This window comes from Arenimonas oryziterrae DSM 21050 = YC6267, assembly GCF_000420545.1.
Taxonomy (GTDB): Bacteria; Pseudomonadota; Gammaproteobacteria; order Xanthomonadales; family Xanthomonadaceae; genus Arenimonas; species Arenimonas oryziterrae.
In genome coordinates, this window is the sequence record NZ_ATVD01000001.1 from 787,228 (window position 1) to 844,898 (window position 57,671).

The following is a 57,671-nucleotide window of genomic DNA, read 5'->3' on the forward strand; positions in this document are numbered from 1 at the left end:
ACAGCAGCTGTCCCAGGTGCACGGCTTCGTTCTGCCCGACCAGGACCTGCGACACGCGGCCGCTGACCTGCGTGGAAATCATCACGCGATCGGCCTTGACGTAGGCATTGTCGGTTTCGACGCTGCGACTGGACACGACAAATTCCCAGGCGAACAGCGCGATCACGAGTAGCGGACCGGCGATCCACAGCCAGCGCGGCACGCGGCGCACGGCGGCCTTGGCTTCGTTGAGACGCGCGGCGGGTTTGAGTTCGGTGGTCATGCTTTTGCCTGCTTGCGGGCCGCCATGGGGCGACCTTCCTTGTCGAGTTCGTTGAGCGTGTCCTTGACCTTGGCCAGGACGCGCAGGGTGGTGGCGAGATCGTCGGCATCGATGCCTTCGAGCACGTCCTCGCGCAGCACCGAGGAAATGCGCTTCATGCCGGCCATGACCTCGGCCGATTTCGGCGCGAGGTACAGGCACCAGCAGCGGCGATCGTCAGGATCGGCGCGGCGTTCGATGAAGCCGGCGATCTCCAGGCGGTCGACGACGCGGCCGATGGCGATCGGTTCGAGGTCGAGATCCTCGGCGAGCTGCTTCTGGCTCAGGCCTTCGGCGCGCTCGATGCGGCTCAGCGCGCGCCATTGCGCACGGGTCAGGCCCAGATGGGCGGACCGGCGGTCGAACACGCGCCGGAACAGGCGGGTGATGTCGGCCACGGTGTAGCCGAAGGTCGATTTGTCGGGGGATGGGCTCATAGTAGCCATGATTATAGTTGCTTAGGATAGTATTTTCAAGGTCGGACTCGCCCGGACCGGACCGGGCTGGCAGACTCGCGTTCAGGGGATCGGAAACAGGGGCCGGGCGTGGCGGAAAAATCGACCGATGCGACACCGGGGCTGCTGATCGCCAATGCCGTCACCCTGGTGCTGGCGCTCGCCCTGCACTGGTCGGTGGCGTCCTTGCTGTGGCCGTTCTGGCTGCAGAGCGTGATCATCGGCTGGTATGCGCGCCAACGGATGCTGGCGCTGACCTCGTTCAGCACCGAAGGCTTTACCTCCGGCGACCAGCCGGTACCCGAGAACGAAGAAGGCAAGCGCTCGACGGCGAACTTCTTCGTACTCCACTACGGCATCTTCCACCTGGCCTATCTCGTCTTCCTGTTCGATCAGGCCCCGCCCGCGCGCCTGCTCGACCTGGTTCTGCTGGCGGCCTGCGGCTACTCGTTCGTCTATGCGCAACGCAAGACGTTTGCCGAGCAGGTCGCTGCGGACGCGCAGGGCCGACCGAACCTGGGCAAGCTGATGTTCCTGCCCTACCTGCGCGTGCTGCCGATCCACCTGAGCATCGTGTTCGGCGCGGCCAGCACCGGCGCCTGGGGCCTGTTCGTGTTCGTACCCCTGAAGACGATCGCGGATCTGCTGCTCGATCGCGTGGACCGGAACATGGCGGATCGGGGAGCGGAGTCGGTTTAGCGGGTTTGGCGAAAGAAAAACGCCGGCTTTCGCCGGCGTTTTTTCTTTCCGCGAATACGCGGTCGATCAGGCCGACTTGACCCACTCGCCGAGCGCGGCCAGGCCGTTGTCCTTGGCGCGGGCGAACACGGTCTGCTGGGCGACGCCGACATTGCCGACGAGATCCTTCGACCATAGCTTGAGCGCGGCGGTCTGCATCGCGCGGCCGTAGCTGAAGCTCAGCGGCCACGGCAGCGGGCCGAGGTTGTTCATGGCGTTGAGGTGCGCGGTCGCCGCCTCGTCGCTCTGGCCACCGGACAGGAACACGATGCCCGGCAGGTTCGCCGGCACGGCGGCCTTCAGGCAGCGCACGGTGAGTTCGGCGACTTCGTCGACGCTGGCCTGCTCGGGGCAGTCCTTGCCGGAGACGACCATGCTCGCCTTGAGGATGGTGCCTTCGAGCATGACGTTCTGGTCGTACAGCGCAGCGAACAGCGAACGCAGCACGATCTCGGTCACTTCGTAGCAGGTATCGATGTCGTGATCGCCGTCCATGATGACTTCGGGTTCGACCATCGGCACGATGCCCGCTTCCTGGCAAAGCGCGGCGTAGCGCGCGAGCATGTGGCTGTTGGCTTCGATCGCCGTGCCCGAGGGCATGTCTTCGCCGATGTTGATCACCGCGCGCCACTTGGCGAACCGCGCGCCGAGCTGCGCGTATTCCTTCAGGCGCTCGCGCAGGCCGTCGAGACCTTCGGTGACCACTTCGCCCGGGAAACCGGCCAGCGGCTGCGGGCCCTTGTCGACCTTGATGCCCGGGATGATGCCGTTCTTCATCATCAGCTCGGTGAACGGCACGCCGTCCTTGGTCTTCTGGCGCAGCGTCTCGTCGAACAGGATCGCGCCGGAAATGTACTCGCCCAGGTTCGGCGTGGTCAGCAGCATCTCGCGATAGGCGCGGCGGTTTTCTTCGGTGCAGTCGATGCCGACGCCGTCGAAACGCTTCTTGATGGTGGAGTTGGACTCATCGATGGCGATGATGCCCTTGCCGGCGGCCACCATGGCCTGGGCGATTTCAGCGAGTTGGTCGATGCTCATGACGATCCCGGGAGTTGGTTGAAGCCGGCCATTATAGCCGAGCCGGCCAAGTCCTGCATTTTCAATGACTTGAGCGTGTCGCCGGGCGCCATCAGCCGCCGTTGAGGCGGCGCTGCCAGCGGAAATGCTCCAGTTTGTCCTGGGCGGTTTCGCCTTCGAGACGTTTTTTCTCGATGAAGTCACCGAGGTTGGTGATCGCGCACTGGGTGCGCACGCTGGCGGCGTCGGCGCCGGTCTTGCCACCGAAGAACATCATCGTCGCCGAGGTATAGAGCGGACGCGGCACCGGACCGTCGACCTTGCGCGCGAAACGCCACTGCGTCACCGCCGCACCGGCCGCCTGCACGAAGGGTTCAAGCTCGGCCTCGGGCAAGGCGCCGCCGCTGGTCCAGGATTTCAGCAGCATGAGGTCGGAGACCTTGCCGTCGCGGTTGATCATGTAGCCGATGTTGACGCACACATCCAGGCCGCGATCCGACTGCGCCTTGGGATAGGCCGGTGCAGACAGCACCACGCCATCGGCGAAACGCCACCAGGTGCCGATGCTGCCTTCGTTGACGACATCGCGCTTGACCACGACTTGCGCGGAAGCGAGCGTACAAGCGACGGCCAGTGCGCCGGCGAGAAGGGTGCGGGTGAGACGGGCGACAGGGCGCATGGTCGTACTCCGGGTGGAAGGCGACCTGTCTACCAGAATCGGGCATCGGCGGCAATTTGCCGCCACCCGGCGCGCTTATTTCAGATGCGGCATGTGCTCGGAATGCGTGCGGTCCCAGCGGAAGCTCGCGAGCTTGTCGCGGTTGGTCACGACATCGTTGCGGCGCTCGTCGATGAACCCGGCCAGATCGGCGATCGCGCAGTGCGAACGCACCGCGACCGCGTCCGCGCCGGTCTTGCCGCCGAAGAACATCAGCGTCGCCGAGGTGTACACCGGGTGCGGCACCGGGCCGTCGGCCTTGCGCGCAAAACGCCACTTCGACAGTGCAAAGCCAGCGGAATTGACGAAGGCATCGAGCTCGTCTTCGGACAGCGCCGAGGCGCCGTCGCTCCAGGACTTGAGCAGATAGAAATCCGAGGTCGTGCCGTCGCGATTGATCATGTAGCCGATGTTCACGCAGACGTCCGCACCGCGGGCCACGAACTGTTGGGGATAACGCGGCGCGCCGGGCACGACGCCGTCGGCGAGCGTCCAGTAGCGGCCGATGCCGCCTTCGTCGATTACTTCGCGCTGCACGACGGGCTGCGCCGTCGCCAAGGCACAGCTCGCCGCGAGCACGCCAGCGAGGAGAGGACGAAACGTCTTGAGAGCTTTGCGCATGGCCGGTCTCCGCGGGGACTGGCTTCGTGTTTAACCAGCCACGCGCGCGTGCGGCAATCGCTGCGGGACGAACGGCACCGGCGCAGGGACGAACCGCGCGCCGGACCGGACCGCCGTCGGCGGCCTCGCGGACGCCGCTCGCTTTATTTGAGCGTGGGCAGGACCTCGGAGAAGTTCCGGCGCTGATGGAAATGGGCGAGCTTGTCGCGGTTGGTGTCGCCGCCGTTGCGCCATTCGTCGATGAATTCGGCCAGGTCCGGGATCGCGCAGTGCGCGCGGATGCTGCTCGCGTCGGCACCGGTCTTGCCGCCGAAGAACATCATCGAAGCCGAGGTATAGACCGGATGCGGCACCGGACCATCGACCTTGCGGGCAAACCGCCATTGCTTCATCACGGCCGCCGCGGGCTGCAGGAAGGCATCCATTTCGCTGTCGCTGAGCGCCTGCTCGCCTTCGCTGCTCCAGAACTTGAGCAGCAACAGGTCCGACACGCTGCCGTCCTTGTTGACCATGTAGCCGATGTTGACGCAGACATCCGGCGCGCGCGATTCCATGGCCTTGGGATAGGACGGCGAGCTCAGGGTCACGCCGTCGGCCAGACGCCACCAGCGGGCGATGCTGCCTTCATTGACGACGTCGCGCTGATACAGCGGCTGCGCCAGGCCGACGCTGGAGGCGGCGGCGAGCACGCCGGCGAGGAGGTTGCGGGTGAAACGAACGGTGGGGCGCATGGCCGGTCTCCGTGGGGACAGGCCTTGTGTTTACCGCAGGCGGCGCCCCGCACTCCCACGCCGGGGATGAGACGTGTCGAACCGGGGACGAGCCGTGCGCCGCGCGGGCCGGGCCCGATGGCGCCCGCTCAGAGTTCGCCGAGCCCTTCCGCGCTGCCGTCGGCTCCGACCTGCAGCAGACGCAGGGTGTTGGTCGCGCCATGCAGTTCCATGTGGTCGCCGCTGGTGACGACTACACGGTCGCCCGAGACCAGGATATCCAGATCGTACAGCTGCTTGATCGCGCCACGCGCGGCTTCGCGCGTGGGCAATCCGCGGCTGTCGAAATCGATCGGGAACACGTCGCGCATCAGCGCCATGCGCCGGCGCGCGCCGGCATGCCGGGACAGGCCGAAGATCGGCACCTTCGAGCGGAACCGCGACAGATAGCGGGCGGTGCCGCCGGACTCGGTCAGTGCGAGGATCGCGCGCACCTGGATGTGTTCGGCGAGGAACATGCCGGCCATCGCGATCGCCTGGTCGGCGCGCTCGAGATTGCGCGGCGCGGCTTCGAAATCGGTGTCGTGATCGAACTGGCGTTCGGCGCCCAGGCAGATGCGCACCATCGCCTCGACCGCCTTGACCGGGTACTGGCCCGAGGCCGTTTCCGCCGACAGCATGACCGCGTCGGTGCCGTCGATGACGGCATTGGCGACGTCGAGCACTTCGGCGCGCGTCGGGATCGGATTGTCGACCATCGACTGCAGCATCTGCGTGGCGGTGATCACCACGCGGTTATATTCGAGCGCGGTGCGGATGATCTTCTTCTGCAGGCCAGGCAACTCGGCATCGCCGATTTCCACGCCCAGATCGCCGCGCGCGACCATGACCGCGTCCGAGGCCTCGGTGATCTCGACCAGATTCTCGATCGCCTCGGCGCGTTCGATCTTCGCGACCAGGCCGGCATCGCTGCCCGCGGCCTTGGCCAGGCGACGCGCTTCGTGCATGTCTTCGGCCGACCGGCAGAACGACACGGCGAGAAAATCCACGCCCAGTTGCGCGGCGATGACGATATGCGCCTTGTCCTGATCGGTCAGCGCGCCCAGCGAGAGGCCGCCGCCGAGACGATTGAGGCCTTTCCGATTGGACAGGAAACCATCCGTGAGCACGGTGGTGTGGATGCGCTCGCCGTCGATCGCGTCGACCTTGACTGCCATCAAGCCATCGTCGAGCAGCAGGGTGTCGCCCACGCGCACGTCGGCCACCAGACCCAGATAGCTCACGCCGACCTGGGTGGTATCGCCGTCGGGCGCATCGGCGCTGCACACCAGGGTGAAGGCCTGCCCGGACTTGAGCTCGACCTTGCCCGCGGCGAATTTCTCGATACGGATTTTCGGGCCCTGCAGGTCGGCAAGGATGCCGACTTCGCGGCCTTCGCGGGCGGCGGCGGCGCGCACGGCGGCCACGCGCTCGCCGTGTTGTTCGGGCGTGCCATGCGAGAAATTCAGGCGCACGACATTGACGCCGGCGCGGACGAGGCCGTCGAGCACGCCCGGCGCATCGGTGGCCGGGCCGAGGGTGGCGAGGATCTTGGTACGGCGAAAATCGAAGCTCATTGTATTTTTCCTGTGGTCGCGAACACGCTACCACAGCCTCGCGCCGCCGGGATTACGCCGCCGGCGACCGGAACAGCGCGCGCAGCTGCGACGGTTCCGAAAGGATGTGCGTGGCACCGGCGGCCTGCAGTTCGGCCTCGCCGCCGAAGCCCCAGCTCACCCCGACACTGGCCATGCCGTGGCTGCGGGCGCCTTCGATGTCCATGCGCCGGTCACCGATCATCCAGCACACGTCCGGCGCGACCTGCAGGCGTTCGAGCGCAGCAGCGATGAGTTCGGGCTTGTGGCTGATGCGGCCGTCGATGGTCGCGCCCGAGACCGTTTCGAAACGGTGTCCGAACGGCAGGTGTTCGATGATGCGCACCGCATGCGGTTCGTTCTTCGCCGTGACCACGGCCAGGCGATGACCGTCGGCATGCAGGCCTTCGATGAGCTCGGTGATGCCGGCGTAGAGCGCGTGCTCCTTCCAGCCCTCGGTTTCGAAACGCTCGCGATATAGCTCAACCGCGAGCTCGGTACGCGCATGGTCGTTGAGCAGCGGACCGAAGCTGTCGCGCAACGAAGGACCGATCCAGCGCCGCAACTGCGCCTGCGCGGGCACCGGCTCGCCGAGTTTTTCCAGCGCATAGGCCACGCAGCGCGTGATCCCGACGGCGGAATCGATCAGCGTACCGTCGAGATCGAAGAACAGGACGGCCATGCGCGCCTCAGGGCCGGTCGGTTTCGCGATACGGCTTCTTGCTGCGGTAGCCTGCCAGCCGCTCGCGCATTTGCGCGATGGACGCATTGTCCGGCTCCGCTTCCAACATGCCGGCGATCGCCTGCTCCTGCAGCGTGACTGCACGGTCGAACTGGCCGCTCGCCGCATGGCAGGCTGCCACCGTGTCGATGGTGCTGGGGGAGAGATCGGCCGGATCACCCAGCTTGTCGGTGACCTGCTTGCCTTCGGCCGGTCCATACACTGCGGCCTCGGGCGACGTGCACAAGGCCCAGGCCAGATTGTTGCCGTACTCGGGCTGCTTGCGCACCACCTCGCGCCACAGCGTCAGCGCGCGCGCCTTCGAGGCGGCATCGCCCTTCTTGTAGTACAGACGCAAGGCATAGGTGTCCATGACCTGCACATCACCCGCATCGAGGCCACGCTGGAACCAGCGCTCGCCTTCCTTCTCGTCGACCTGACCGAAATCACCGTTGATGTATGCGTCGGCCAGCAGGACCTGGGAATAGCGATCGTCCTTCTCCGCATCCACCAACAGAAACTGGCGGGCCTGCGCGACGTCTTTTTCCACGCCCTTGCCGGCCAGATACATCCTGGCCAGATTGCGTCGTGCTTCCGCAGAGTCGTGATTGGTCGCCACCGAGCGGTAAATCTCGACGGCACGCTTGGGATCGCCGTCCAGGGCTTTTTCCCCGGTCTCGTAGAGCGATGCCAAGGCCATCGCACCCTCGGCGCTGCCATAAATGGCCGCACTGCGGAACCATTCGGCCGCCGGCATCCATTCCTTGTTACGCCATGCCTGATGACCAAGAGAGATCATCGACTCGGTGTTGCCGCCAGCCGCCGCCTCACGCCACCAGTGCAGGGCCTGAGCCTGGTCCTTGGGAACGCCTTGCCCGAAATAGAACAGGCTGCCATAGACACTTTGCGATGGCGCACTGCCGACTTCCGATGCCTTGCGCAGCCACTCGACGTAGCCCGGGGAGCGATCCTTGTTGTACAGATCGAGTCCAACCAGTGCTGTCGCCGTCGCCTCGCCGGCCTTGGCGTGCGTCATCAGGATCGCTGCCTGCTCCGGCACGATCTTGAAATCGCGCGTCGTCGCGAACTGACGATTGATCGTCAGCACCAGTGGGAGCGGATTGCCCAAGGCCGTGGCCCGATCCAGTCGCGTCTGCAGCGCGGGTGAGAACGGGCGCTGTTTGAGGCCGAGGAAATAGCCGGCATAGGCTACCGACGCTCGTCCGCCGCCCCATTGCTGCTCGGCGGCATCAATCAAGGTCATCGCCGAGGCTTCGTTCTTGGCCACGCCGATACCTTCGGAATACGCCAGCGCCAGCAACACCATCGGGATCGCGTGATGTGCTTCGGCCTGCGGCAGCAGCGCATCGACGAGGCCTTCGCCGCAACCGGGGAAGGGCTGCTGGTAGCAGATCCCAAACCAGGTCGCGGTCGACTGGATGCCGCCGCGCTCGGCCAACGGACGGAGCCTGAGCACCTTGTCCTCGGCCTTGGGCAAGGCGATGGCGGCACGTGCCGTCGCGATGTCGAGTCCCATCAACACCTGCGTCTTCGCCAATTCGGCGATGAAGGCATCGGACAGCTGCTTGCGGTAGGACGGATAGGCCGCTGACGGGTCGCGCGTGACGCGCGTCATGGTGTCGAGGAAATCAAAGCGCAGATGGCGCTCGAGCTTGGTTTCCGGATCCCATGTCGCCAACCGCACGATCAGGTAGCGACCCAGGGACGGCTCCAGGAATTCGTAGCGCACTTCCAGACCGGCGGCAAAAACGAGGGCATCGATATCACGCCCGACCACGACGCGGATCGGCGCCGCACCCGGGTCATCGGACGCGCTTGCAAGCGCATGCCGCGCAATGGCGCTGAAGATTTTCAGATGCCGCTCGGCCGCTGCCTCGTCGCCCTCGGCCTCGGCACAACGGAACGCGGCATAGCGAATCGCCGCGCCCACGGGAACGGTCGCCAGCGATGTCTCCAGCTCAGCGTGATTGGCCGCGCAGGCCGCGGCATCCGCCTTCCAGTCGGTGCCGACCACTTTGGGCACTACCGCATAGGAGGCGATGACGTCCTTCGAATCCGCCGTGTCCAGGAACCGTTGCCATTGCACGGCGGGATCGAAGGCGGCCGCGGCGGACGGCTTGTTCGCCGGCGCCTGCGCCAGAGCAGCGCAGGGTGCCAGCGCGAGCAACAAGGCCAGGGCCGGTACAGACCGGGACAGCACAGACATAGCCGCTTTCATCGCTTTACTTTCCTTCTTCTTTTTCCGGTTCCATGGCATTGCGCAACAGATCCTTGAGCCGCTGATCGCGCTCGCTGCTGCGCACCTGGGCCGGCATGCCCAGGGTCAGGCGGGCATTGAGCGCGTCATGAATCTCGCGCAGGTCGGTCAGATATTTTCCGACCTGGGGCGTATCGACATGATCGCTGCGAAGATCGAACTGGTGCACGAGTTTGACGACGCGATTTTCTTGCGACAGCGTGCGGCGATAGTCGATCAGTTCGCCGGAAACGACCAAGTTCTGCGGCAGATCGGACAGCACCCAGCCCGCGGGCAGTTCAATGCGCACTTCGTGACGCAGCTTGGAAGGACGCGATAATCGCATGGGCTCCGTGCGCGCCATCGAGTCGGGCAAAGCTGCATCCTTCGACAACGCGTCGGCGTAGGCCGAAAGATTGCGGCTGCCGCCGCTGGCTTTGCCCCAGACGCCTTCAAGCAGGTAGTGCTCGCTGTAGACGACGGTGTTTTCCTTGTCGTCCTCGCGCACCGTCATCGGAGTGACGATGCTCAGGTCGCCATACTGCTTGCGGTAGTAGTCCGCGAAATCGTCGGAGATCTGTTCAAGCCGGCGCGAGCGCAGGCGCTGCCGCGTCAGCTCGGCGCGCTCGCCGCGATAGTGCGATTCGACGAACAGGTCGATCGCCTTGCCATCGGCGCGCGGCACGAAGCGCTCCACCACGCTGAGTTCGTTCTTGACGCCATCCGGCGCACGGACCTCTTCCAAGGCCGTGGCGCCGGTCACGATCGGCAGGGCCATGCCGTAATCGATCAGATCGAGCTGGCGGATGTCTCCGCGCTGCTGGGTCAGCGTCGGATCCAGCCACAGGGTTTCTTTGCCGATGCGCACGCGCACGATCACATGGTTGAAGGCCGATGCCGACGGAAGGCGCTCGGCGATGGCGCGGCCGCGACGCGTCGATACCAGGGCCGGATCAGCCTGGATGCCCAGGCGACGCAGCAGCATGGCCGACAAATAGGCCTTGTCCTTGCAGTCACCGTAGCGGCGCGACCAGATCAGGGCCGGTGGATTAGGTCGGTGCGTGTTGTCGCCCATCTCGATGCCGAAATAACGCACTTCCTCCTGCATGGCACGCAAGACCGCGCCTGCCTGCTGGTATGCGTCAGGGAGCTTCTTCCACTGCTCGAGCCGCGTCTCGAGTTCGGCCGGCAACGGCGCATCCATCGGATACAGGGGCAGCGCCCATTGCACGATGTCCGACCAACTGCGCTTGTTGCCCACCAGGACGGCCGGGTATGGGCTGTACCAGTTGGGGTAGTCGCCCATGTCGCGGATCGCGGGGGTCAGCTCCGCGTCGAAGGAGACTTCGAGGCGATCGGCGTGCCGCACCTGCAGCACTTTCTCCTCGGTGCGCAGACGCTGGACGCTGATCTGCGCCGCGGGATCGAAAAGGACGCGGCCGTGCTGTTCGAGAATGGTATCGATCCAGCCCACGGTGAAAGCCGTGGTGATGTTGTCGCCCATGATCGGGTTGCTGCCATTGATCGAATAGACAACGCGGACCACATCGTGAGCGCGTACGTCCTCCAGAACCAGCAGCGCCGTCACCTCGCCGTCGGACATGTTCTCTTCGAAATCGGTTTCGCGCCGCGCCAGCGACACCTTGGCGGCGTCCAGGCGATTGCTCCACTTGCCATCCCGGCGCACCTCAATGCGGTGCAGGGTCAGGGTCTGGAACAAGGGGCTGAAGCTGACGCTGAACTTCGCCGCTTCATCGACCATTCCGGCCGACAGGGGCTCGAACGCACGGTCGAAATAGGCGACATGGCCGCCGCCGCGGCGATCGACCTGCTCGTCGATGAGCCAATTGCGCCAACGCTCGTCCGTGTCCGGCGTCTTGCTCGCCGCGGCCCACTGATCAGGCACGCTGCGCACCTGTACGAACTCCGGTGCAGGCCCCACGTTGAAGCGGAACTCGCCGCGCTCATGGGTGACCATTTGCGCGCCCGCCATCGAGGATGACAGCAGGCCCAGGCACAACAACAGAATACGCATGCAATTTCTCTTCAAGGACGACGGGCCTTCAGCGCCGCCACAGCCGGCAGCTCCTTGCCCTCGCAGAACTCGAGGAAGGCACCGCCGCCGGTGGAGATGTAGCTGATGCCGGACTCAACCCCGTATTTATCCACTGCGGCGAGCGTATCGCCACCGCCGGCGATCGAAAATGCAGGCGAGTTGGCAATTGCGCGCGCCAAAACCTCGGTTCCCTTGCCGAAAGCGTCGAATTCGAACACGCCGACCGGCCCGTTCCAGATCACGGTGCCCGCCGACCGGATGAGCTCGGCGTAGCGCGCGGCGGTGTCGGGACCGATGTCGAGGATGAGATCGTCGGCACCGACATCGGCGACCGCCTTGACGGTGGCCGGGGCATCGGCTGCGAACGCGGTGGCGACCACCACGTCGCTGGGCACGGGGATATCGGCGCCGCAGCCTTTCGCATCGGCCATGATTTTCTTCGCGGTATCGATCAGATCGTGTTCGCACAGGGATTTGCCGACCGGCAAGCCCATCGCCGCGATGAAGGTATTGGCGATGCCGCCGCCGACGATCAGCTGGTCGACCTTGCCGACGAGATTGCCGAGCAGTTCAAGCTTGGTCGAGACCTTCGACCCGGCGACGATCGCCAGCAGGGGCCGCGCCGGATGCTCGAGCGCCTTGGCGAGCGCATCGAGCTCGGCCATCAGCAGCGGGCCGCCGCAGGCGATTTTCGCGTGGCGGATCGCGCCGTGCGTGGACGCCTGCGCACGGTGCGCGGTGCCGAACGCATCCATGCAATAGACGTCGCACAGGGCCGCGTATTTTTTCGACAGGGCCTCGTCGTCCTTGCCCTCGCCGACGTTCATGCGGCAATTCTCCAGCAGCACCAGCTGGCCCGGCGCAACGTCGACGCCGTCGATCCAGTCGCGGATCAGGGGCACGTCGCGGCCGAGCAATTCGCCCAGGCGCTTGGCGACGGGCGCCAACGAATCCTCTTCGCTCCACACGCCTTCCTTGGGCCGGCCCAGATGCGAGGTGACCATGACCGCCGCGCCTTTCTCCAACGCCAGACGCAGGGTCGGCAGGGCCGCGGTGATGCGTTGTTCGGACGAAATCTTTCCGTCCTTGACCGGGACGTTGAGGTCTTCGCGGATCAGGACGCGCCGGCCGGCGAGATCGAGGTCGGACAGACGGAGGATGGACATGGCAGCTCCTGGGAAGGGATCGGTGGCGAAAGACGGAAAGCACGGCGGCGCGCACGGCGGCCAGGCCGCCATTGTCGCCCGGCCCCGGCCCACCCGCCAAACCGCCCGCGGCGGCGTATGGGAGAATCGGCGCATGAACGAGACCCCCACCCTGCGCGTGCCGGTGCTGGAAACCGAGCGCGTCCGCCTGCGCCCCTACCGCGACGACGATGTCGAGGCGATGTTCGCCCTGTACTCGGACCCGCGCGTGATGCGCTACTGGAGCTTCCCGCCGTGGACCGAGCGCAGCCAGGCCGAGCAATACCTGGCCCGGGCCTGGGCGGCGATGGAGGCTGGAGAGATCTTTCCCTGGGCGATCGCCGACCGCGACTCCGACACGCTGATCGGTGCGCTCACGTTTTTCTCGCTGCATCGCGAACAACGCCGTCTGGAAGTGGGCTACAGCCTGTCGCCGGACTACCAGGGCCGCGGCGTTGCCGCCGAAGCCCTGCGCTGTGCGATCTCGTTTGGCTTCGACACCGTCGGTCTGGTGCGCATCGAGGCCGACATCGATCCGCGCAACGAGGCCTCGTGGCGACTGCTCGAACGCCTGGGCTTCGTCCGCGAGGGCCTGCTGCGCAAACGCTGGCGTGTGAACGGGGAAATCTGCGACACCGCGTTCTATGGCCTGCTGCCCGAGGATTTCCAGCGCTGACATGAGCACCTCGAACGAGACCCGTATCGACGACGCCGTCGCCGCGCTCCGGCGCGGCGAGGTCATCGGCCTGCCGACCGAAACGGTGTACGGCTTGGCGGCGGATGCTTCGCAGCCCGCGGCGGTCGCGAAGATCTTCGCGCTCAAGGGACGGCCGGCCGATCATCCGCTGATCGTGCATATCGCCGACGCGGACGCGCTGCCCATGTGGGCGGCGACGATTCCGCCGGCGGCACGGCAGCTTGCGCAGGCGTTCTGGCCCGGCCCCTTGACCCTGATTCTGCAACGCACAGCGCACGTGCCCGATACCGTCACCGGCGGCCAGGACACCGTGGGCCTGCGTTGCCCGGCACATCCGCTCGCCTTGCAGGTGCTGCGCGCGTTCGGCGGCGGACTTGCGGCGCCGTCGGCGAACCGCTTCGGACGCATCAGCCCGACCACGGCGGCGCATGTGCGCGACGAATTCGGCGCGGGCGTGCCGATCGTGCTCGACGGCGGCGATTGCGCGGTCGGCATCGAAAGCACGATCGTCGATCTGTCCGGCGACACGCCGCGCATCCTGCGGCCGGGCATGATTTCGCAGGCGCAGATCGAAGCCGTCATCGGCCCCGTCGCCCTCGGCAGCGGCGTGCACAGCCCGCGCGCTTCCGGCACGCTCGAGGCGCACTACGCACCGCGCACGCCGATGCTGATGCTGCCGCGCGCGGCGCTTGAGAACGAAGCGCAGCAGCAGCGCGCGCTCGGCAAACGCGTGGCGCTGCTGGCGCTGGATGCATTGCCGGCCGACAGCGAGGGCGAGATCTTGCCCAACGAGGCCACGGCCTATGCGCATGGCCTGTACGCGGCCCTGCGCACGCTCGACGCCCTCGGCGCGAACCTGTTGCTCGTCGAACGTCCGCCCGAACACGGCGACTGGCTGGCCGTACACGACCGCCTGCGCCGCGCGACGGTCGGTGCCGGTGCGGACGACGACGCGCCCTGACAGCAAGGCGGGATCGCTAACGCGGCTGGCGCCGGTGCGACAGCAACCAGGGCACGAACTCCGGCTCGGCATATGCCCGGTTCCAGGCATCGTGTCCGACGCCGGCGTATTCGCTGTAACGCACGTCGCCGCCGAGCTTGCGCAGCGCCTGCGCCATCGCGCGCGATTCCTCCACGGGCACGACGCGGTCGGCGTCGCCATGAAAGATCCATGCGGGCATCGGGCCGAGGCGGCGCGCGAAACGCGAGTAGCGGTCGCTGCGCGGGCCGAACAGGCTCTGCGCGACCTGGGCGCGATCCTCCTCGCGACCCGCGTACTGGTCGAGAAAACCGCAGACCGGCGCGATCGCCGCGAACCGATCGCGATGCGCGGCGGCGAGTTGCCAGACGCCCTGCCCGCCCATCGACAGACCGGTCAGGTACACGCGTTCGGGATCGCCGTGGAATTCCGCGATCGTCGCATCGAGCGCGGCCAGGGCCTGCGTCGCCATCGCTCCGGCCCAGCGTTTGTCCGCTCGCGACTGCGGCATCACCACGAGCATCGGAAACCGCTCGGGATGCGCGCGCAGCTGCGCGGGCAAGCCGACACGCGTCTGCCGCAGGCCGTCCTCGCCGCCATCGCCAGCACCGTGCAGGAACAGCACGACCGGCCAGGCGGTGTTCGGCGTGTAGTCGTTCGGGACGAAGACCTGGTAGCGATAGCGCGCCCCCGCGACGACCAGCTCGCGCGCGACGAAGCCCGTGTCGGCCGCCGGCGCCGCGCCGCTGAGCACCGTGGCGAGCAGGAACGTGGCGAGCGTGAGACGGGACGTCATCGCTGGGCTGACGGGGCGGGGTCGACGAACATGCGGGCATCCTCGCGCCGGGCTCGCGCCGACACAAGCGCGGCGGGACGAACGCGCAAAAAAAGCCCCGGACAAGCCGGGGCTTTGGTGAACCGGTGCCGCAGGACTTACTTCGCGGCCATCAACGCCAGCGTCATGTCGAGCATGCGGTTGGAGAAGCCCCACTCATTGTCGTACCAGCTCAGCACCTTGACCATCGTGCCTTCCATGACGCGGGTCTGGGTCGAGTCGTAGATCGACGACAGCGGGTTGTGGTTGAAGTCGATCGACACCAGCGGCGCCTTGTTGAAACCGAGCACGCCCTTGAGCGCGCCTTCGCTGGCTTCCTTGACGATCGCATCGATCTCTTCCTTGCTCGTCGCGCGCTTGGCGACGAAGCTCAGGTCGACCACGGAGACGTTGATCGTCGGCACGCGCATCGCGAAACCGTCGAGCTTGCCGTTGAGCTCCGGCAGCACCAGGCCGACCGCGGCGGCGGCGCCGGTCTTGGTCGGGATCTGCGACATCGTGGCGCTGCGCGCGCGGCGCAGGTCCGAGTGATACACGTCGGTCAGCACCTGGTCGTTGGTGTAGGCGTGGATCGTGGTCATCAGGCCGTGCGTGATGCCGATCTTCTCGTGCAGCACCTTGGCCAGCGGCGCGAGGCAGTTGGTCGTGCACGAGGCATTGGAAATGACGGTGTGCGAGGCCTTGAGCTGGTCGTGATTGACGCCGTAGACGAAGGTGCCGTCCACGTCCTTGTCGCCGGGCGCGGAGATGATGACCTTCTTGGCGCCGCCAGCGATGTGCGCGCCGGCCTTGGCCTTGGAGGTGAACAGGCCGGTGCATTCGAGCACGACGTCGACGTCGTGCGCGCCCCACGGAATCTCCGCCGGGTTGCGCACCGCGTAGACCTTGATGCGGTCGCCGTTGACGATCAGATCGCCGCCCTCGGCCGACACGGTGCCCGGGAACTTGCCGTGGGCGGTGTCGTACTGGGTCAGGTGGGCATTGGTCTCGGCATCGCCCAGGTCGTTGATCGCGACGACCTGGATCTCGTGCGTGCGGTTGGATTCGTACAGCGCACGGAGGACATTGCGGCCGATGCGGCCATAGCCGTTGATCGCGACCTTGATCGCCATTTTTTAGCTCCTGGAAGGATGCGAGAATGCAGGGAACCGCTATTTTATCGTCTAGCCCCCGCCCGCGACACCCCTGGAAAGCCTTCTGATGACCCGGTTCCGCCCCTTTTTGCTCGCTTCGGCGCTGTTTCTGACCTCGACCGCCTGCCTGGCCTGGAGCGCCAATGGGCATCGGATCGTCGGCGAGCTGGCACAGGCGCAGCTCAGCCCGGCGGCCCGCGCAGAAGTCGCCCGGCTGCTCGCGGGCGAGCCGGTGCCGACCCTGGCCGGCGTCGCCACCTGGGCCGACGAATTGCGCGACACCGACGAGGCCCGCGCCAAACAGACCAGCACCTGGCACTACATGAACTTTCCGCGCGGCGATTGCAGCTACGTGCCGCCGCGCGACTGCCCGGATGGCCGCTGCGTGATCGCGGCGATCAATCGCCAGTTCCTGATCCTGTCCGATCGCACGCGTCCGGATGCTGAGCGGCGCGAAGCGCTGAAATTCCTCGTGCATTTCGTCGGCGACGTGCATCAGCCGATGCATGCCGGCTGGAGTGACGACCGCGGCGGCAACGATTTCCAGGTGAACTACCAGGACAAGGGCACGAACCTGCATTCGACCTGGGACCGCCTCATCGTCAACAGTCGCGGTCTCGATCCTGTGGCTTACGCGGACCTGTTGCGCCGGCAGTCGCCCCTGCCGCGCGACGCCACGCGGCAGTCGGACCGGCCGGCGGTGGATTGGGCGCTGGAGTCGTGCCGGATCGTGCGCGATGACTCGGTCTATCCCGATAAGCGCGTGATCACCGACGCGTATCTGACCACCCATCGCCCGCAGGTCGAACGCCGGCTGCGCGAAGCCGGCAACCGCCTGGCCGACATGCTCAACTACGCCCTGGCCGCCGCGCCGGCTGCCACGGCGCCGACAACCTCTCCCGCCCCGACGAGATAGTTCCATGAGCGCAGTCCGCGTCCACCCGCAGCACCATGCCGGCAGCGGCACCTGGACCTACGTGGTGGCCGATGAGGGCAGCGACGCGGCGGTAATCATCGATCCGGTGCTCGACTACGACGGCGTCTCGGGCCGCACTCGCACAGACAGCGCGCAAGCCTTGCTCGATCTCGTCTCCGCACAGGGCTACCGGGTCACGCGCATTCTGGAAACGCATGCGCATGCCGATCATCTTTCCGCAGCGTCCTGGCTGAAGTCGCAGCTCGGTGCCGGAATCGCGATCGGCGAAGGCATCCGGCGCGTGCAGGAAACGTTCAAACCGGTCTTCAATCTCGAGGCCGGCTTCGCCACCGACGGCTCGCAGTTCGATCAGCTGTTCGCAGATGGCGACACGTTCTCCGTCGGCGGCACGACGGCACGCGTGATCGCCGTGCCCGGCCACACCAGCGACAGCGTGGCCTACCTGATCGGCGATGCCCTGTTCGTCGGCGACAGTCTGTTCATGCCCGACGGCGGCACGGCGCGCTGCGATTTTCCCGGCGGCGATGCGGCGACGCTGTACCGCTCGATCCAGCGGCTGTTCGAACTACCCGAGGCGACGCGCGTGTTCGTCTGTCACGACTACGCGCCCGGTGGCCGCGAGCTGCGCTGCGAGACCAGCATCGGCGCGCAGAAGGCGGACAATCTGCATGTCGGCGGCGGCAAGACCGAGGCGGAGTTCGTCGCATTGCGCCAGGCGCGCGATGCGACCCTCGCCATGCCGGCACTGATGTTGCCTGCCGTGCAGGTCAACATCCGCGCGGGCCAGCTGCCGCCGAAGGAAGACAACGACGTGCGCTATCTGAAAATTCCGCTCGATCGGTTGTGACGTGATCCGCGTCGCCCGATCGTGACTGACCGGGCGAGCGGTGGGATCGCTACGGCGAGGACGACTGACCGGAACTCGCCGGCGCCGGCGACTCGGGCTCGAACTGGATCGGCACGCGCACCCAGCCTTCGACGGGCTTGCCGTCGGAATCGCGGCTGGCATTGCTGAAGTGCCATTGCGACGCGGCCTCGATCGCGGCCTGATCGAAAACGCCGGCCGGTTCCGAACTTTCTACTTGCACTTGCTTGACGTTGCCGTCGATACCGACGAGCAGCTTCAGCATGACCTTGCCGCGCAGGCCTTCCGCCTTCGCCGCGTCCGGATATTTCGGCGGTGTCAGCACGTCGCCTTCGGTGATGCGGGTGACGCTGGGCACCGGCGCCGGTTGGGCGACGGTCGGCGACGGCTTCGGTGCGGCGTAGGCCGGTTGTGCGATCCAGGCGGCGTAGCTGCCGGTGGCGACGACGACGGCGACCAGCATCGCGCCGGACAACCGTCGCGCGGTGCCGGGCAGTGGATGTTTGAGCATGGCGATTCTCTCCTTGAGCGGATGATTCGAAGGCCAATGGCAGCCGAGCGGCAAACCGAATTCGGCCAGTTGGGTTTTCAGCATCGCGTCGCCGTACGTGCGCCGGGATTTGGGGAACTGCTGCAACACGACGGCATCGCAGGCCAGCTCCTGATCGAAGCGGAAGCGCGTCGCCGCGTAGTGCACCAGCGGGTTGAACCAGAACAGGCAGCGCAGAACGCTCGCCAGGGTTTGTGCATGCACATCGCCGCGGCGCAGGTGCACCTGTTCGTGCGCCAGCACCAGCGCCTGTTCGTCGGCGTTGTAGCGTTCGCGGAAATCGGTCGGCAGCACGATGCGCGGACGCAGGAATCCGGCGACAGCGGGACCGTGTCCGATCACTTCGTCATAAGGCAGATGCGCATGCCGTTGCACAAGCCGGTTGAAGTTCGTCTGCCGGCGCGCGATCACGATCAAGAATGCGACCATGCCCAGCAGCCACAGCGGCAGCAGCCAGGTCGCGGCGGCGGGCGCCGACGCGGTCCAGGCTGACGCCAGCGACTGCGGCAAGCCGATGGTCACGGCGGGCGCGATGACTGGCAGTGTCTGCGGCGACGGCGCGGGCAGCAGTACGGCCAGCACCGCCAACGGCGCGCCGACCCACAGCACATAGGCAACGCGCGCACCCCATCCGCGTCGCAGTGGCTGCCGCACCAGGGCGATGAACACGATCGCCGCGCTGATCGCCAGCGTCGCCTGCCCCAATTCGGTCAACAGATCAGCGTTCATCGTCGAGACCCTCGATCAGTTTCTTCAGTTCGCCGATGTCCTTCTTGCTCAGCTTGCCCTTCTCGCTGAAATGCGCGACCAGGGGCGCGACGCGCCCGTCGAACAGGCGATTGAGCAGGCTGCGGCTCTGCCCGTGCACCCAGTCCTCGCGCTTGAGCACGGGCAGGTAGCTGTAACGGCGACCGTCCTTGTCGGCGCGCAGCGCGCCCTTTTTCAGCAGCCGGTTGAGCAAGGTCTTGATCGTGGGTTCCTGCCAGTGCTGCTCGCGCGCGAGCTCGGCGATCACTTCCTCGGCACTGCGCGGGCTACGTCGCCACAACACTTCCATCACGATGCTTTCGGCGTCACTGATCTGGATGGTCATTCCGGACTCTCTTGATTACATCTGTAATTTGAAATGAGAATTACACTCGTAATCGTCGATGTCAAGCCCCCGGATCGGGCATGCGATACTCGAAGCCGCCCGTTTCCGGAAGCCCGATGTGACCCTGAATCGACTCGACGAGGCCGTCGCGGCCGTGCTGCAGGCCGCCGGCCCGCATCTGGCGATCGCGGCGCCTCTCGGCCTGGGCAAACCGCATCGCCTGCTCAACGCGATCTACCGGCATGTCGCGGCACATCCCGAATGCAGCCTGCGCATCCACACCGCGCTGTCGCTGACGCCGCCCAAACCCGGCGCCGGGCTCGAAAAACGCTTCGCAGGTCCGTTTCTCGACCGTCACTTCGGTGCGGACTTCGAGGCGCTCGACTATGCGCTGGCGCAGAAGAAGGATGCGCTGCCGGCCAATATCCGCGTCGAGGAGTTCTATCTGCAGTCGGGCGGGCTGCTCGCCTCGCACCAGGCGCAACGCAGCTACGCCAGTCTCAACTACACGCATGTCGCGCGTGCGGTCGCCACGCGCGGCGTCAACGTGCTCGTGCAGCGCGTCGCGCGCGAGCCCGGCGGCGAGCGGTTCAGCCTGAGCAGCAATCCGGACTTGAGTTTCGATCTGCTCAACGAAATGGCGCGCCGCGGCCTGCCGCGACCCTTCGTGATCGCGGAAATCGATCCGCATCTGCCCTGGGTCGGCGGCACGGCGGCGGTGGCGCCGGACTTCTTCGATGCCGTGCTCGACCTGCCCGGCCCCGCGCCGCAACTGTTCGCGCTGCCGCGACAGGCGGTCAGCGATGCCGAATTCGCGATCGGCCTGTACGCCAGCACCCTGGTCAAGGACGGCGGCACGCTGCAGATCGGTATCGGCTCCCTGTCGGACGCGTTGTGCCATGCGCTGATCCTGCGTCACACGCGCAATGCCGAATACCTGGCCTTGCTCGACGCGCTCGCACCCGGACTCGCAGACAGCACGCTGGTCGCCGAGGACGGCGGCACGGCACCGTTCGTGCACGGCCTCTACGGCGCGAGCGAGATGGTCAACGACGGCTTCATGCATCTGTTCAATGCCGGCATCCTCACCCGTCGCGTGCTCGACGACGTCGGCGCGATGCAACGTCTCAACGATGGCCAGGCGACGGCGGACGATCACGCGCGCCTGGCCGCCGACGGGCATTGGCTCGACGGCGGTTTCTACCTCGGCTCGCACGCGCTGTATCGCTGGATGCGCGACTTGCCGGACGCCGCCAAACGCGGCCTGGGCATGACGCGCATCTCGCACATCAACGAACTCTACGGCGGCAACGAAGTCCTCGAGCGCCTGCAGCGCCGCGATGCGCGCTTCTTCAACACCTGCATGATGATGACCGCGCTCGGTGCGGCGACCTCGGATGCGCTGGCCTCCGGGCGCGTGGTCTCGGGCGTTGGCGGCCAGTACAACTTCGTGGCAATGGCGCACGCCTTGCGCGATGGCCGCAGCGTGCTGCTGTTCCGTTCCCTGCGCGAAAACCGCGACGGCAGCACCTCGTCCAGCGTGTTGTGGAACTACGGCCATACGACGATTCCGCGCCACTTGCGCGACATCGCGATCACTGAATACGGCATCGCCGACCTGCGCGACGCCTGCGACGAGGACTGCGTGCAACGCATGCTCGGAATCGCCGACGCGCGCTTCCAGGCCGAGATCGCCCGCGCCGCCCGCAGCGAGGGCAAGATCGCCGACGACTACGTCCTTCCGCCCGCGCTGGCGCGCAATACGGCGACGGAACTGCGGCGATTGCTCGCGCCGTTCCGCCGCAGCGGCCTGCTGCCCGACTACCCGCTGGGCAGCGATTTCACGCCGGTCGAAGAACGCCTGGTCAAAGCACTCGGCTGGCTGAAGTCCGCGACCGCCACACCTGGCGGCAAGTGGCGCACGGTCTTCGACGCGATCAGCACGCGCGGCGATCGCGATGTCGAGGCGATGCAACGCATGGCGCTCGCGGAACCGAAGGGATTTTCGGAATGGCTGGAAGCGCGACTGGTGGCGCTGGCACTGCGCCGGACCGGCGATCGCTGACGCGGATCGCCGGACGCGGGCGGCGAGGAATCAGCGCAGCTGTTTGGCTGCCGCGACGACGGCTTCGACGGTGATGCCGAAGTGCTGGTAAAGCGCGTCGATCGGCGCCGACGCGCCGAAACTGTCGATGCCGATCACGGCGCCTTCCAGACCCACGTACTTGCGCCAGAAATCGGTGACACCGGCTTCCACCGCGATGCGCTTGCGGCAAGTCGACGGCAACACCGACTCGCGCCACTGCGCCGACTGCCGGTCGAAACGATTCGTCGACGGCATCGAGACCACGCGTGCCGCGATGCCCTCGCCTTCGAGCTTGCGCGCGGCCTGCATCGCCAGCTCCACTTCCGAGCCCGTGCCGATGAGGATCAGGTCGAACTTGCCGCCGGCCGGCTCGTGCAGGACATAGCCACCGCGCGCGACATCGGACAGCTGCTGCGGATTGCGCGCCTGGTGCGCGAGATTCTGTCGGCTGAAGATCAGGCAGGTCGGCCCGTCGCGACGCTCGATGCCGCGCTGCCAAGCCGCCGCCGATTCGACCGCATCGCAGGGACGCCAGACTTCGTTATTGGGGATGTAGCGCAGCGACGCCAGATGCTCGACCGGCTGGTGGGTCGGGCCGTCTTCGCCCAGGCCGATCGAGTCGTGGGTGAACACGTGCACGACATTGGCCGGAATCAATGCCGACATGCGCAAGGCGTTGCGCGAATAGTCCGAGAACACCAGGAAGGTCGCGTCGTACGGCAGGAAGCCGCCGTGCAGCGCCAGACCGTTGCTGATCGCGCTCATGCCGAACTCGCGCACGCCGTAGTAGACGTAGTTCGCGTTGGCGTCGTTGCTGGTGACCGACTTGCTGCCTTTCCACAAAGTGAGATTGGAATGCGCCAGATCGGCCGACCCGCCGATCAGTTCCGGCAACAGCGGACCGAAGGCTTCCAGCGCCATCTGCGAGGCCTTGCGCGAGGCAACGACCGGACCCTCGGCCTGCAACTTGGCCAGGTAGGCCTGCGCGGCGTCGGAGAATCCTTCCGGTAGTTCGCCATGCGAACGACGGACCAGCTCGGCGGCGAGTTCCGGATACTGCTTGGCGTAGGCATCGAAGGCGCGATTCCACTGCTCCTCGCGCACCAACCCGGTATTACCGGCGCGCCAGCCATCGGAAATCTCGGACGGAATGACGAACGGCGCATGCGGCCAGTTCAACTGCGCGCGCGCGGCGGCGATTTCGTCCTTGCCCAGCGGCGCGCCGTGCGCCGATTCCTTGCCCTGCTTGTTCGGCGCCCCGAAACCGATGACGGTGCGGCAGCAGATCAGGGTCGGCTTGTCGGTCTCGGCCTGCGCGGTCTTGATCGCCTGCGCGATTTCCACCGGATCATGGCCGTCGACCTTGCGGATGACCTGCCAGCCGTAGCTTTCGAAGCGCGCGGCGGTGTCGTCGGTGAACCAGCCATCGGTGTTGCCGTCGATGGAGATCTTGTTGTCGTCCCAGAAGCAGATCAGTTTGCCCAGGCCCCAGGTGCCGGCCAGGGACGCGACTTCATGCGAGACGCCTTCCATGAGGCAGCCGTCGCCAAGGAAAACCCAGGTGTGATGATCGACGATCGCGTGCTCGGGACGGTTGAAGCGTTGCGCCAGCAGTTTTTCCGCGAGCGCGAAGCCGACGGCATTGGCCAGGCCCTGGCCGAGCGGGCCAGTCGTGGTTTCGACGCCGGGCGTTTCGTGCCGCTCCGGATGACCGGCAGTCTTGGAATGCAGCTGGCGGAAGTTGCGGATTTCTTCGATCGGCAGGTCGTAGCCGGACAGGTGCAGCAAGGCGTACTGCAGCATCGAGCCGTGGCCGTTGGAGAGCACGAAGCGGTCGCGGTTGAACCACTGGGGGTTGTTCGGGTTGTGGCGCAGGAAGTCGTTCCAGAGCACCTCGGCGATGTCGGCCATGCCCATGGGCATGCCCGGGTGGCCGGATTTCGCCTGCTCGACGGCGTCGGCAGCGAGAAAACGGATGGCGTTGGCGAGGTCGCGGCGGCTGGGCGTCGGCATGGGGGCGTGCTCGGGAAAGTGAACGAGGCGCCCGGGTGGCCGGGCAGCCTATTTTCCCTGATGCGGGGCCGCCTGTCGCGCTTGTCCGGCGCGCGCGGGGGTGTTAGCCCAGGACCGCCGTCTCGGTCTCGCGCGTGCGATGCGAGACCACCACGGCCGTCGCCAGGTCGCCGGTGACATTGAGCGAGGTCCGGCACATGTCCAGGAAGGTGTTGACGCCCAGGATGATGGCGATGCCCTCGGGCTTGAGCCCGATGATGCCGCAGATCATCGCGATGACCGGCAAGGAGCCGGAGGGAATGCCGGCCGTTCCGATGCCGCCCAGGATGCACAGCCCCAGCACCATGACCTGCTGCGTCAGCGGCAGATGCAAGCCCGACACCTGGGCCAGGAACAGCACGGTGATGCCCTCGAACAGCGCCGTGCCGTGATGATTGGCGGAGGCACCCACCGTCAGCACAAAGCGGGACACCTTGCGCGGCAAGTTGAGGTTTTCTTCGGCCACGCGCAGCGTCACTGGCAAGGTCGCAGCCGACGAGGCGGTCGCGAAGGCGGTGAGGATCGCCTCCTGGCTGCCGCGGAAGAACACGCGCGGGGACATGCCGCCCATCGTGCGCACCCAGACAGGCAGCACGACGAACATGTGCAGGGCCAGGGCAATCAACACGGTCGCCACGAAGAAGAACAGGCCCTTGAGCGCATCCAGTCCCAGGGTCGCGCACAAGGTAAACATGAAGCAGGCAACCGCATAAGGCGCGAGCCTGATCACCATCGCGATCAGCTTCATGCAGACCTCGAAGATGCCCTGCAGGACCTGCTTGAACGCCGCGGTCGCCGGGCTCGGCGTCATGACCAGGCCGATACCGAACATCAGCGCGAAAAACACCACGCCCAGCTTCTGCTTGTCGTCGACGGCGGCGGCGATGACGTTGTGCGGCACGATATTGATCAGCAGCTCGATGAAGTTGAGCTCCTGGCCCTTGGTGGTGATGTCGGTGGCCTTGGTCGCGTACTGCGCCATCGCCTGCTCGATGAGCTGCGGATCGAGGTGATGACCGGGCTGAATGAGATTGACCATCAGCAAGCCGATGGCGACGGCGATGCCGGTGACCACCGCGGTGTAGATCAGCGTCTTCCAGCCCAGGCGTCCAAGGCTGGCGATGTCTCCAAGTTCGGCCACGCCGAGCACCAGGGCCGAGAACATCAAGGGCACGACGAGCATGAACAACAGATTGAGAAAGATCTGCCCGAACGGTTTCGCCAGGTAGGTCGTCAGGCCCAGGACGAGATCCGTGTTCTGCATCTGCTGCCAGTTGACCAGCAAGCCGATCAGTCCGCCCAGCAGAAAGCCGATCATGACCTTCACGTGCAAGGGCAGGCCCTTGCTGGGCGGCAACGGGGTGGCTTCGGGATTCATGGGGCCTGCTCCAGGAGTGGATCGACGCGACCGGCACAGGCCGCAGCACGCGAACCGGGCGACCGGAGCCGCCACCGGAACGTCGCGCCGTTCAAGACGTCCGGGGTCGTCCTGCGCATCGGGGTGGTGTCAAAAACTCGGGCGAGCATACACCAGGCCTCCGCTGGCCCGGGCACCCCGCAGGCGGATCAGGCGGCGCCGAGCAACTCGTCGAGCGTCTGCGGCTTACCGATGAGGTAGCCCTGCGCATAGTCGCAGCCGAGCCGGCGCAGGATCGCCAGCATCTCCTCGGTCTCGATGCCCTCGACGACCACTTCCGTGCCGAGCGCCTTGCCCATGTGCACGATCGCCTCGACGATTGCCAGCGAGCGCGGATCGTCGACCATCGCCCGCGAAAACGCCTGGTCGACCTTGATCGTGTCGAAGGCCAGCCGATGCATATGCGAGAGGTGCGAATAACCGGTGCCGAAATCGTCGAGCGCGACCTTGATGCCGTGGCGGTGGCAAAGCTCAATCACGTCCGCGACCAATCCGTAGTTCAGCGCCTGGCTTTCGGTGATCTCGATCTTGAGGCTGCCGCGCGGCAGGCCGGCGGCGTCGACGCGCGCGACGATGCGTTCGATCAGGCCCGGATGGCCGAGCTGCCGCGCCGAAACATTCACCGCGATAAAAGGTTTGGGATCCGCGCCGCTGTCGATGAAGCGGGTGACGGCCTTGCACGCGGTATCGAAGACGTATTCGCCGATCGGCACGATCAGCGAGGTTTCCTCCGCGAGCGCGACGAACTCCATCGGCGAGATCGCGCCGCGCTCGGGATGCGTCCAGCGCACGAGCGCCTCGTAACCGGCGATGCGTCCTGAGGCAACATGCAGCAAGGGCTGGTAGCGCACGTCCAGGCCGTCGTTGACCAAGGCTTCGCGCAGATGCGTTTCCAGGCGGATCTTGCCGATGCCAAGCTGCTCGGACGGCGTTTCGCTGATTTCGCTGAGCTTGTCGCGCTTGCCCTGCATCGCCGCCAGCGCGCCGCGATAGCGCTTGAGTTGGCCTTCCATGAGTGAACGGATGATCGGATCGGTTTTCGACAGGCGTTCGGTGATCTGCGCCCGGTCGATCGGGAAAAGCATGCAGTCGCCCAGGGCGATCGCCGTGGCGGTGCGCGGCGCGTCGTCGATGACGGCCATCTCGCCGAGCAGGTCGCCTGGGCTCAGGTGGCTGAGCACGATGCGTTGCCCATGCTGGGTCGCACTGATCTCCACCTCGCCCGATTCGATCAGGAACGCCGTGGTCGGGGCATCGCCTTCGCTGAATATGACATCGCCGGCCTGAAGGTGAATGCGCAAAGGACCCACGGACACCTCGCCGGTGCAATCGATATCTAACCCATAAACGACACAGGGCCGCATAGGCGGCCCTGTGTTCGACACTTTTTAGCGACTATCAGCGACGCGAGACCTGCAGGACGCGCGGGGTCACGAAGATCAGCAGCTCGGCCTTCTCGACCGAACGCGACTTGCTGCGGAACAGCGCGCCGAGGAAGGGCACATCGGCGAGGAACGGGATCTTGGTGACGTCCTGACGATTCTTGAACTCGTAGACGCCGCCGATGACCACGGTCTGACCGTTGTCGACCAGCACGGCCGTGCTGACTTCGCGCTTCTGGATCTGCGGCACGTCGCCGCTGGGCGTGGTGATGAAGTTGCGGACTTCGTCTTTCTTGACCGCGAGGGTCAGGTAGACGCGGCCGTCCTGGGTGATCGTCGGGGTGACCTTGAGCTCAAGCAGAACTTCCTTGAACTGCACGGTCGCCTGCGGCACCGAGGTACCGCCACCGGTGGAGGCCGTCTGCTGCACGGTCACGTAGCCGATCTCGTCGCCCTGGCGGATAACCGCCTCGCGCTGATTGCTGGTGATGACGCGCGGGTTGGAGACGACTTCGCCGCGGCCTTCGCTTTCGAGCGCCGACAGTTCGAGATCGAGATTCGAGCTCGGACGCAGGATGCTCAGGTTCAACGCACCGGCCGCAGTGGCGAGCGGCAGGTTGATGTCGAAGCCGCCGGTACGGACGGTGTCGCCGCTGGCGCTGGTATCGGTGTTGCTGACGCCGAACTTCGCACCGAGGTCACGCGCAAAGCTTTCGGACGCCACCACGATGCGGGCTTCGATCAGCACCTGGTCGACCGGGCGGTCAAGGGTGTTCAGCAGCTCCTTGATTTCCTGGATCTTCTTCGGGATGTCGATGACCAGCAAGGTGTTGGTGCGGTTGTCGAAGCTGACGCTGCCGCGCGAGGACAGGAAGCCGCGCTGCGACGCGCTGCCGCCGCCCGAGGCACCGGCCGACTGGCCGGTCTTGCTGTTTTCGGTCAGCAGCTTCGCGATGTCTTCGGCATTGCCGTAGTTGATCGGGATGTACTCGCTGGCGAGCTCGGAGCGGGTTTCGAGAGCGATGCGCGCATCTTCACGCGCCTGCTCGAAGTCGGCCAGCTCTTTCTGCGGCGCGACCCAGACGACGTTACCGTCGCGACGCTTGTCGAGCTGCTTGGCGCGCAGAACGATTTCCAGCGCCTGGTCCCAGGGCACATTGATCAGGCGAAGGGTGACGTTGCCCTGCACCGTGTCGGACGCGACCACGTTGAGGTTCGACTCTTCGGCGATCAACTGCAGCACCGTGCGAACGGGCACGTCCTGGAAGTTGAAGGTCACCGGCTTGCCGGAGTAACGCTGCGAACCACCCGAGGTGCTGACGGCACCGGCGGCGCGACCGGACGAGGCGGCCGAACCGATCACCGTGCCACGCTTGGGCGTGATCTCGATGATGTATTCGTTGCCCGTCTGGTAGGCCATGGTCTCGTAGGCGCCGTTGGTGTTGATCACCAGGCGGGCACCACCGGCATTGGCCTTCGGCTCAAGACTCTGGACCGGCGTGGCGAAGTCGGTGACGTCGAGGCGGCGGCGCAGGTTTTCGGGAAGCGAGGCGTTGCTCACGTCCACGACGACCTGGTTGCCTTCGTTGCGCATGTCGGCGGCGGCACCGTCGCTGTTGAAGCGAAGGACCACGCGACCGGCACCGTTGTCGCCACGACGGAAGTCGATGTTGGAGACCGCGATGTTGGTGGCGACACGCTTGCTCGGATCGGACGAGCTGGCCATCGCCGTGCTCGCTGCCGCCGGTGCGCTGCCTGCGTCCACGGTCAGGACGAGCAGGTTGCCCGAGCTGCGCGTGGTGTAGCCGGCCGGTCGGAACAAGTCCACGACGACGCGGGTGCGGCCACCGGCTTCGGCGGCGGAAACCGCAGAAGTGGCACCGCTGCCCACGGCCACGCGTCGGGTGCTGAGCCCGTTGCTGGTGTCCGGAAGGTCAATGGCGATACGCGGCGGGCTGTCGGTGGTGAAAGCCTGGACCTCGCCAACGGGATTGGCGAACTGCAGGGTGATATCCACCTTGCCTCCCGGTGCCGCTGCATAGCGCACATCCTGCAGGACATTGCCTGCGAGCGCTGCGCTGCTTGCCAGCAGAAGCCCTAGCGTCAGAGCTCCCGTCCCGAGGGCCTGCAAGATGCCCCTGCTTTCGCCGATCTGTTTCATTGCGGTCATCGTGCTATCCCCCAATCAATTGTCTTCAAGGGCAATCTTGGCCTGGCGTTCCAGCCAGCCGCCCGCCCCGTCCGGTACCAGTTCGACCATCTCAATGCGATCTTCGTAAACCGCAGTGATCCGGCCGTCGCTCTGACCCAGGTAATTTCCCGGCCGCACTCTATAGGTCACCTTGTCCGGCGCCATGACCAGTCCGACCACGCCAGCGCCGGAACCGATCGTGCCGACCATGTTCAGGCTGTCCAGCGGATAGGCCTCCAGGGCCTCCTTGCGCCGCTCGGGATCGGGCCGCAGGCCGTTGCCGGCGTTGCGATCGGGAACCGGGGCACTGAACGGGTCACGCATGCCCTGCGCGTTGTATTCGAAGGTCTCGAACTGCTTCATGACCGGCAGCGGATCGAGCGGCGGCGCGGGACGCGCCTTGACCTCGGCCACCCAGGCCTCGAGATCCCTCGAACCGCGTGTGCAACCGGCCAGCGCGATGCACGCGCAGGCGAGCAGCAAGGTGTTGCGGACTCCGGATTTGAGCCGTGATTTCGTCATGTCACTTAGCTCCTCCGGCAGCAGCCGGGGCACCCGGCTGGGCCGCTTGCTCGGCTGCGGCGACTTCTTCGTCGTCCAGGTAACGATAGGTTTTCACGGTGCCCGACAATTCCAGGCTGTCATTCTTGCCACCGCGCGGCTTCAGCGAGATGTCGTGCATGGTCATGATGACCACGCGCGGCAGCGACGCGACACCGCTGACGAAGGCGCCGAACTGGTGGTAGGAACCCACCATGCGCAGCGTGATCGGCTTCTCGGCGTAGAACTCTTTCGTCGTTTCCGGGCCGGGCTGGAACAGCTCGTTGTTGATGCCGCTGGCCAGGGCCGTCTGCGACACGTCGACGATGAGGTCGGGCATTTCGTTCTTGCTCGGCAGCTGACGGAGCATCTGCTGCAGCATCAGTTCCATCTGCGCCAGCTGCTGCTTGAGCGGCTCGAGGTTGGCGGCGCGACCCTGCTTGTCCTGGAACTCGTCGCGCAGGCCTTTCTCCTGCACTTCAAGCGAGGCCAGCTGGGTGCGGCGGTCCGAGACGAAGAAGTACCAGGCCAGGGCGATGATCAGCAGCGCCAGCAGCACGCAGGCGCCCAACTTGACCGGGAACGGCCACGAGCCCGGGTTGCTGGTGTCGAGATTGCGGAGATCGACTTTCTTGCTCACGAGTTGTTACCTCCCGAGGCGGGCGCTGCGTTGGCGGGAGGCGGAGTCGCAGGCGGCGTGGCGGGTGGCGGCGTGGCTGCGGGAGCGGCCGGGGCCGGCGCAGTCGTCGCGGGAGTGGTGGCGGCAGGCGCGGTGAGCGGCGGCGTCGCGGGCGTGGCGGCGGCGGGCGCTGCCGGATCCGGAACGATCGCATTGCCATTGGCGTCGACCGTCGGCACCGGATTGCCGTTTGCATCGACCGCACCCGGCGTCGTCAGCGTGACCTTCAGCGAGAAGGTGTACGGCAGGCCCTTGTCGGCGCCCTTGGCTTCGATGACCGTCAGGTCGGGCTTGGTCATCCAGCCCGAGGCCTGCAGGTTGCGCATGTACGTACTGACACGCGCGTTGGACTGCGCGTAGCCGGCCAGCGTGAGCTGGTCGCCGTTCTGCTGGATCGTGTCCAGACGCAGACCGTCGGGGATCGTGCGGACCAGCTCGTCGAACAGATGGACCATCTGCGAACGGCTCGACTGCAGCTGCTCGATGACTTCCTTGCGCTTGAGCAGGCGGGCCTTCTTCTTGTCCAGTTCGGCGATCTCGGCGATCTGCTTCTGGACTTCGTCGATCTGGCTCTGCAGATATTTGTTGCGGCTTTCCTGCCCGCTGATCTGACCCTGGTAGTACATCACGATGAACAGGCTCACCAGCAACGCGGCGAGCGCTGCCAGACCCAGCAGCCCGTAGAACTCCTGCAGGCGTGCTTTGCGGCGCTCTGCGCGCCAGGGCAATAGATTGATTCTGGCCATCAGTCAAAGCTCCTCAGGGCCAGGCCGCACGCAATCATCAGCGCGGGCGCGTCTTGAGCCAAGGCGTGCGCCTGGACGCGGGGGCCCAGAGCCATGTTGGCCAACGGATTGGCGATCACGGTCGGCACGCCGATCTGTTCTTCCACGAGATTGGCGATGCCGGCGATGGACGCGCAGCCGCCCGCCAGAACCACCTGGTCGACGCGGTTGTAGTCGCTGCCGGCGTAGAAGAACTGCAGCAGTCGGCTAACCTGCTGGACCAGCGCTTCCTTGAACGGCTCGAGGACTTCGATCTCGTAGCTTTCCGGCAAACCGCCCTGACGCTTGGCGGCACCGGCTTCGTCGTAGCTCAGGCCGTAGCGGCGCATGACTTCGTCGGTGAGCTGCTTGCCACCGAAGACCTGTTCGCGCGTGTAGATGCTGCGCTGGCTGCGCAGCACGTTGAGCGTGGTCATCGTGGCGCCGATGTCGACAAGGGCGACGATGGCGTCGCGCGGCACCGACAACTGGTCAGCGACCAGCTTGAAGGCGTTTTCCATCGCGAACGCTTCCACGTCGATGACCTTGGCGGTGATGCCGCCCAGCTCGAGCGCGGACTGTCGGATCTCGACATTCTCGGCACGCGACGCAGCCAGGAGGACCTGGACCATGTCGGTGTTGTTGGGTACCGGCCCCAGGACCTCGAAGTCGAGACTGACTTCGTCGATCGGGTACGGAATGTAGTTGGCGGCCTCCAGCTGCACCTGGTCCTCCATCGCGTCATCGTCCAGATCGCCCTGCATCGGGATGATCTTGGTGATGACCGCCGAGCCGGACACGGCCGCAGCCGCGTGCTTGACCCGAGTGCCGGACCGGTTGACCGCGCGCTTGATCGCCTCGCCTACCGCCTCGACCTCGACGATATTCTTCTCCACCACCGCATTGGGCGGCAGGGGTTCGACGGCGTAATGCTCCACGCGGTAGCGCCCACCACTTTCGGTGAGCTGCAGTAGCTTGACGGCAGTGGAACTGATGTCCACGCCGACCAGCGGTGTCTTGGTAGTTCCGAAAAGACCCACGGTTTCTCCCCTTGCCACGGGCGCTTACACGCTATTCGTGCGCCGTTACATTAATAACGAATTTTTCCGAAATGGCAATGCCCCCCTGCCAAATTGGACTGGAAGCCCCCTGGAACCCCCCCCCGGATCCGCCCATTCCCAAGGCCTTTACGCGATTTTCCCGGTGTTCCGGCCGCGTCTCCTGAGAACCTGCCCCTCGTTCTATACTCCGCGTCCCGCCCGATGTAAACGCCGGAGAGGCCCTGGATGGCCCGTATTACCCGATGGTTGCGACGCTTGGCCCTGCTGGGCGCCGTCCTCGTTGTCCTGGCCGCCCTGGCCCTGGGCGTGCTTTATCTGCTCATCGCCCCCCGCATTCCCGACGTCCAGGGCCTGCGCCATATCGAGCTGCAGGTGCCGCTGAGCGTATACAGCGCCGATAACAAGCTGATTGCCCAGTTCGGCGAGACCCGGCGCTACCCGGTCAAGGTCGAGCAGATCCCGCTACAGGTCAAACAGGCCTTCATCGCCATCGAGGATGCGCGGTTCTACGAGCATCAGGGCCTGGACTACAAGGGCATCGGCCGCGCCGTCTGGCTGCTGGCAACGACCGACAACAAGCGCGTTCCCGGCGGCAGCACGATCACTCAGCAGGTCGCCCGAGGCTTTTATCTCAGCGACGAATACAGCTACAGCCGCAAGCTGATGGAGATGCTGCTGGCGCTGAAAATGGAGCGCGAGCTGACCAAGAACGAGATCCTGGAGCTGTATCTCAACAAGATCTTTTTCGGCAATCGCGCCTACGGCGTGGCCGCCGCCGCCGAGTACTACTACGGCAAGAAACTCGACCAGCTGACACTCGCAGAAGCGGCCTCGCTGGCTGCGATTCCGAAGTTTCCGTCGAGCGGAAATCCGATCATCAATCCGGAGCGCGCGCAGATCCGCCGCAACTATGTGCTGCAGCGCATGCGCGAAGTCGGCTTCATTTCGGTCGCGCAGGAACGCGCGGCGCAGGCCGAGCGCAACATGGCGAGCCGGCACGAACCGAAGGTCGAACTGGACGCGCCCTACCTGGCCGAAATGGTCCGCCGCGCGATGCAGGATCGCTACGGCGACGAGGCGGAAACCAGCGGTTTCCGCGTCTACACCACGGTCTCCAGCGTCGACCAGCTGGCGGCGGCGAAAGCCGTGCGCGACGGCCTGATCGAATACGACCGCCGCCACGGCTGGCGTGCGCCGGAGGCCCATCTGGACGTGGCCGCAGACGAAGACGCGAAGGCGCTGCGTTCGCGCCTGCGGCCGTATCCGTTTGTCGCCGGCATGCCGGTCGGCATCGTGGCCTCGGTCGCCGGCAGCTCGGCGACGGTGATCACGGCCGCCGCCGATCCGGTGACGATCGACACCACCGCCAGTCGCTGGACCGGACGCAGCCCGGGGCAATTGCTCAAGCGCGGCGACATCGTGCGCCTGCTGCCGACCGACAAAGCCGGTGTGTTCGAACTGGGACAACTGCCCAAGGCCGAGTCGGCGCTGGTGTCGCTCGCGCCCGAAGATGGCGCCGTGCGCGCGATCATCGGTGGCCTGAGCTACTCGCGCAGCAAGTTCAACCGCGCCACCCAGGCGCAGCGTCAGCCTGGCTCGAGCTTCAAGCCCTTCCTGTACTCGGCCGCGTTCGAGCGCGGCTACACGCCCGCCAGCATCGTTCTGGACGCCCCGGTGGTGTTCAAGGACCGCGCCGGCCACGTCTGGCGCCCGCAGAACGACAATGCGACGTTCGCCGGCCCCATCCGCCTGCGCGAAGCCCTGGTGCAGTCGCGCAACCTGGTCTCGGTGCGACTGCTCGACGCGATCGGCGTCGATTTCGCGCGCAAGTACATCACCCAGTTCGGCTTCAAGATCGAAAGCCTGCCGCCGAACCTGTCGATGTCGCTGGGTACCGCCTCGCTGACGCCGATTTCCATGGCGCGCGGTTATTCGGTCTTCGCCAATGGCGGCTTCCTCATCGAGCCGTATTTCATCACCCGCATCGTCGACCGCAATGGCGTCGTCATCGGCAACACGCACGCGCCCCGCGCCTGCCGCGCCTGCCCGGAGCGACTGGCGCGCGAACAACGCACCACGGTGGTCGTAGACGGGTTCGACTTCAGCGCCGGCGGTCCCACGGCCACCAGCACCGAGGCCACGGCGAAATTCGACCCGGATTTCGTCGGCCCCTCGCCCCTCGCCCTGGCACCGCGCGCGATCGACGAACGCAGCGCCTTCCTGACCAGCTCGCTGATGCGCGACGTCGTGCTGCGCGGCACGGCCACCGCGGCCAAGGTGCTCAACCGCGCCGACATCGGCGGCAAGACCGGCTCGACCAACAACCATCGCGACGCCTGGTTCGCCGGCTTCGGCGGCGACCTGGTCACCGCGGTCTGGGTCGGCAACGACGACTTCAAGTCGCTCGGCTACCGCGAGTACGGCGGCAAGGCGGCCCTGCCGATCTGGATCAACTACATGCGCAGCGCGCTCAAGGACGAACCGATCGCCGATCAAACGCCGCCGGCCGGCGTGGTCACCGTGGCGATCAGCCCGGGCAGCGGCAACCTGCTGCCCGAGGGCACGCCGGGTTCGTTGAAGGAATTCATGAAGCAGGAAGACTACGACCGCATGCTGACCAGTAGTCCGGTCCAGGACTACAGCGGCAACAATGCCGATGAGGCTTCGTTCGACGTCTTCTGAGCCATGAGGTTCGAACCCTGACGATCAGCCGATCGGCGCGTGCCGTCGGCAGGCCGCAACGGAGCCGTCATGCCCCCGTCCCGCAAGCACGAGGAAGCCCGCAACCACGAGCGCCGCCAAGTCGCGGCGGAGGCGGCGCGCCTGATGGCAACCACCGGCCTGCGCGATTTTCAGCAGGCCAAACTCAAGGCGGCGCACCGGCTGGGGATCAGCAACGAGGCCTCGCTGCCGCGCAATGCCGAGATCGAGGCGCAGCTGCGCGACTACCAGCGCCTGTTCCAGGGGCAACAGCAGCCGCAGGAGCTGCACGCGCGGCGCGCGGCGGCCATCGACGCGATGATCTTCTTCGAGCGCTTCCAGCCGCGCCTGGTCGGGCCGGTGCTGGAAGGCACCGCGGACGCGCATTCACCGGTGAGCCTGCACCTGTTCGCCGAGGACGCCGATACCGTCGCCCGCCATCTCATCGACGCCGGCATCCCCGCCCTGCCGCAATCGCGCCGCCTGCGATTGGATCGCGAGCGCGAAAGCGACTTTCCGGTCTGGTCGTTTTCCGTCGACGACCTCGCCTTCGAACTCACCGTGCTGCCGCCCGCCCTGCTGCGGCAGGCGCCGCTCGGACCGCTGGATGACAAGCCGATGCCGCGCGCGACCCTGGCGGCCCTGCGCACGTTGCTGGCCGGCGAGGCGTCCGGGCCCTAGCCGGCGCGACGCAAAAAGAGCCCCGCAATGCGGGGCTCTTCTCCGGAAAGGCGCGCCTCAGCGCTGCGCAATCGGCGTGTAGTCGCGCGACACCGCGCCGGTGTAGATCTGGCGCGGACGGCCGATCTTGTTTTCCGGGTCGACCTGCTGCTCGAGCCAATGCGACACCCAACCGGCGGTACGCGCGATCGCGAACATCACCGTGAACATCTCGGTCGGAATGCCCAAGGCCTTGTAGATGATGCCCGAGTAGAAATCGACGTTCGGGTAGAGCTTGCGCTGGATGAAATACTCGTCCTTGAGCGCGGCTTCCTCGAGCTTCATCGCCACTTCGAGCAGCGGGTCGTTGACGCCGAGCTCGCCGAGCACCTGGTGGCACATCTCGCGGATGATCTTCGCGCGCGGATCGAAATTCTTGTACACGCGGTGGCCGAAGCCCATCAGGCGGAAGCCCGAATTCTTGTCCTTGGCCTTCTCGATCGCGCTGCCGACGTTTTCCGGGCGGCCGATTTCCTTGAGCATCTCGAGCACGGCTTCGTTGGCGCCGCCATGCGCCGGGCCCCAGAGCGCCGCGATGCCGGCGGCGACGCAGGCATAAGGATTGGCACCGGTCGAACCGACCAGGCGCACGGTCGAGGTCGACGCGTTCTGCTCGTGGTCGGCGTGCAGGATGAACAGCAGGTCGAGCGCGCGCGCGGCGACCGGCTTCATGACCAGCGGCTCGCTCGGCACTTCGAACATCATGTGCAGGAAGCGCTCGACATATTCGAGGTTGTTGCGCGGATAACGGATCGGCCAGCCGATCGAATAGCGGTAGCAGGCGGCGGCGATCGTCGGCACCTTGGCCAGCAGGCGGATCGCGGCCAGGCGACGCTGCTCGGGGTCTTCGAGGTCCAGGTCGCCGTGGTAGAACGCGGCCAACGAACCGAGCATGCCGGTCATCATCGCCATCGGATGCGCGTCGTGGCGAAAGCCGTACAAGAAGGTGCGGAAAGCCTCATGCATCATCGTGTGATGCGTGACTTCGTGTTCGAACTTGGCGAACTCGGCCTGGTTGGGCAGCTCGCCGTTCATCAGCAGGTAGCTGACTTCGAGGAAGTTGGAGTTCTTCGCCAGCTGCTCGATCGGGTAGCCGCGGTACATCAGCACGCCGGCGTCGCCATCGATGTAGGTAATCGCGCTGCGGCAGCTGGCCGTGGACATGAAGCCCGGGTCGTAGGTGAACTTGCCGGTTTCCTTGTAGAGCTTGCCGATATCCACGCAGTCCGGACCCAGCGTGCCGCTGTGGACGGGAAGCTCGACGCTCTTGTCGCCGGCGTTAAGAATCACGCTCTTGTTGTCGGACACAGGCACACTCCTTGAAGGCTCGTGCGGCCGCCGCAACCAAGGGCGACGCCGCTGACAGGGGATGGACCGTCACCAAGGCTTCGGCCAAGCGCCAAGTATCGCATAGGGAATTTGCGCAAGTCAGTGCGAAAGGCAGGCGAACCAAGGACGGACGTCCGAGGCGTGCGCCGCGCCACAAAAGCGAACGGCCACCGCAGGGGTGGCCGTTGCCGGTGAAACGCTAACCGATGCAGCGCGGCCTGTCGGCCGGTCTGCGTCGCGACGCCCTTACTTGGCGGCGGTGTAGCGCTTCTTGAACTTGTCGATGCGACCGCTGGTGTCGCTGACGCGCTGCTTGCCCGTGTAGAACGGGTGCGTGGCCGAAGAAATTTCGACCTTGATCAGCGGGTATTCCTGGCCGTCTTCCCACTTGATCTTTTCCTTGCTCGAAAGCGTGGAACGGGTCAGGAAGGCGAAATCGGAAGTGACGTCCTGGAAGACGACGGCGTTGTAGCTGGGATGGATGTCGGCTTTCATGGAAAGGTCCGCGCTGATTCGTGGAAAAGACCGCTATTTTAGCCATCATCCGGCCCCCACCGCAAGCCGGCCGGACATCGCCCGGCGGAAAGCCGGTCCAGCCGGGCGGTTCAGGCCCCCAGACAGGCCCGGATACGGGCCTCGAAGGCCGCCTGGTCATAGTCCATGACGATGCGGGCATTGGCCGGCAACCCCATCCGCTGCGCCCAATCCACGATCGTGGCGCCCCGGCTGTGCCGGCCCTCGGTCTCGATCCGGGCATGCCGGCGCTCGTCCCGGACGATGCCGGCCGGCACCAGCGCGGCCACCATGGCCAGCGCGTCGGCCGAATGCCAATGCGATCCGCGCTTGCCCTCGGACCAGGCCCGGGTCTTGCGCGAAATGCCGTCGTAGAAGCGGGCGCGATGGTCGCCCCGGGCCAGCCAGGCCTCGAATTCGGTATGCAGGAAGCCGTGCCGGAGCACCGCTTCCCAATCGATGAGGTCGAAGGCCGGGAAGGCGCGGAAAACGACATCTGCCGCCTCCGGATCGAAGGCGATGTTGAACTCGGCCGGGATCGAGGTATTGCCCTGCCCGGTCACCGCACCGCCCATGATCACCAGACGGCCGATACGCGTGGGCAAGTCCGGATCCAGCCGCAGGGCGAGCGCCAGATTGGTCAGGGGCCCGAGCGTGACCAGCAGCAACCGGCCCGCGTGCGCCTTCGACAGTCGGATGATTGCCAGCGCCGCATGTTCGTCGGCCGCCGTGCTCGCCGCCGGGGCGTAGTCCGTGTCGCCGAAGCCGTCCAGGCCATGCACATAGGCGGCATCTTCGGCCTCGTGCACCAGTGGCACCGGGCAGCCCGCGTAGACCGGTACCGAGACGCCGGCGACCTCGCAGAGCTTCAGTGCATTGGCCACCGTGTGACGCAGCCCGACATTGCCGGCCGCGATCGTCAGACCAAGCAACTCGTGCGCCGGATCGTGGAAGGCCATCAACAGGGCGAGCGCGTCGTCCACGCCCGGGTCGGTGTCGATGAGCAGCGGGATTTTCTGGGACATGAAGGACTCTTGGGCTCAGTGCCTGAAAGGGAATGAAGCGGGACAGGGACTATCGAGTGAAGCGCCCGCCAGCGCAAACGCGACCCGGCGACCAGTCTCACGCACCGGCAAAACGCGCCGCGCTGCCGACCCAGCGCGCGACGATGCGATCAGCCAAATCGGGAGCTTCCGCGAGCAGGACTTCCGCCGCCCGATGTACCGCCGGCAACAAATGCGCATCGCGCACCAGATCGGCGATGCGGAATCCCGCCAGGCCGGTCTGGCGCGTGCCGAGCAGCTCGCCCGGGCCACGCAGTTCGAGGTCCTTCTCGGCGATCACGAAGCCGTCGGTGGTCCGGCGCATGACGTCCAGGCGCTCGCGTGCCATCTGCGACAAGGGCGCCTTGAACATCAGCACGCAGCTCGAGGCCTGCGCGCCGCGGCCGACACGTCCACGCAGCTGATGCAATTGCGCCAGCCCGAGGCGTTCGGCGTTTTCGATGACCATCAGACTGGCATTGGGCACGTCGACCCCGACCTCGATGACCGTCGTGGCGACGAGCAACTGCAGTTCGCCCGCCTTGAAGCGCGCCATCACCGACTGTTTGTCGGCCGGCTTCATGCGCCCGTGCAACAGGCCCAGGCGCAGCTGCGGCAGGGCCGCCGCGAGCGCGTCGAAGGTGCTTTGCGCCGACTGCGCTTCGATTTCCTCGCTCTCGTCGATCAGCGTGCAGACCCAGTAGACCTGGCGTCCTTCGGCGCAGGCAGCGCGAATGCGCTCGACCACCTCGCCGCGACGGTCGCCGCTGATCGCCACCGTCGTGACCGGCGTGCGACCCGGCGGCATCTCGTCGATGACCGACACATCGAGATCGGCGTAGGCCGACATCGCCAGCGTGCGTGGGATCGGCGTCGCGGTCATCACCAATTGGTGCGGCACCTTGCGGCCATCGCGCCCCTTGTCGCGCAGGGCCAGGCGCTGGTGGACGCCGAAGCGGTGTTGCTCGTCGACGATGGCGAGCGCGAGATCGGCGAAGGCCACGCCTTCCTGCATCAGCGCATGGGTGCCGATGACCACGGGCGCCGCGCCGGAGGCGATGTCCGCCAGCACCGCCGCTCGCGCCTTGCCGGTGACCTTGCCGGCCAGCCAGACGATGCGCACGCCGAGCGGCTCGAGCCAGGTGCGGAAATTATTGAGGTGCTGTTCGGCCAGCAATTCGGTCGGCGCCATCAGCGCGACCTGTCGCCCTGCCTCCACGGCACGCAGGGCGGCCAACGCCGCGACCACGGTCTTGCCGCTGCCGACATCGCCCTGCACCAGGCGCAGCATCGGCTCGGGACGCTGCATGTCGACGACGACTTCCTTGAACACGCGCTGCTGCGCCCCTGTCAGGGTGTAGGGCAGATTGCCGAGCAGGCGCTGGCTCAACTCGCCGCGCGCCTTGATCGGTGTCGCGCCATGCGCGCGCAGGGCGATGCGCTGACGACGCAGGCTCAGGTGGTGGGCGAGCATTTCCTCCAGCGCCAGTCGCTGCAAGGACGGATGCCGTCCCGCGGCGAACAACGCGATGTCGGTGTCGGGTGGCGGGCGGTGCGCGACCAGCAAGGCCTCGCGCAGCGAGGGCAGGTCCAGTGTCGCGCGCAACGCCGCGGGCAACAGCTCCAGCGACGGTGCCGGCGGCAGGCGACGCAGGGCTTCGCCGATGATCTTGGTCAGGGTCTGCGGCCCGATGCCTTCGACTGCCGGATACACCGGGTCGAGCGAATCGCGCAGGGCGCCATCGTCGGACTCGGCGAGAAACCGGTAGCTCGGATGCACCATTTCCAGGCCGTGCGCGCCGGGCCGGGCTTCGCCGTAGCAGCGTATGCGGCGGCCGGGCAGGAACTGCGCCGCTTGCGCGCCATTGAAATGGAAAAAACGCAGCGTCAGCGTGGCGCGCGATTCGTCACCGATCGCCACACGCAACATCGGACGGTAACGAAAGCCGCGCTCGACGGCTTCGACGCGTCCCTCCACCTGCGCGGTCTGTCCGGGCACGAGCGCGCGCATCGCCACGATCTGCGTGCGGTCTTCGTAACGCAGCGGCAGGTGCAGCCAGAGATCCTGCAGCGTCGACAGCCCGCGCGCGGCAAGTTTTTCCGCCACGGCGGGACCCACGCCGGGCAGGCAGGTGGTCGGCGCATCGCCGGCCGGCGACAGCGTCGGTTCGGCGACAGCCGTCGGGCCGCGTCCGGCCACTCAGTCGAACGCGAGAATGGCGTCTACCTCGACCTGCGCACCACGCGGCAGGGCGGACACCTGGATGGTCGAGCGGGCCGGATACGGCGCGCTGAAATACTCGGCCATGACCGCATTCACGGCAGCGAAGTCGCCCAGGTCGGTGAGATAGATGCCGATGCGTACGACATCGTCGAGCGAACCGCCGGCCGCGACGCAGACCGCCTGCAGATTGTCGAAAACGCGGCGCGTATGTGCGGCGATGTCGCCATCGACGAGCTGACCGGTCGCCGGATCGAGCGGAATCTGTCCCGACAGGAACACCGTCTTGCCGCAGCGCGTGGCCTGCGAATACGGGCCGATGGCGGCGGGAGCGCGGTCGGTGGCGATGGGCTGGCGGGGCATGGCGGGACTCGGCGGCGGAAAGCGTGAGTTTAGCGCGGCCGCCCTACTTGCGTTCCACGCCGTGCACGACGCTCAGGCGCCGCACCCGCCGGATCACGTCGGCCAGGTGTTTGCGGTTGCGCACCTCGATGCCGAACTCCATGACCGAGATGCGCAGGTCGCGCTCGCGGTATTCGACCGAATCGATGTTGGAATCGCTTTCCGCCACCGCCGCTGCGACCTGGGCGAGCACGCCGGGCTTGTTGTCGACCTCGATATGCAGCGCAGCGCGGTAGTCGCCTTCGACATAGCGGTCCCAGGCCATCGGCACGCAGCGTTCGGGATGCTTGCGGTATTCGGTAACGTTCGGGCAATCGGCGCGGTGCACCACCACGCCCTTGCCGGCGGTGATGTAACCCATGATGTCGTCGCCGGGAATGGGATAGCAGCAGCCGGCGAAACTGAGCACGCCGCGTTCGGCGCCGGTGATCAGGATCTGCTCGCCGGTGACCAGGCCCTGGTTCGGACGCAGCGGCACTTCCACGTCGCCCTGCGCCAGCACCTGCGCAACTTGCGCGGGCATGCGGTTGCCGAGGGCGATGTCGGCGAGCAATTCCTCCAGACGACGGTAGCGGTGCTCGGTCAGGAACTGCTCCAGGCGCTCGCCGGAAACGCGGTCGAGCGAGCTGTCGCGCTGCTCCAGCGCGCGGTCGAGCATGCGGTGGCCCAGGTCGACGGCGTCTTCGTGCTCGAGGCGCTTGAGATGGTGACGGATCGCCGTGCGCGCCTTGCTCGAGACCACGAACTCCAGCCATTGCGGGCTGGGCGTGGCCGAGGGTGCGGTGATGATTTCGACCGTCTGGCCACTGATGAGCTTGGTGCGCAACGGCACGAGCTTCTTGTCCACGCGCGCGGCCACGGCATGGTTGCCGACGTCGGTGTGCACCGCGTAGGCGTAATCGAGCGTGGTGGCGTTGCGCGGCAGGGCCAGGATGTCGCCCTTGGGCGTGAACAGGTAGACCTCGTCGGGAAACAGGTCGACCTTGACGTTTTCCAGGAACTCGATCGACGAGGCCGCCGATTCCTGGCTGTCCATGAGTCCGCGCACCCAGTCCTGGGCGCGGATCTGGGCATTGTTCATGCCCTGTCCGATGTTCTTGTAGAGCCAGTGCGCCGCGATGCCGCGCTCGGCGATCAGGTCCATTTCTTCCGTGCGGATCTGCACCTCGACCGGCGAGCCGTAGGAACCGAACAGCACCGTGTGCAGGCTCTGGTAGCCGTTGGCCTTGGGAATGGCGATGAAATCGCGGAAGCGCGCATCGAGCGGTTTGAACATCGAGTGCACCGCGCCCAGCGCGTGGTAGCACTGCATGACCTTCTGCACGACCAGCCGGAAGCCGAACACGTCCATGACCTGGTCGAAGCTTTTGTTCTCCTCGCGCATCTTGCTGTAGATGCTCCACGGCGCCTTCACCCGCCCGACCAGCCGGAACGGCAGGCCTTCCTGGGTTAGGCGGTGAGCGATCTGCGCTTCCAGCGTCGCCATCGCTTCGCGCCGCATGACCGGCTGACTGGCAATGCGCTTGGCGATGACCTTGTGTCGCAGCGGATGCAGGGCACGGAAACCGAGATCCTGCAGTTCGGCTTTGATCCGGTTCATGCCCAGGCGCTGGGCGATCGGCGCGTAGATCTCCAGCGTCTCGCGCGCGATGCGCCGACGCGATTCCGGACTCATCGCATCGAGCGTGCGCATGTTGTGCAGGCGGTCGGCGAGCTTGATCAGGATCACGCGCAGGTCGCGCGACATCGCCAGCATCATCTTGCGGAAACTTTCCGCAACCGCTTCCTGTTTGTCGGCGAACTGGATCTTGTCGAGTTTGGTGACGCCGTCGACGAGCTCGGCGACCGGCTCGCCGAACTCGGCGACGATCTGGCTACGCGGCAGCGGCGTGTCTTCCAGCGTGTCGTGCAGGATCGCCGCGCACAGGGTTTCCACGTCCATGCGCAGTTCGGCGAGGATGCCGGCGACTGCGATCGGGTGCGTGATGTAGGCCTCGCCGGACTTACGCTTCTGGCCGTCGTGCGCGGCTGCACCGACCTCGTAGGCGCGGCGCACTTTCAGGATCTGCGCCGGCGTCAGGTAGTCGGCCAGACGCAACTCGAGTTGCCGCACGGCCTCGGGACAGGGGTCCGGGCACGGCGTGAACGTCGGATCGACATGGGTCTGCAAACGGGTCATACCCGGAGCCTACGCGGCCACGCGCAGCCCTTCAATGCGCGGCGCCGAAAACAAAAACGGCCCCGAAGGGCCGTTTCGACTGCTTGCAATGCCGCCGATGCTCAGTCGTCGCCGCCCTTGGACAGGTCGTCGTCGACGACTTCGGCCGCTGCCCATTCCAGGGCTTCACGCTCGGCGCGTTCACGCTCGGCTTTTTCGACTTCCTCGATCAGGCCGAGGTCGATCTTGCGCGCGGCGATCTCGCGCAGTGCCAACACGGTCGGCTTGTCCTGTGATTCGCTGTTGTCCAGGGTCGGCTCGACGCCCTTGGCCAGCTGGCGGGCGCGCTTGGACGCCATCAGGACCAGCTCGAAGCGGTTGTCCACGACGGACAGGCAGTCTTCTACGGTGATGCGGGCCATACGGTCTCCTGGGCGGGACGGTGCCCGAGGGGCCCGTCCGCAAAATCAATGAGTTACGCGGAACTGGGCATTATACGCGAGCCCGGCCCCCGGGTTCAAACCCGGTGAGCCCCGTTCAGCCGAGCAAGGCCTGGATCAGGGCGGCATGCCGCTCGGACTGGGCCGGCCGGCGCAGGCGCTGGGCCACGAAGATCGCGCGCAGCTCGGCGGCGGCGGCGTCGAAATGCTCGTTCACGATGACGTAGTCGAACTCGCCGTAATGCGACATCTCTTCACGCGCGGCGGCCAGGCGCCGGGCGATGGTTTCCTCGCTGTCCTGGCCGCGGTTGCGCATGCGCGTCTGCAGCGCGTCCCGCGACGGCGGCAGGATGAACACGCTCACCGCCTCGGGCATCTTCTCGCGCACCTGGCGCGCACCCTGCCAGTCGATCTCCAGCAGCACGTCCTTGCCGGCCGCCAGTTGCGGCTCGACGGACTGCCGCGCGGTGCCCTTGTAGTCGCCGTGCACGAGCGCGTATTCGAAGAAATCGCCGGCGGCGATCATTCGCTCGAACTCGTCCTTGCTCACGAAATGGTAATGCTGGGCATGGCGCTCGCCGGGCCGCGGCGCGCGCGAGGTGAACGAGATCGACAGCGAAATGCCCGGCTCGCGCGCCAGCACCGCATTGACCAGGCTCGATTTTCCGGCCCCGGAGGGCGCGGCGACGATATAGAGGGTGCCGCGTAATGTGGTCATTCGAGGTTCTGCACTTGTTCGCGCAATTGTTCGATCAGCACCTTCAGCTCCACCGCGGCCTGCGTCGTGCGCGCGTCAACCGACTTGGAGCCGAGCGTGTTGGCCTCGCGGTTGAATTCCTGCATCAGGAAGTCCAGGCGCCGGCCCACGGCCTCGGGCAAGCGGAAGATGCGCCGCGCCTCGGCCAGATGGCTGCCCAGGCGATCGAGTTCTTCGTCGACATCGATCTTTTGCAGATTGAGCACGACTTCCTGCTCCAGCCGGCCCGGATCGAGCGGCAGTTTCAGATCAGCGAGCTTGGCTTCCATCTTCGCGCGCAGGGCCGTGCGGATGTCCGGCAGCCACTGCCGCACCTGGGCGACGATGCGCTCGATGCCGTCGATGCGTTCGTTCATGACCGCCGCGAGATTCGCCCCTTCGCGCTCGCGCGAGGTCACGAACTGCGCGAGGGTTTCGTCGAGCAGGGCCATCGCCTCGGCCTGCAGGCCGGCGGTATCAAAGCTCTCTTCTTCAACCACGCCCGGATAGCGCAGCAACTCGGTGAACTGCACGCGCATATCCGGAAACTCGCCATGCAGACGCGCGTGGATCGCGGCGAGCTGGGTGACCAGACGCTCGTTGACCTGGATCGTGCCGACGTTGCCGGCCGCGGCGCGATAGCGGAAATTGAGATCGACCTTGCCGCGCGAGATCTTCTGCGCCACCCGCTCGCGCAACGCACCCTCGATCGCCCGCAGCTCTTCCGGTGCCCGCACGGCCAGTTCCAGGAAGCGATGGTTGACCGCACGCAGTTCGCAGCTGAGCTGGCCACCGGTGGCGGCGCGTTCGCAGGCGGCGAAGGCGGTCATGCTGCGGATCATGCGGAGCTCCGGTTCGGGTCGGGCGTGAATGGTAATCTAGCCGACCCAGTTTTGTCGGATGCCCCCATGACCTCCTTTTCCCGGCCCAGCGGCCGCGCGCCCGACCAGCTGCGCGACGTGCGCATCGAACGCCAGTTCACCAAGCATGCCGAGGGTTCGGTCCTGATCAGCTTCGGCGATACCCGCGTGCTGTGCACGGCCAGCGTCGAGAACCGCGTGCCCGGCTTCCTGCGCGGCAAGGGCGAGGGCTGGGTCACGGCCGAATACGGCATGCTGCCGCGCTCCACGCACGAGCGCATGGGCCGCGAAGCGGCCAGCGGCAAGCAGGGTGGGCGCACGTTGGAGATCCAGCGCCTGATCGGTCGCTCCCTGCGCGCCTGCGTCGACCGCAAGGCGCTCGGCGAACGCACCATCACCCTCGATTGCGACGTGCTGCAGGCCGATGGCGGCACGCGCACCGCGGCGATCACCGGCGCGTATGTCGCGCTGTGCGACGCGATCTCGGTCCTGAAAAAGCGCGGCGACATCACGCGGGAACCGGTGCTGGGTGCGATCGCGGCGATTTCCGTCGGTATCTTCCAGGGCGTGCCGGTGCTGGACCTGGACTATGCCGAGGATTCGAACTGCGACACCGACATGAATGTGGTGATGAACGACGGCGGCGGCTTCATCGAGGTGCAGGGCACCGCCGAAGGCCATGCGTTCCGCCGCTCGGAGATGGATGCGCTGCTGGCGCTGGCGGAAAAAGGCGTCGGCGAACTCGTGCAGATGCAGCGCGCTGCGTTGGGCCTGTAACGCGCCCCATCCCGTGAACAGGATCGTCCTCGCCACCTCCAACCGCGGCAAGCTCGCGGAAATGCAGCCCTTGCTGGCCGATATCGGCCTGGAGCTCGTCACGCAGGGCGAGCTGGGCGTGAGCGATGCCATCGAAGACGGACACAGCTTCGTCGAGAACGCGCTGATCAAGGCCCGCCATGCCGCCGAGGTCACCGGTCTGCCGGCGATCGCCGATGATTCGGGCCTGATCGTCGACGCGCTCGACGGTGCGCCCGGCCTGATCAGTGCGCATTACGCCGGCGTACATGGCGACGCCGCCGGCAATATCCGCAAGTTGCTCGACGCCATGGAGCGCGTGCCCGACGGCGCCCGTCGCGCGCGCTTCCTGTCGGTGATCGTGCTGCTGCGCCATGCCCGCGATCCGCATCCGATCATCGCCGAGGGCCTGTGGGAAGGCCGCCTCCTGCACGCACCCCGCGGCGACGGCGGGTTCGGCTACGACCCGGTGTTCTTCGATCCCCTGCTCGGTCTCGCGGCCAGCGAATTGCCTGCGGACGTCAAGAACCGCGTGAGCCACCGCGGCCAGGCACTGGCCCGCCTGCGCGAGCAACTCCCGCGCCTGTGAGCGGCCGCGTGGGACAATCGACCATGCTCATTCCGCCGCCCCTGTCGCTGTACATCCACATCCCGTGGTGCGTGCGCAAATGCCCGTATTGCGATTTCAATTCGCACAACCAGCCGCAGACGCTGCCGGTCGAGGAATACCTCGCGGCGCTGACCGCCGATCTCGAACAGGACCTGCCACTGGTCTGGGGTCGCACGGTGCACAGCGTATTTTTCGGCGGCGGCACACCGAGCCTGTTTCCGCCCGACGCGATCGGCCGCATTCTCGATGCCGCCAGCGCGCGCCTGCGTTTCGCTCCCGGCGCCGAGATCACGATGGAGTGCAATCCCGGCACCGCCGAGCACGGCCGATTCGAGCACTACCTCGCCGCCGGCGTGAATCGCCTGTCGTTCGGCGTGCAGAGTTTCGACGACGGTTGCCTGCAGCGGCTGGGCCGCATCCACGACAGCGGCGAGGCGGAATACGCCGTCAAACTCGCGCAGGACGCCGGCTACGACAACATCAATCTCGACCTGATGTACGCCCTGCCCGAGCAGACGCTGGCGATGGCGCTGCACGACGTGGAGCGCGCGATCGCGCTGGCGCCCACGCATCTGTCGCACTACCAGCTCACGCTCGAGCCCAACACCGTGTTCGCGGCAAAACCGCCGACCGGCCTTCCCGCCGACGACGATGCCTGGGACATGCAGGAGCGCTGCATTGCGCGCATGGCCGACGCCGGTTTCGCGCAGTACGAAGTCTCGGCGTACGCGCAACCCGGTCGGCAATGCGCGCACAACCTCAACTACTGGCGTTTCGGCGACTACCTGGGCATCGGCGCCGGCGCGCACGGCAAGATTTCCTCCGGTGCGAGCGGCGACATCCTGCGCCGCTGGAAAGTGAAGAATCCGCGCGAGTACCTGGCGGCGGCAGCGAGCGAAGCACGCATCGGTGGCGACGATCCGATCGCGGTCGACAGCCGCGCGTTCGACTACATGCTCAACACGCTGCGACTGGTCGAGGGTTTTTCGCTCGCCGATTTCGAAGTACGCACGGGCTTGCCGCGCGCAACGCTCGACAAGCGCCTGGACCATGCCCGGTTCATGGGCTGGCTCGAGCGCAGCGGCGACCGCGTCGTCCCGACCGAGCTGGGCCGGCGCTTCACCAACGACGTGGTGTCCCTGTTCCTGCCCGACTAGGCGCGGCCCTGCGTCCGAAACCCGGGGAATCACGCGATTGATACATCGGCCTGCCGACAATCGCGACATGCTCGATTCCGTCTTCCTCACCTGCCCGTTCTGCGGCGAGCGCTTCGAAGCGCTCGTCGACGCCTCCGGCGGCGAGGCCGACTACATCGAAGACTGCCCGGTCTGCTGCCGACCCATCAGCCTGCACCTGCGCACCGGCAGCGACGGCGGCTTCGAAGGCCTGGACGCCGATCGCGACGAATAGCCGGCACGCCCTCGCTGGCCCCCGCCGGCCTGCTCCATTACACTTCGCGCCGCCCCAGGTGCTCGGGAAGCCGGTGAAAGTCCGGCACTGCCCCCGCAACGGTAAGCCAGAACTCCTTTCATCAAGCCACTGGGCCACGGCCTGGGAAGGCGAAAGGCTGACGCGATGGAAGCCATCGCGTCGCTGGCAAGTCCGGAGACCGGCCTCGGGACCAGACGCGCTTTCCGATCCGGAAGGCGCGACCTAACGGCACGTTGCGGTGGGCGACGGGGCAACTCCTGTCGCGTCCGCGCCATGCGTTGATCCCCTCTCCTGCCCCGACCTGCACTTCCAAGCGGGTGTGCGTTTCAGGAGCTGTCATGAACCAAGTAATTCGCAATACCGCCCTGTCGGCGGCGATTTCCCTTTCCCTGCTGGGCACGGCCCGTGCCGACGACGCGAAGGACATCGACACCGTCGTTGTCACCGCCAATCGCAGCGCCGTGCCAGCCGATGAAGTGCTCGCCTCGGTCACCGTCATCGAACGCAGCGACATCGAAGCCAGCCAGGCACCCGACCTGCTGAGCCTGCTCGCGCGCCAGGCCGGCATGGACCTGGTCCGCACCGGCGGTCCGGGTCAGACCAATACCTTGTTCCTGCGCGGCGGCATCGCCAGCCACACCCTCGTGCTCATCGACGGTATTCGCGTGAACTCGGCCAACCAGGGCAACTTCGACTTCGCGCATCTGCCGCTGTCGCAGATCGAACGCATCGAAATCGTACGCGGCCCGCGCGCGGCCCTGTGGGGCTCGGACGCGATTGGCGGCGTCATCCACATCTTCACCCGCGATCCGTCGGCCGGTTACATCGAAGCCCGCGCCGGCAGCTACGGCCTGGGCGGCCTCAATGCCGGTTTCGGCACCGCGCATGTGGCGATCGGCGCCGGATTCGAGACCCAGCGCGGCTTCTCGGCGACCAATCCCGCTGCGGGCCCGGGCAGCTACGATCCGGACAACGACGGCTACACCAACCGCAACCTCAGCCTGCGCGTGCACGGCGACGTCGGCACCCAGCATGTGGCGCTGACCGGCCTGATCACCGACGCCGACGTCGAGTTCGATATCGGCGAGACCGCGGCGATCAACCGCGAGCTGGGCATCGTGCTGTGGGGCGAGATCAACGACCGCTGGAGCCACAGCATCACGCTCGGCCACAACAGCGAAGACCTGAACACGCCGGACTTCGATTCGCACTTCGGCAGCGAGCGCAGCACGCTCGACTGGGTCAACACCTTCACCCTCAACGCCGACAACACCCTGAACCTGGGCGCGAACTGGGCCCACGAAACCGGCTTCTCGGAAAGCTCGACCGAGGTCTCGTTCGACGAAGGCCGACGCAACCTCGCCGTGTTCGCGTCCTGGCGCGGCCACTTCGGTACGCAGACCTTCGAGCTGTCCGCCCGTCGCGACGACAACAGTCAGTTCGACGGCGCCACCACCGGCAATGCCGCCTGGGGTCTGGACGTCAACGACAGCCTGCGCGTGCGCGCGAGCTGGGGTCAGGGTTTCCGCGCGCCGAACTTCAACGAGCTCTACTACCCGGGCTTCTTCGGCTTCTTCGCCGGCAATCCCGACCTGCGCCCGGAGCGTTCGATCAGCCAGGAAATCGGCGTCGACTGGCTGGCCACGCTGAGCCAGCGCGTCTCCGTGTCCCTGTACCGCACGCGGGTCCGTGACCTGATCGCGTTCACCAGCCCGACCTTCGGCGCCGAGAACGTGAACCGCGCCGCGATCGACGGTGCCGAACTCGATTACCACTTCGAACACGGCGCGTTCCGCCTGGACGGCAACGCCACCTGGCAGGACGCACGCAACGCGTTGACCGACCTGCCGCTGCTGCGCCGTCCGGACCGCAAGCTGTCCTTGTCGGGCAGCTACCGGTTCAGCAACGACGCCGCCCTGGGTCTGGATGCGAGCGCCTACTCGTCGCGCCCGGACATCGGTGGCGACCTGCCCGGCTACGCCCGTTTCGACCTGCGCGGCTCGCTGCCGCTGACGGCCGGCTGGACGCTGGAAGCGCGCATCGAAAACGTATTCGATCGCGAGTACCAGTTGCTCGAGGGTTACAACACCCCGGGGCGCAGCGGTGTGGTGAATCTGCGCTGGAACGGAAAATAAGCGAAAAGCGGCCAGTCCCCGGGCTCCCCCGGGGACGGGCTCCGCCCCTAGTCGCGAGGGCACGCCTGTGCCTAGAATCGGGGTGGGGATCATGATCGGGGAGCGCCGCATGTCTGCATCCGCCGGCCAGTCGCAGGCAATGCCAACCTTGGCATCGCGGCATTTGCCAAGGCGCGTTCGCGCCATGCTCGAGGGCATCCTCGAGTTCACCTCGGACGAACTCGAACGCGGCATCGTCGCCACGCTCAACGAATTCGAGCAACAGCTTTTCAAGTTCGCCGAGCAGGCGCGCAGCAACATGGTGCAGACCCGCTGGCTGGAATCGCAGCGGCTGATCAAGCGCAACCGCCACGACCTCGTGCCGCGCTTTTTGATCGCACTGGAAGCCGAACTCGCCAACCTGCGCGAACCGCCGACCAAGGCCGGTTTTGCGCCCCTGCGTGCGCGTGGCAGCGAACTGTCCCTGGTCGACGACCTGGAGATGGACGAAACCAGCTTGCTCAGCGAGATGGCCAGCCGCGCGGAACTGCGCTGCAGCCTGCCGCTGTATCTGTTGGGACAGCGCTTCGGCGTGCTCGCCGGACGACCGGCCTTCGATCCCGAATCCCTGCCGATCGGTCCGCAGGCCCTGTGCCGCATGATCCGCAGTGCGTCCGACTGCCTCGAACTCACCGAAGAACACCGCCTGATGTTCCTGCGCGCCTTCGACCGCCAGGTCATGCCGATGTACGGCAGCCTGGTCGAAGCCGTAAACACCTTCCTGGCCAAGAACGGCGTGCTGCCGCATCTGCAGTACGTGCCGCTGCGCGCGCGTCCCGCGTCGCAGGGCTACACGGCGGAAAAACCCCTCGAGGCCCCGCCCGCCGATCGACCCGCGCAGGCTGGCGGTTCGCCGCATGGTGGCGTTCCGGGCCAGGCCGGCGGCGAAACGCTGGGCCTGAGCCTGGAACCGGTGCATCGCGGCCAGCCCTCGGCGCGCGGCGACTACCGCGCCGGCTCCGGCGTTGCCTCGACGGGAGGCGATCCAGCCAACGCGCCGGATCCGGGTTTCCTCGAAACCGGACGCACCGGCCCGGCCTCGCATCCTTCGCGGCAACCGACCGCCACCGGCGCCCCCGCCGATGGCTGGGGCGCTGGTCCGGTCAGCGGACCGGGCTCGGCCGGACCGGCTGCCGGTCCCGGTGAAGGCAATGCCGAAGAAAATTTCCAGCTCATGCGGCAGTTGCTCGCCGGCCGCCGCCAGCTGCTGGGCAAGCTCGGTTCCGATCGCGGCCGCGAGGGCAACGAACCCACCCAGGTCGCCACCCAGAACCAGATTCAGGACGTGCTCGGCAGCCTGCAGGTGAAAGCGGCGTCGCCGGTCATGGAGAAAGGCAAGCCGGTGATGCGCAACGTCACCCATCTCAAGCAGGACCTGCTTGCGATGCTCCGGCAATCCGCGCCCGACCAGCCCGCCCCGGCGCTGGCTGAAGAAGATGGCGACGCGATCGACCTGGTCGGCATGCTCTACGACAGCATCCTCAAGGACGTGAAACCCAATAGCCCTGCCTCGATCCTGCTGTCGAAGCTGCAGGTGCCGCTGCTGCGCGTGGCGTTGCAGGACAAGGGCTTTTTCACCAAGCAACAGCATCCGGCCCGCCTGATGCTCAACACCATCGCCGAGACCGGTGCCTACTGGCTCAGCGACGACGAAGCCGACGAAGCGCTCGTCAACAAGATGAATACCGTCGTCGACCGCACCGTGCGCGAGTACGACGGCGACATGGGCCTGTTCAGCAACCTGCTCGAAGATCTGAGCGCGCACCTGCAGACGATCACGCGCAAGGCTGAAGTTGCAGAGCGCCGGCATGTCGAAGCCGCGCGCGGCAAGGAAAAACTCGCCCATGCGCGCGAACGCGCCGGCATGGCGATGGAGAATCTGCTCAAGCAGCAGAACCTGCCGCGGTTCACCCAGACCCTGCTGAGCCAGGCCTGGACCGACGTGATGGCCTTGACCGCGCTGCGTCACGGCGAGGATTCCGAAGTCTGGAAGCAGCAGCTGGGCTTCGCCGAACGACTGATCCAGATCGCCCGCACACCGGCAGGCGAACAAGCGGCCCTGGGTGAAAACGCCTCCGGCCTGCAGCAGGAAGTCGAACAGGCGCTCTCGCAGGTGGGCTACCAGGGCGACGAAGCCACCGCGATCGCGCAACGCCTGGTCCATCCGCAGTCGGGCAGCGAAGACGATGCCGCCAGCCGCACCGAATTGACCATGCGCCTGAAGGCGCGTGCACGCCTGGGCGAGGACCTGAAGGCCAAGAAGAGCAAGAAGGTGCCGCTGACCGCGCCCGAACAGGCGCGTTACGAGCAGCTCAAGCAGACGCCGTTCGGCAGCTGGTTCGAGTTCACCACCAACCAGCAGGGCGACAAAGTCCGTCGACGCCTGTCCTGGTTCAGCACCGTCACCGGCCACGTGTTGTTCGTCAATCATCGCGGCCAGAAAGTCGACGAGCACACGCTCGACAGCCTCGCGCGCATGATGGTCCGTGGCCAGGTGCGCATCATCGACGAAGAGAAAGGCTCGCTGATCGATCGCGCCTGGAACACGGTGATGAACGCGCTGCGCTCCTTCGCCGGTCAGACCCCTGCTGTCGCGAGTCCCGCCCAATGAACGACTACCGCCGCGCCAAACGCCGCAAGGTCGGCTACAACGTCGAGATCGTCGACACCATCACCGAGCAGCCGGTCGGCAAGCTCAGCAATCTGTCCGAATCGGGCATGCTGCTGATCCTGCACCATCCGCTGATGAACGATGCCCTCTACCAGTTGCGCTTCCGTCTGCCCGATCACGCCGGTGTCGAACGCGCGATCGAAGTCGGCGCACACGAACTATGGGCCGATGACGCCGCCGCACCCGGCCAGGTCTGGACCGGCTTCCGCTTCATCGATGTCGCGCCGACCGATCTCGCCTTCATCCGCGAATGGGTCGACGCCCCCGGCAGCCAGTACGTCTGAGCGCGTGCCCCGGCGCGCACTCCTGCTGATCGGGCTGTGCCTGCTGGCCGCCTGCCAGCGCAGCGGCCCGGTTACCAGCGAACAACTGCATGTCTTCGGCTCGGTCGCCGACATCGAGATCCGCGGCAGCTCGCCGGCCGTGGCCGAAGCGGCGATCGCCGAAGCCTCGGCGCGACTGGTACAGCGCGAACGCGAGTGGCATGCCTGGAAACCTTCCGACCTGACCCGCATCAATGCCGCGTTCCGCGTCGGCCAGTCCGCGCCAGCGCCGGCTTCGATCATCGAGATGGTGCGACGCTCGCAGGAGTTCGCGGTGAGCAGCGACGGCCTGCTCGATCCCTCGGTCGGCGGCCTGGTCGAGCTGTGGGGATTTCATACCTCGGAATTTCCCGTGACGACGCCGTCGCCTTCGCTCGAGCAAGTCCAGGGATGGGTGCGCGCGCGACCGCGCATCCGCGACGTGCGCATCGAAGGTGATCGCCTGGCCAGTCGCAATCCGGCCGTGCAACTGGATTTCAACGCGATCGCCGAAGGGGCGGCGGCCGCGGAAATCGACACGATTTTCCGTCGGCGCGGCATCCGTCATGCCCTGATCAGTCTCGGCGGCGACGTCCTCGCGCTGGGCGACGGCCAGGGTCGCCCCTGGCAGGTCGGCATGAAGGACCCTTACGGCGGCGCGCTCGGCATGGTCGAACTCGGCGATCGCGAAGCCTTCTTCAACTCCGGCAACTACAACAAGTTCCGGCAGGCGGCGAACGGCGGCCGCTGGGGTCATATCCTCGATCCGCGTACCGGCATGCCCGCACGCGGCGCGGCGGCGACCGCGGTGCTCGCCAACGACCCCGTGCTCGCCGATGCCGCGTCGACCGCCTTGATGGCGGCCGGCCCGGCCGGCTTCCGGCGCATCGTCACGCAGATGAAAGTCGGCTGCGCGCTGATGGTGACCGAAGAAAACGAACTGCTGATCACCCGCGGCATGCGCGCACGCATGCAGTTCCTGCGCGAACCGGTCTCGCTTGGCGATCCGATCGACCTGGGGCCGGGCTGCACGCCCTGACGCGCGCTCAGTCCTGCCGGGATACCGGCTGCGGCTTGTGGATCAGGAAGCCCTGCGCGTAGTCGACGCCCAGCTCGCGCAAGATGTCGCGGGCCCGCTCGTCCGCGACCCATTCGGCGACCACGACCAGACCCAGCTGATGCCCGATGTCGGTGACGGCGCGCACGATCGACAGACTGACCGCATCGGTCTCGATGTTGCGGATGAAGCTGCCGTCGATCTTGATGTAATCGATCGGGAAGTTCTTCAGATAGCCGAACGAAGCCATGCCGGCGCCGAAATCGTCGAGCGAGAAATGGCAGCCGATCTCGCGCAGGCGATTCATCATCGCGATGACACGCGTCATGCTCGCCACCGCCGCAGTTTCGGTGATCTCGAAACAGACGCGATCGGCCGGCACGCCATAGGCCTGCAGTTTCTCGATGACGAAGCTCGGGAAGGTGTCGTCTTCGATGGTCAAGGCCGATAGGTTGATCGCGCACAAGCGCACCGGCTGCCCGGACGGATGCAGGTGGTTGAAATTGGCGAATGCCGTTTCCACCACCCAACGATCGAGCTGCGGCATCAGGCCGTAGCGTTCGGCCGCGGGGATGAAATCGCCCGGCGGCACCATGCCGCCCTTTTCGTCGCGCAAGCGGATCAGCAGCTCGAAATGCACGCCCTGGCCCTCGCCCTGCGCCTGCAAGGGACCCAGCTCCTGGAAATACAGGATGAACCGCCCTTCCGACAGCGCCTGGCGCAGACGACTGGCCCATTGCAGTTCGCTGCGCCGGCGCACGATCTCCTGGTCGTTCTCCGAATACAGCTGCACGCGATTGCGACCGCGTTCCTTGGCCATGTAGCAAGCGGTGTCGGCCTGCGAATACACCTCGCGTTGATGACGTCCCGGCTCGCCGATCATCACCATGCCGATGCTGGCGCTGATGGTGTAGAGCCGCTCCTGCCAGGTGAACTGGAACTCCTCGATCTCGCGGCGCATGCGCTCGCCGAACGCCAGCGCTTCGCTGGGCGTGGTGCGTTCGATCAGGATGCCGAATTCGTCGCCGCCGAGACGCGCGATGACTTCGCCCTGGATCAGGTGGCTGCTGAGCAGATTGGCCAGCTGCGCCAGCAACTGATCGCCGGCCGCATGGCCGGAGGTGTCGTTGACGATCTTGAACTGGTCCAAGTCCAGATAGAACATCGCGACCTGCCGGCTCTCGTCCGCTGTCGCGATCGCCGCATCGAGCCGGCGCACGAAATCGCGCCGGTTCGGCAAGCCGGTCAGCGCATCGTGGCTGGCCTGGTAGCCGAGCAGTTCATTGAGCTCGCGCAATTCGGTGATGTCGTTGGCGACGGCGAGCAGGTGCGGCTTGCCTTCGAGCGAGATCAGCGACACCGACAGCGTCATCCAGTAAGCGCGCCGGCCGCTGCTGCGCACGCGCACCGAACGATTGATCATCGCCCAGCCGCCCTTGGCGATGTCCTCGAACTGTTCTTCGAGGCCGTCGTCCTCGAACAGTTCCACGAGCGTCTTGCCGCTCTGCTCGGGATCGGGGATCAGCAGGCGTTCGCGCGCGGCGTGATTGGCGTAGGCCAGCGAGCCGTCCTCGGCCCGCGCCAGCAGCACGAGCGTGGGCAGCAGTTCGTTCAGCGCACGGAAGCGCGCCTCGCTGTCGCGATACTGCGCGGACAGGTCCTTGGCCAGGCGAAACGCACGCGCGCGAGTATTGGCCAAGGACCAGGCCAGCGAGGCCATGAGCAGGCTGGCGAGCGTGCCGGTCGCAAAGGTCATGGCGGGCAGCGAGACCGACTGCATCTTGCCCGGCGCGCCGACCAGCTGCATGCGCCAGGTGCGTCCGCCGTAGCGGATGTCGCGCTGATAGCGATAGCTCAGCGCCTTGGGAGCAACGACAGACGCCTTTGCCGCGTCGCTGGCGAACAGTGAATGCGGCACGCCATCGGTCACGTCGGTGATGCGGATGTCGAAATCCTCGCGCGCCTCTTTCGGCAGCGCGCGTTCGATGAGCGTGCTCACCTGGAACGACACGGCCAGCGAGCCGGTCAGGCGCGTCACGCGCTCGGCCGGTGACGTCGGTGGCGCCCCGGGAGAAAAGACCGGCAGACGGATGATCACGCCGTCTTTCGGGCCGGGCAGACCCGCGCGCTGGATCAGCTCGAACGCGCCGGACATCGCCGGCTGGTCGGTGTCGCGCGAATAAATCAGCGCGCGCAGGTTCGCCGGCTGGCTGGTGATGTCCAGACCATGAAGACGATCGTTGCCAGCACGCGGCGCGACCAGGTCAGTGATGAAATGCTCGCCGTCGGCACGCAGTTCGCGATGGGCGACGCCGATCGCCTGCAGGCTGGGAAAAAGCTCCTGCGGATGCAGGTTGGCGTAGATCGTGTCGAACTCTTCCGCCGTCACGTCCCGCGAGGCAAGAAACAAGGCCTGCACCGACCGCGCCAACAAGCCGCAATTGGCCAACTGCGACTGCACGGCATCGAAGCTGCGCTCGGCGACGCGTTCGGACTGCGCGCGTTCGGCCTGCACGAGCGCGGCGTGATGGACCTGGGTGGTGAACGCAGTCATCGCCATGCCCAGCACCAGCGCACCGACGGTCCAGAGCCAGGCAGGCTGTCCGAGGAACCCACCATCGTCGCGACGCCTGTCCATCGACTCGTCCCCGGCTGTCCGGATAAGGCAGAATTGGCACGATATCCGGACGGATCCCGAGCCATGGCAGCTTCAGCTTCTACTGTTTACAGCGACCACCTTGCGACAATCAAGGCGCGGACCGACCTGGCGCTGCAAAAATGCGGTTTTGATCACATGATCATTACTTCCGGGATCGCCAAGTACCGATTCCTGGACGATATGCATTATCCGTTCAAGGCCAATCCGCATTTCCTGCACTGGCTGCCGCTGACCCAGCATCCGTACAGCTGGATCGCGTACACGCCGGGCAAAAAGCCCGTGCTCGCCTACTACCAGCCTGACGACTACTGGCATGTGCCGCCCACGGCGCCGGAAGGCGACTGGGTGGAACATTTCGACATACGCATCCTGTCCGAGCCGGCGGACGCCGTACACCACCTGCCGAGCACCGGCCGGTCCGCCATCATTGGCGAAGACGACTCCGGCCTGCCGGGTTTCGCGCCCAACAATCCCGAGTCGGTGCTCAACGCGCTGCATTTCCAGCGCGCTTACAAAACGCCGTACGAACTCTCGCGCCAGCGTCTGGCGCAACGCCGCGCGGTGCCGGGACATCTGGCCGCGCGCGCCGGTTTCCTCGCGGGACAGTCGGAAGCGCAGATCCACGCCGCCTACCTGGCCGCTACCGGTCACACCGATCCGGACCTGCCCTACAACAACATCATCGGCCTCAACGAAAACGGCGCGACGCTGCACTACCAGTACAAAAACACGCAGGCACCGGCGCAGCACCGCGCGCTGCTGATCGATGCCGGCGCGGAAGTCGACGGCTACGCGTCCGACATCACGCGCACCTGGGGCAATGGCGACGCGCACTTCCAGGCCCTGATCGATGCGGTCGAACGCGAACAACTGGCGCTGTGCGCGAACGTGCGCGCCGGCACGGACTATCGCGATCTGCACCTGGACTGCCATCTGCGCCTGGGCCGCGTGCTCAAGGCGCTGGACATCGTCGACATGGACCCGGGCGCGATGCTGGAAACCGGCGTGACCTCGACCTTCTTCCCGCACGGCCTGGGCCATCCGATCGGCCTGCAGGTGCACGACATCGCCGGCTACACCGACGAAAACGGCCAGCTCATCCCGCGCCCCGCCGGCCATCCGTTCCTGCGCATGACGCGCACGCTGGCGCCCGGCATGGTGGTCACGATCGAGCCGG

General features: G+C 66.3%; 50 protein-coding genes and 1 riboswitch (2 of these 51 only partly in view). Of the genes, 17 read left to right on the forward strand and 33 right to left on the reverse strand.

Features of this window, described 5'->3' with window-relative positions:
• Both G467_RS15315 and G467_RS0103970 read right to left on the reverse strand, forming a co-directional pair.
• Positions 1-262: the 5' end (the start) of an HlyD family secretion protein gene (locus G467_RS15315; RefSeq protein WP_022968435.1), read on the reverse strand. It extends 827 nt beyond the left edge of the window; only the first 262 of its 1,089 coding nucleotides appear in the window; its start codon is at positions 260-262; the stop codon falls past the left edge of the window.
• Positions 259-738, reverse strand: coding sequence for a MarR family winged helix-turn-helix transcriptional regulator (locus G467_RS0103970; RefSeq protein ID WP_022968436.1), 480 nt, complete (start codon positions 736-738; stop codon positions 259-261). Before G467_RS0103970 ends, G467_RS15315 begins: the two co-directional genes overlap by 4 nt.
• A 108-nt stretch (positions 739-846) precedes the next feature.
• Between G467_RS0103970 and G467_RS0103975 the strand changes: the two genes are divergently transcribed.
• Positions 847-1,455 (forward strand): DUF6498-containing protein, encoded by a 609-nt coding sequence (locus G467_RS0103975; protein ID WP_022968437.1) that lies wholly within the window; start codon positions 847-849, stop codon positions 1,453-1,455.
• Between the two features lie 66 nt (positions 1,456-1,521).
• Here G467_RS0103975 and G467_RS0103980 read toward each other — a convergent pair whose 3' ends face one another.
• From G467_RS0103980 to G467_RS0104025, 9 genes are all read right to left on the reverse strand, one after another.
• A complete protein-coding gene (locus tag G467_RS0103980) occupies positions 1,522-2,532 on the reverse strand; it encodes a class I fructose-bisphosphate aldolase (protein WP_022968438.1) in 1,011 nt (336 codons plus the stop codon).
• A 91-nt stretch (positions 2,533-2,623) separates the two neighbouring features.
• Positions 2,624-3,190, reverse strand: a complete 567-nt coding sequence (locus tag G467_RS0103990; protein WP_022968440.1) for an energy transducer TonB — start codon at positions 3,188-3,190, stop codon at positions 2,624-2,626.
• Positions 3,191-3,265: 75 nt separating this feature from the next.
• Complete coding sequence (locus tag G467_RS0103995) at positions 3,266-3,850, reverse strand: energy transducer TonB (protein WP_022968441.1); 585 nt, start codon at positions 3,848-3,850, stop codon at positions 3,266-3,268.
• 143 nt (positions 3,851-3,993) lie between these two features.
• Positions 3,994-4,581, reverse strand: a complete 588-nt coding sequence (locus G467_RS0104000) for a hypothetical protein (RefSeq protein ID WP_022968442.1) — start codon at positions 4,579-4,581, stop codon at positions 3,994-3,996.
• 128 nt (positions 4,582-4,709) lie between these two features.
• On the reverse strand, positions 4,710-6,176 hold the full coding sequence (pyk, locus tag G467_RS0104005; RefSeq protein WP_022968443.1) for a pyruvate kinase: 1,467 nt from the start codon (positions 6,174-6,176) through the stop codon (positions 4,710-4,712).
• A 52-nt stretch (positions 6,177-6,228) separates the two neighbouring features.
• Entirely contained in the window at positions 6,229-6,876 is a 648-nt protein-coding gene (locus G467_RS0104010) for an HAD hydrolase-like protein (protein WP_022968444.1), read from the reverse strand.
• 7 nt (positions 6,877-6,883) lie between these two features.
• Positions 6,884-9,142 (reverse strand): tetratricopeptide repeat protein, encoded by a 2,259-nt coding sequence (locus tag G467_RS0104015; protein WP_022968445.1) that lies wholly within the window; start codon positions 9,140-9,142, stop codon positions 6,884-6,886.
• 16 nt (positions 9,143-9,158) lie between these two features.
• On the reverse strand, positions 9,159-11,207 hold the full coding sequence (locus tag G467_RS0104020) for a DUF3857 domain-containing transglutaminase family protein (RefSeq protein WP_022968446.1): 2,049 nt from the start codon (positions 11,205-11,207) through the stop codon (positions 9,159-9,161).
• Between the two features lie 11 nt (positions 11,208-11,218).
• A complete protein-coding gene (locus tag G467_RS0104025) occupies positions 11,219-12,394 on the reverse strand; it encodes a phosphoglycerate kinase (RefSeq protein ID WP_022968447.1) in 1,176 nt (391 codons plus the stop codon).
• A gap of 133 nt (positions 12,395-12,527) precedes the next feature.
• On the opposite strand from G467_RS0104025, the gene G467_RS0104030 reads away from it, so the two are divergent.
• Together G467_RS0104030 and G467_RS0104035 are read left to right on the forward strand one after the other, a co-directional pair.
• Entirely contained in the window at positions 12,528-13,088 is a 561-nt protein-coding gene (locus G467_RS0104030; protein ID WP_022968448.1) for a GNAT family N-acetyltransferase, read from the forward strand.
• Between the two features lies 1 nt (position 13,089).
• On the forward strand, positions 13,090-14,070 hold the full coding sequence (locus G467_RS0104035) for an L-threonylcarbamoyladenylate synthase (protein WP_022968449.1): 981 nt from the start codon (positions 13,090-13,092) through the stop codon (positions 14,068-14,070).
• Positions 14,071-14,086: 16 nt separating this feature from the next.
• Here G467_RS0104035 and G467_RS15320 read toward each other — a convergent pair whose 3' ends face one another.
• Together G467_RS15320 and gap are read right to left on the reverse strand one after the other, a co-directional pair.
• Positions 14,087-14,884: a carboxylesterase family protein gene (locus G467_RS15320; protein WP_022968450.1), complete on the reverse strand. Its 798-nt coding sequence runs from the start codon at positions 14,882-14,884 to the stop codon at positions 14,087-14,089.
• A gap of 137 nt (positions 14,885-15,021) precedes the next feature.
• Positions 15,022-16,035: a type I glyceraldehyde-3-phosphate dehydrogenase gene (gene gap / locus G467_RS0104045; protein ID WP_022968451.1), complete on the reverse strand. Its 1,014-nt coding sequence runs from the start codon at positions 16,033-16,035 to the stop codon at positions 15,022-15,024.
• An 88-nt stretch (positions 16,036-16,123) separates the two neighbouring features.
• Between gap and G467_RS15325 the strand changes: the two genes are divergently transcribed.
• Positions 16,124-16,972 (forward strand): S1/P1 nuclease, encoded by an 849-nt coding sequence (locus G467_RS15325; protein ID WP_022968452.1) that lies wholly within the window; start codon positions 16,124-16,126, stop codon positions 16,970-16,972.
• Between the two features lie 4 nt (positions 16,973-16,976).
• Positions 16,977-17,840, forward strand: coding sequence for an MBL fold metallo-hydrolase (locus tag G467_RS0104055; protein WP_022968453.1), 864 nt, complete (start codon positions 16,977-16,979; stop codon positions 17,838-17,840).
• Between the two features lie 49 nt (positions 17,841-17,889).
• Here the strand turns inward: G467_RS0104055 and G467_RS0104060 are convergent, their stop codons facing one another.
• Together G467_RS0104060 and G467_RS0104065 are read right to left on the reverse strand one after the other, a co-directional pair.
• The gene (locus G467_RS0104060) at positions 17,890-19,137 is read right to left on the reverse strand and encodes a TonB family protein (RefSeq protein ID WP_022968454.1); all 1,248 of its coding nucleotides are present in this window, start codon (positions 19,135-19,137) and stop codon (positions 17,890-17,892) included.
• The gene (locus G467_RS0104065) at positions 19,127-19,495 is read right to left on the reverse strand and encodes a BlaI/MecI/CopY family transcriptional regulator (protein WP_026802338.1); all 369 of its coding nucleotides are present in this window, start codon (positions 19,493-19,495) and stop codon (positions 19,127-19,129) included. The genes G467_RS0104060 and G467_RS0104065 overlap by 11 nt, the downstream gene beginning before the upstream one ends.
• Before the next feature lie 124 nt (positions 19,496-19,619).
• On the opposite strand from G467_RS0104065, the gene G467_RS0104070 reads away from it, so the two are divergent.
• Positions 19,620-21,566, forward strand: a complete 1,947-nt coding sequence (locus G467_RS0104070; RefSeq protein WP_022968456.1) for an acetyl-CoA hydrolase/transferase C-terminal domain-containing protein — start codon at positions 19,620-19,622, stop codon at positions 21,564-21,566.
• A 30-nt stretch (positions 21,567-21,596) separates the two neighbouring features.
• On the opposite strand, the gene tkt is transcribed toward G467_RS0104070, so the two are convergent.
• From tkt to G467_RS0104110, 8 genes are all read right to left on the reverse strand, one after another.
• The gene (gene tkt / locus G467_RS0104075; protein WP_022968457.1) at positions 21,597-23,600 is read right to left on the reverse strand and encodes a transketolase; all 2,004 of its coding nucleotides are present in this window, start codon (positions 23,598-23,600) and stop codon (positions 21,597-21,599) included.
• Positions 23,601-23,703: 103 nt separating this feature from the next.
• Positions 23,704-25,017 (reverse strand): dicarboxylate/amino acid:cation symporter, encoded by a 1,314-nt coding sequence (locus G467_RS0104080; RefSeq protein WP_022968458.1) that lies wholly within the window; start codon positions 25,015-25,017, stop codon positions 23,704-23,706.
• Positions 25,018-25,205: 188 nt separating this feature from the next.
• Positions 25,206-26,357: an EAL domain-containing protein gene (locus G467_RS0104085; RefSeq protein WP_022968459.1), complete on the reverse strand. Its 1,152-nt coding sequence runs from the start codon at positions 26,355-26,357 to the stop codon at positions 25,206-25,208.
• A 97-nt stretch (positions 26,358-26,454) separates the two neighbouring features.
• Positions 26,455-28,608 carry a type IV pilus secretin PilQ gene (locus G467_RS0104090; protein WP_342663003.1) on the reverse strand — a complete coding sequence of 718 codons (2,154 nt, stop codon included), beginning with the start codon at positions 28,606-28,608 and terminating at the stop codon, positions 26,455-26,457.
• Between the two features lie 15 nt (positions 28,609-28,623).
• Positions 28,624-29,151: a pilus assembly protein PilP gene (locus G467_RS0104095; protein WP_051130377.1), complete on the reverse strand. Its 528-nt coding sequence runs from the start codon at positions 29,149-29,151 to the stop codon at positions 28,624-28,626.
• 1 nt (position 29,152) lies between these two features.
• Complete coding sequence (locus tag G467_RS0104100) at positions 29,153-29,809, reverse strand: type IV pilus inner membrane component PilO (RefSeq protein ID WP_022968462.1); 657 nt, start codon at positions 29,807-29,809, stop codon at positions 29,153-29,155.
• Positions 29,806-30,594, reverse strand: coding sequence for a PilN domain-containing protein (locus tag G467_RS0104105; protein ID WP_022968463.1), 789 nt, complete (start codon positions 30,592-30,594; stop codon positions 29,806-29,808). The genes G467_RS0104100 and G467_RS0104105 overlap by 4 nt, the downstream gene beginning before the upstream one ends.
• Complete coding sequence (locus G467_RS0104110; protein WP_022968464.1) at positions 30,594-31,652, reverse strand: pilus assembly protein PilM; 1,059 nt, start codon at positions 31,650-31,652, stop codon at positions 30,594-30,596. The genes G467_RS0104105 and G467_RS0104110 overlap by 1 nt, the downstream gene beginning before the upstream one ends.
• Before the next feature lie 246 nt (positions 31,653-31,898).
• Between G467_RS0104110 and G467_RS0104115 the strand changes: the two genes are divergently transcribed.
• Together G467_RS0104115 and G467_RS0104120 are read left to right on the forward strand one after the other, a co-directional pair.
• The gene (locus tag G467_RS0104115; protein WP_022968465.1) at positions 31,899-34,355 is read left to right on the forward strand and encodes a penicillin-binding protein 1A; all 2,457 of its coding nucleotides are present in this window, start codon (positions 31,899-31,901) and stop codon (positions 34,353-34,355) included.
• A 69-nt stretch (positions 34,356-34,424) separates the two neighbouring features.
• On the forward strand, positions 34,425-35,054 hold the full coding sequence (locus G467_RS0104120; RefSeq protein ID WP_022968466.1) for a hypothetical protein: 630 nt from the start codon (positions 34,425-34,427) through the stop codon (positions 35,052-35,054).
• 57 nt (positions 35,055-35,111) lie between these two features.
• Here G467_RS0104120 and G467_RS0104125 read toward each other — a convergent pair whose 3' ends face one another.
• The 9 genes from G467_RS0104125 to G467_RS0104165 form a co-directional block, all read right to left on the reverse strand.
• Positions 35,112-36,401 (reverse strand): citrate synthase, encoded by a 1,290-nt coding sequence (locus tag G467_RS0104125; RefSeq protein ID WP_022968467.1) that lies wholly within the window; start codon positions 36,399-36,401, stop codon positions 35,112-35,114.
• A 267-nt stretch (positions 36,402-36,668) separates the two neighbouring features.
• Positions 36,669-36,917 carry a type B 50S ribosomal protein L31 gene (locus G467_RS0104130; RefSeq protein WP_022968468.1) on the reverse strand — a complete coding sequence of 83 codons (249 nt, stop codon included), beginning with the start codon at positions 36,915-36,917 and terminating at the stop codon, positions 36,669-36,671.
• A gap of 110 nt (positions 36,918-37,027) precedes the next feature.
• A complete protein-coding gene (locus G467_RS0104135) occupies positions 37,028-37,960 on the reverse strand; it encodes a nucleoside hydrolase (protein ID WP_022968469.1) in 933 nt (310 codons plus the stop codon).
• 97 nt (positions 37,961-38,057) lie between these two features.
• A complete protein-coding gene (gene recG, locus G467_RS0104140; protein ID WP_022968470.1) occupies positions 38,058-40,178 on the reverse strand; it encodes an ATP-dependent DNA helicase RecG in 2,121 nt (706 codons plus the stop codon).
• Positions 40,179-40,562 (reverse strand): RidA family protein, encoded by a 384-nt coding sequence (locus G467_RS0104145; RefSeq protein WP_022968471.1) that lies wholly within the window; start codon positions 40,560-40,562, stop codon positions 40,179-40,181.
• A gap of 43 nt (positions 40,563-40,605) precedes the next feature.
• A complete protein-coding gene (locus G467_RS15330) occupies positions 40,606-42,780 on the reverse strand; it encodes a RelA/SpoT family protein (protein ID WP_022968472.1) in 2,175 nt (724 codons plus the stop codon).
• Positions 42,781-42,881: 101 nt separating this feature from the next.
• Positions 42,882-43,181 (reverse strand): DNA-directed RNA polymerase subunit omega, encoded by a 300-nt coding sequence (gene rpoZ, locus G467_RS0104155; protein ID WP_022968473.1) that lies wholly within the window; start codon positions 43,179-43,181, stop codon positions 42,882-42,884.
• 115 nt (positions 43,182-43,296) lie between these two features.
• Positions 43,297-43,917 carry a guanylate kinase gene (gmk, locus tag G467_RS0104160; protein ID WP_022968474.1) on the reverse strand — a complete coding sequence of 207 codons (621 nt, stop codon included), beginning with the start codon at positions 43,915-43,917 and terminating at the stop codon, positions 43,297-43,299.
• Positions 43,914-44,777, reverse strand: coding sequence for a YicC/YloC family endoribonuclease (locus tag G467_RS0104165; protein WP_022968475.1), 864 nt, complete (start codon positions 44,775-44,777; stop codon positions 43,914-43,916). The genes gmk and G467_RS0104165 overlap by 4 nt, the downstream gene beginning before the upstream one ends.
• A gap of 66 nt (positions 44,778-44,843) precedes the next feature.
• On the opposite strand from G467_RS0104165, the gene rph reads away from it, so the two are divergent.
• From rph to G467_RS0104205, 8 genes are all read left to right on the forward strand, one after another.
• Entirely contained in the window at positions 44,844-45,572 is a 729-nt protein-coding gene (gene rph, locus G467_RS0104170; RefSeq protein WP_022968476.1) for a ribonuclease PH, read from the forward strand.
• A gap of 13 nt (positions 45,573-45,585) precedes the next feature.
• Entirely contained in the window at positions 45,586-46,179 is a 594-nt protein-coding gene (rdgB, locus tag G467_RS0104175; protein ID WP_022968477.1) for an RdgB/HAM1 family non-canonical purine NTP pyrophosphatase, read from the forward strand.
• A 23-nt stretch (positions 46,180-46,202) separates the two neighbouring features.
• Entirely contained in the window at positions 46,203-47,357 is a 1,155-nt protein-coding gene (hemW, locus tag G467_RS0104180) for a radical SAM family heme chaperone HemW (RefSeq protein WP_022968478.1), read from the forward strand.
• Positions 47,358-47,424: 67 nt separating this feature from the next.
• On the forward strand, positions 47,425-47,610 hold the full coding sequence (locus G467_RS0104185; RefSeq protein ID WP_022968479.1) for a CPXCG motif-containing cysteine-rich protein: 186 nt from the start codon (positions 47,425-47,427) through the stop codon (positions 47,608-47,610).
• Positions 47,611-47,649: 39 nt separating this feature from the next.
• Positions 47,650-47,832, forward strand: a riboswitch (cobalamin riboswitch).
• Positions 47,833-47,969: 137 nt separating this feature from the next.
• On the forward strand, positions 47,970-49,766 hold the full coding sequence (locus G467_RS0104190) for a TonB-dependent receptor domain-containing protein (protein WP_022968480.1): 1,797 nt from the start codon (positions 47,970-47,972) through the stop codon (positions 49,764-49,766).
• A 139-nt stretch (positions 49,767-49,905) separates the two neighbouring features.
• The gene (locus G467_RS17155; protein WP_281166665.1) at positions 49,906-52,416 is read left to right on the forward strand and encodes a DUF1631 family protein; all 2,511 of its coding nucleotides are present in this window, start codon (positions 49,906-49,908) and stop codon (positions 52,414-52,416) included.
• A complete protein-coding gene (locus tag G467_RS0104200; protein ID WP_022968481.1) occupies positions 52,413-52,760 on the forward strand; it encodes a PilZ domain-containing protein in 348 nt (115 codons plus the stop codon). Before G467_RS17155 ends, G467_RS0104200 begins: the two co-directional genes overlap by 4 nt.
• Positions 52,761-52,764: 4 nt before the next feature.
• Entirely contained in the window at positions 52,765-53,817 is a 1,053-nt protein-coding gene (locus G467_RS0104205; RefSeq protein ID WP_022968482.1) for an FAD:protein FMN transferase, read from the forward strand.
• Between the two features lie 7 nt (positions 53,818-53,824).
• On the opposite strand, the gene G467_RS15340 is transcribed toward G467_RS0104205, so the two are convergent.
• The gene (locus tag G467_RS15340) at positions 53,825-56,473 is read right to left on the reverse strand and encodes a bifunctional diguanylate cyclase/phosphodiesterase (protein WP_022968483.1); all 2,649 of its coding nucleotides are present in this window, start codon (positions 56,471-56,473) and stop codon (positions 53,825-53,827) included.
• Positions 56,474-56,536: 63 nt separating this feature from the next.
• Here G467_RS15340 and pepQ point away from each other — a divergent pair, with 63 nt between their 5' ends.
• On the forward strand, positions 56,537-57,671 hold the 5' portion of the coding sequence (pepQ, locus tag G467_RS0104215; protein ID WP_022968484.1) for a Xaa-Pro dipeptidase. 182 nt of this gene lie beyond the right edge of the window; 1,135 of the gene's 1,317 nt are visible here — the first part of the coding sequence; its start codon is at positions 56,537-56,539; its stop codon lies off the right edge, out of view.

Bases quoted from the DNA above. Each gene is read 5' to 3' on its own strand.
- gmk (WP_022968474.1), bottom strand. From the start codon at position 43,917: ATGACCACATTACGCGGCACCCTCTATATCGTCGCCGCGCCCTCCGGG.
- G467_RS0104190 (WP_022968480.1), top strand. From the start codon at position 47,970: ATGAACCAAGTAATTCGCAATACCGCCCTGTCGGCGGCGATTTCCCTT.
- rpoZ (WP_022968473.1), bottom strand. From the start codon at position 43,181: ATGGCCCGCATCACCGTAGAAGACTGCCTGTCCGTCGTGGACAACCGC.
- G467_RS0104020 (WP_022968446.1), bottom strand. From the start codon at position 11,207: ATGCGTATTCTGTTGTTGTGCCTGGGCCTGCTGTCATCCTCGATGGCG.
- G467_RS0104200 (WP_022968481.1), top strand. From the start codon at position 52,413: ATGAACGACTACCGCCGCGCCAAACGCCGCAAGGTCGGCTACAACGTC.
- gap (WP_022968451.1), bottom strand. From the start codon at position 16,035: ATGGCGATCAAGGTCGCGATCAACGGCTATGGCCGCATCGGCCGCAAT.
- pyk (WP_022968443.1), bottom strand. From the start codon at position 6,176: ATGAGCTTCGATTTTCGCCGTACCAAGATCCTCGCCACCCTCGGCCCG.
- G467_RS15340 (WP_022968483.1), bottom strand. From the start codon at position 56,473: ATGGACAGGCGTCGCGACGATGGTGGGTTCCTCGGACAGCCTGCCTGG.
- hemW (WP_022968478.1), top strand. From the start codon at position 46,203: ATGCTCATTCCGCCGCCCCTGTCGCTGTACATCCACATCCCGTGGTGC.
- G467_RS0103970 (WP_022968436.1), bottom strand. From the start codon at position 738: ATGAGCCCATCCCCCGACAAATCGACCTTCGGCTACACCGTGGCCGAC.
- G467_RS0104135 (WP_022968469.1), bottom strand. From the start codon at position 37,960: ATGTCCCAGAAAATCCCGCTGCTCATCGACACCGACCCGGGCGTGGAC.
- G467_RS0104010 (WP_022968444.1), bottom strand. From the start codon at position 6,876: ATGGCCGTCCTGTTCTTCGATCTCGACGGTACGCTGATCGATTCCGCC.
- G467_RS0103980 (WP_022968438.1), bottom strand. From the start codon at position 2,532: ATGAGCATCGACCAACTCGCTGAAATCGCCCAGGCCATGGTGGCCGCC.
- G467_RS15320 (WP_022968450.1), bottom strand. From the start codon at position 14,884: ATGACGTCCCGTCTCACGCTCGCCACGTTCCTGCTCGCCACGGTGCTC.
- G467_RS0104030 (WP_022968448.1), top strand. From the start codon at position 12,528: ATGAACGAGACCCCCACCCTGCGCGTGCCGGTGCTGGAAACCGAGCGC.
- G467_RS0104060 (WP_022968454.1), bottom strand. From the start codon at position 19,137: ATGAACGCTGATCTGTTGACCGAATTGGGGCAGGCGACGCTGGCGATC.
- G467_RS0104025 (WP_022968447.1), bottom strand. From the start codon at position 12,394: ATGTCCATCCTCCGTCTGTCCGACCTCGATCTCGCCGGCCGGCGCGTC.
- G467_RS0104105 (WP_022968463.1), bottom strand. From the start codon at position 30,594: ATGGCCAGAATCAATCTATTGCCCTGGCGCGCAGAGCGCCGCAAAGCA.
- G467_RS0104185 (WP_022968479.1), top strand. From the start codon at position 47,425: ATGCTCGATTCCGTCTTCCTCACCTGCCCGTTCTGCGGCGAGCGCTTC.
- G467_RS0104080 (WP_022968458.1), bottom strand. From the start codon at position 25,017: ATGAATCCCGAAGCCACCCCGTTGCCGCCCAGCAAGGGCCTGCCCTTG.
- G467_RS15325 (WP_022968452.1), top strand. From the start codon at position 16,124: ATGACCCGGTTCCGCCCCTTTTTGCTCGCTTCGGCGCTGTTTCTGACC.
- G467_RS0104095 (WP_051130377.1), bottom strand. From the start codon at position 29,151: ATGACGAAATCACGGCTCAAATCCGGAGTCCGCAACACCTTGCTGCTC.
- G467_RS0104165 (WP_022968475.1), bottom strand. From the start codon at position 44,777: ATGATCCGCAGCATGACCGCCTTCGCCGCCTGCGAACGCGCCGCCACC.
- G467_RS0103995 (WP_022968441.1), bottom strand. From the start codon at position 3,850: ATGCGCAAAGCTCTCAAGACGTTTCGTCCTCTCCTCGCTGGCGTGCTC.
- G467_RS0104035 (WP_022968449.1), top strand. From the start codon at position 13,090: ATGAGCACCTCGAACGAGACCCGTATCGACGACGCCGTCGCCGCGCTC.
- tkt (WP_022968457.1), bottom strand. From the start codon at position 23,600: ATGCCGACGCCCAGCCGCCGCGACCTCGCCAACGCCATCCGTTTTCTC.
- G467_RS0104015 (WP_022968445.1), bottom strand. From the start codon at position 9,142: ATGTCTGTGCTGTCCCGGTCTGTACCGGCCCTGGCCTTGTTGCTCGCG.
- G467_RS0103990 (WP_022968440.1), bottom strand. From the start codon at position 3,190: ATGCGCCCTGTCGCCCGTCTCACCCGCACCCTTCTCGCCGGCGCACTG.
- G467_RS0104145 (WP_022968471.1), bottom strand. From the start codon at position 40,562: ATGCCCCGCCAGCCCATCGCCACCGACCGCGCTCCCGCCGCCATCGGC.
- rph (WP_022968476.1), top strand. From the start codon at position 44,844: ATGACCTCCTTTTCCCGGCCCAGCGGCCGCGCGCCCGACCAGCTGCGC.
- G467_RS0104130 (WP_022968468.1), bottom strand. From the start codon at position 36,917: ATGAAAGCCGACATCCATCCCAGCTACAACGCCGTCGTCTTCCAGGAC.
- G467_RS0104090 (WP_342663003.1), bottom strand. From the start codon at position 28,608: ATGACCGCAATGAAACAGATCGGCGAAAGCAGGGGCATCTTGCAGGCC.
- G467_RS17155 (WP_281166665.1), top strand. From the start codon at position 49,906: ATGCCAACCTTGGCATCGCGGCATTTGCCAAGGCGCGTTCGCGCCATG.
- G467_RS0104115 (WP_022968465.1), top strand. From the start codon at position 31,899: ATGGCCCGTATTACCCGATGGTTGCGACGCTTGGCCCTGCTGGGCGCC.
- G467_RS0104055 (WP_022968453.1), top strand. From the start codon at position 16,977: ATGAGCGCAGTCCGCGTCCACCCGCAGCACCATGCCGGCAGCGGCACC.
- G467_RS0104000 (WP_022968442.1), bottom strand. From the start codon at position 4,581: ATGCGCCCCACCGTTCGTTTCACCCGCAACCTCCTCGCCGGCGTGCTC.
- G467_RS0104120 (WP_022968466.1), top strand. From the start codon at position 34,425: ATGCCCCCGTCCCGCAAGCACGAGGAAGCCCGCAACCACGAGCGCCGC.
- G467_RS15330 (WP_022968472.1), bottom strand. From the start codon at position 42,780: ATGACCCGTTTGCAGACCCATGTCGATCCGACGTTCACGCCGTGCCCG.